General features: G+C 60.6%; 52 protein-coding genes and 1 pseudogene. 20 read left to right on the top strand and 33 right to left on the bottom strand.

The features are described 5' to 3' along the window. Nucleotides 1-255 precede the first annotated feature (255 nt). Nucleotides 256-1,122: an alpha/beta fold hydrolase gene (locus tag JGZ97_RS16970; RefSeq protein WP_207063892.1), complete on the bottom strand. Its 867-nt coding sequence runs from the start codon at nt 1,120-1,122 to the stop codon at nt 256-258. Between the two features lie 102 nt (nt 1,123-1,224). Between JGZ97_RS16970 and pabB the strand changes: the two genes are divergently transcribed. Continuing rightward, nucleotides 1,225-2,625, top strand: a complete 1,401-nt coding sequence (gene pabB, locus JGZ97_RS16975) for an aminodeoxychorismate synthase component I (RefSeq protein WP_242521860.1) — start codon at nt 1,225-1,227, stop codon at nt 2,623-2,625. A 110-nt stretch (nt 2,626-2,735) separates the two neighbouring features. On the opposite strand, the gene can is transcribed toward pabB, so the two are convergent. The 3 genes from can to JGZ97_RS16990 are packed head-to-tail and all read right to left on the bottom strand — an operon-like array spanning nt 2,736 to nt 4,512. Further along, a complete protein-coding gene (gene can, locus JGZ97_RS16980; protein ID WP_207063893.1) occupies nt 2,736-3,365 on the bottom strand; it encodes a carbonate dehydratase in 630 nt (209 codons plus the stop codon). A 58-nt stretch (nt 3,366-3,423) separates the two neighbouring features. Continuing rightward, the gene (locus tag JGZ97_RS16985; protein ID WP_207063894.1) at nt 3,424-3,921 is read right to left on the bottom strand and encodes a nucleoside 2-deoxyribosyltransferase; all 498 of its coding nucleotides are present in this window, start codon (nt 3,919-3,921) and stop codon (nt 3,424-3,426) included. Between the two features lie 30 nt (nt 3,922-3,951). Continuing rightward, entirely contained in the window at nt 3,952-4,512 is a 561-nt protein-coding gene (locus JGZ97_RS16990; RefSeq protein ID WP_207063895.1) for an NnrU family protein, read from the bottom strand. A 375-nt stretch (nt 4,513-4,887) separates the two neighbouring features. Here JGZ97_RS16990 and JGZ97_RS16995 point away from each other — a divergent pair, with 375 nt between their 5' ends. From JGZ97_RS16995 to JGZ97_RS17010, 4 genes are all read left to right on the top strand, one after another. Continuing rightward, nucleotides 4,888-5,664 carry a carboxylesterase gene (locus tag JGZ97_RS16995; RefSeq protein WP_207063896.1) on the top strand — a complete coding sequence of 259 codons (777 nt, stop codon included), beginning with the start codon at nt 4,888-4,890 and terminating at the stop codon, nt 5,662-5,664. Next, nucleotides 5,651-6,424, top strand: coding sequence for an ATP-binding protein (locus JGZ97_RS17000; RefSeq protein ID WP_207063897.1), 774 nt, complete (start codon nt 5,651-5,653; stop codon nt 6,422-6,424). The genes JGZ97_RS16995 and JGZ97_RS17000 overlap by 14 nt, the downstream gene beginning before the upstream one ends. Before the next feature lie 24 nt (nt 6,425-6,448). Next, nucleotides 6,449-7,522 carry a DUF3080 family protein gene (locus JGZ97_RS17005; protein ID WP_207063898.1) on the top strand — a complete coding sequence of 358 codons (1,074 nt, stop codon included), beginning with the start codon at nt 6,449-6,451 and terminating at the stop codon, nt 7,520-7,522. An 85-nt stretch (nt 7,523-7,607) separates the two neighbouring features. Continuing rightward, on the top strand, nt 7,608-8,603 hold the full coding sequence (locus JGZ97_RS17010; RefSeq protein ID WP_207063899.1) for a glutathione S-transferase family protein: 996 nt from the start codon (nt 7,608-7,610) through the stop codon (nt 8,601-8,603). 81 nt (nt 8,604-8,684) lie between these two features. On the opposite strand, the gene JGZ97_RS17015 is transcribed toward JGZ97_RS17010, so the two are convergent. From JGZ97_RS17015 to tusA, 3 genes are all read right to left on the bottom strand, one after another. Beyond that, nucleotides 8,685-9,266 carry a TIGR00730 family Rossman fold protein gene (locus tag JGZ97_RS17015; RefSeq protein WP_207063900.1) on the bottom strand — a complete coding sequence of 194 codons (582 nt, stop codon included), beginning with the start codon at nt 9,264-9,266 and terminating at the stop codon, nt 8,685-8,687. Between the two features lie 6 nt (nt 9,267-9,272). Continuing rightward, complete coding sequence (locus JGZ97_RS17020; RefSeq protein ID WP_207063901.1) at nt 9,273-9,716, bottom strand: ProQ/FINO family protein; 444 nt, start codon at nt 9,714-9,716, stop codon at nt 9,273-9,275. 61 nt (nt 9,717-9,777) lie between these two features. After that, nucleotides 9,778-10,020 (bottom strand): sulfurtransferase TusA, encoded by a 243-nt coding sequence (tusA, locus tag JGZ97_RS17025; protein ID WP_207063902.1) that lies wholly within the window; start codon nt 10,018-10,020, stop codon nt 9,778-9,780. 153 nt (nt 10,021-10,173) lie between these two features. On the opposite strand from tusA, the gene JGZ97_RS17030 reads away from it, so the two are divergent. After that, nucleotides 10,174-10,458: an antibiotic biosynthesis monooxygenase gene (locus tag JGZ97_RS17030; protein WP_207063903.1), complete on the top strand. Its 285-nt coding sequence runs from the start codon at nt 10,174-10,176 to the stop codon at nt 10,456-10,458. A 7-nt stretch (nt 10,459-10,465) separates the two neighbouring features. Here JGZ97_RS17030 and rlmM read toward each other — a convergent pair whose 3' ends face one another. Next, nucleotides 10,466-11,527, bottom strand: a complete 1,062-nt coding sequence (rlmM, locus tag JGZ97_RS17035; RefSeq protein ID WP_207063904.1) for a 23S rRNA (cytidine(2498)-2'-O)-methyltransferase RlmM — start codon at nt 11,525-11,527, stop codon at nt 10,466-10,468. Between the two features lie 262 nt (nt 11,528-11,789). Between rlmM and JGZ97_RS17040 the strand changes: the two genes are divergently transcribed. Together JGZ97_RS17040 and JGZ97_RS17045 are read left to right on the top strand one after the other, a co-directional pair. After that, nucleotides 11,790-12,551 (top strand): helix-turn-helix domain-containing protein, encoded by a 762-nt coding sequence (locus JGZ97_RS17040; protein ID WP_207063905.1) that lies wholly within the window; start codon nt 11,790-11,792, stop codon nt 12,549-12,551. A gap of 55 nt (nt 12,552-12,606) precedes the next feature. After that, nucleotides 12,607-13,290: a sulfite exporter TauE/SafE family protein gene (locus tag JGZ97_RS17045; protein WP_207063906.1), complete on the top strand. Its 684-nt coding sequence runs from the start codon at nt 12,607-12,609 to the stop codon at nt 13,288-13,290. Here the strand turns inward: JGZ97_RS17045 and JGZ97_RS17050 are convergent. Further along, nucleotides 13,246-13,815, bottom strand: a complete 570-nt coding sequence (locus tag JGZ97_RS17050) for a hypothetical protein (protein WP_207063907.1) — start codon at nt 13,813-13,815, stop codon at nt 13,246-13,248. The genes JGZ97_RS17045 and JGZ97_RS17050 overlap by 45 nt on opposite strands. A gap of 155 nt (nt 13,816-13,970) precedes the next feature. Between JGZ97_RS17050 and JGZ97_RS17055 the strand changes: the two genes are divergently transcribed. Continuing rightward, entirely contained in the window at nt 13,971-14,645 is a 675-nt protein-coding gene (locus JGZ97_RS17055) for a hypothetical protein (protein ID WP_207063908.1), read from the top strand. Here JGZ97_RS17055 and ccoS read toward each other — a convergent pair. The 8 genes from ccoS to ccoN all read right to left on the bottom strand — a co-directional run bounded on the left by ccoS (nt 14,642) and on the right by ccoN (nt 22,903). Further along, nucleotides 14,642-14,869 carry a cbb3-type cytochrome oxidase assembly protein CcoS gene (gene ccoS, locus JGZ97_RS17060; protein ID WP_207063909.1) on the bottom strand — a complete coding sequence of 76 codons (228 nt, stop codon included), beginning with the start codon at nt 14,867-14,869 and terminating at the stop codon, nt 14,642-14,644. The genes JGZ97_RS17055 and ccoS overlap by 4 nt on opposite strands. Before the next feature lie 10 nt (nt 14,870-14,879). Further along, a complete protein-coding gene (locus JGZ97_RS17065) occupies nt 14,880-17,441 on the bottom strand; it encodes a heavy metal translocating P-type ATPase (protein WP_207063910.1) in 2,562 nt (853 codons plus the stop codon). Nucleotides 17,442-17,444: 3 nt separating this feature from the next. Continuing rightward, entirely contained in the window at nt 17,445-17,939 is a 495-nt protein-coding gene (locus JGZ97_RS17070; protein ID WP_207063911.1) for a FixH family protein, read from the bottom strand. 11 nt (nt 17,940-17,950) lie between these two features. Then, a complete protein-coding gene (gene ccoG, locus JGZ97_RS17075) occupies nt 17,951-19,393 on the bottom strand; it encodes a cytochrome c oxidase accessory protein CcoG (protein WP_207063912.1) in 1,443 nt (480 codons plus the stop codon). Nucleotides 19,394-19,692: 299 nt separating this feature from the next. After that, a complete protein-coding gene (gene ccoP / locus JGZ97_RS17080) occupies nt 19,693-20,544 on the bottom strand; it encodes a cytochrome-c oxidase, cbb3-type subunit III (RefSeq protein ID WP_207063913.1) in 852 nt (283 codons plus the stop codon). Continuing rightward, nucleotides 20,534-20,746: a cbb3-type cytochrome c oxidase subunit 3 gene (locus JGZ97_RS17085; protein ID WP_207063914.1), complete on the bottom strand. Its 213-nt coding sequence runs from the start codon at nt 20,744-20,746 to the stop codon at nt 20,534-20,536. Before JGZ97_RS17085 ends, ccoP begins: the two co-directional genes overlap by 11 nt. Then, complete coding sequence (gene ccoO / locus JGZ97_RS17090) at nt 20,739-21,455, bottom strand: cytochrome-c oxidase, cbb3-type subunit II (protein ID WP_207063915.1); 717 nt, start codon at nt 21,453-21,455, stop codon at nt 20,739-20,741. Before ccoO ends, JGZ97_RS17085 begins: the two co-directional genes overlap by 8 nt. Nucleotides 21,456-21,469: 14 nt before the next feature. Then, nucleotides 21,470-22,903 carry a cytochrome-c oxidase, cbb3-type subunit I gene (ccoN, locus tag JGZ97_RS17095; RefSeq protein ID WP_207063916.1) on the bottom strand — a complete coding sequence of 478 codons (1,434 nt, stop codon included), beginning with the start codon at nt 22,901-22,903 and terminating at the stop codon, nt 21,470-21,472. Nucleotides 22,904-23,367: 464 nt separating this feature from the next. Here ccoN and hemN point away from each other — a divergent pair, with 464 nt between their 5' ends. From hemN to JGZ97_RS17110, 3 genes are all read left to right on the top strand, one after another. After that, entirely contained in the window at nt 23,368-24,759 is a 1,392-nt protein-coding gene (gene hemN, locus JGZ97_RS17100; protein ID WP_370584093.1) for an oxygen-independent coproporphyrinogen III oxidase, read from the top strand. 125 nt (nt 24,760-24,884) lie between these two features. Next, complete coding sequence (gene fnr, locus JGZ97_RS17105) at nt 24,885-25,661, top strand: fumarate/nitrate reduction transcriptional regulator Fnr (protein ID WP_207063918.1); 777 nt, start codon at nt 24,885-24,887, stop codon at nt 25,659-25,661. Between the two features lie 54 nt (nt 25,662-25,715). After that, nucleotides 25,716-26,249: an adenine phosphoribosyltransferase gene (locus tag JGZ97_RS17110; RefSeq protein ID WP_207063919.1), complete on the top strand. Its 534-nt coding sequence runs from the start codon at nt 25,716-25,718 to the stop codon at nt 26,247-26,249. Here the strand turns inward: JGZ97_RS17110 and JGZ97_RS17115 are convergent. Next, nucleotides 26,246-26,668: a bacteriohemerythrin gene (locus tag JGZ97_RS17115; protein WP_207063920.1), complete on the bottom strand. Its 423-nt coding sequence runs from the start codon at nt 26,666-26,668 to the stop codon at nt 26,246-26,248. The two genes, JGZ97_RS17110 and JGZ97_RS17115, sit on opposite strands and share 4 nt — an antisense overlap. A 143-nt stretch (nt 26,669-26,811) precedes the next feature. Between JGZ97_RS17115 and JGZ97_RS17120 the strand changes: the two genes are divergently transcribed. The 4 genes from JGZ97_RS17120 to JGZ97_RS17135 all read left to right on the top strand — a co-directional run bounded on the left by JGZ97_RS17120 (nt 26,812) and on the right by JGZ97_RS17135 (nt 29,895). Continuing rightward, the gene (locus JGZ97_RS17120; protein ID WP_207063921.1) at nt 26,812-27,534 is read left to right on the top strand and encodes a metallophosphoesterase; all 723 of its coding nucleotides are present in this window, start codon (nt 26,812-26,814) and stop codon (nt 27,532-27,534) included. 51 nt (nt 27,535-27,585) lie between these two features. Then, on the top strand, nt 27,586-28,521 hold the full coding sequence (gene rdgC, locus JGZ97_RS17125) for a recombination-associated protein RdgC (protein WP_207063922.1): 936 nt from the start codon (nt 27,586-27,588) through the stop codon (nt 28,519-28,521). Nucleotides 28,522-28,548: 27 nt separating this feature from the next. Further along, entirely contained in the window at nt 28,549-29,172 is a 624-nt protein-coding gene (queE, locus tag JGZ97_RS17130) for a 7-carboxy-7-deazaguanine synthase (RefSeq protein ID WP_207063923.1), read from the top strand. Nucleotides 29,173-29,274: 102 nt separating this feature from the next. After that, a complete protein-coding gene (locus tag JGZ97_RS17135; protein WP_207063924.1) occupies nt 29,275-29,895 on the top strand; it encodes a PA14 domain-containing protein in 621 nt (206 codons plus the stop codon). 98 nt (nt 29,896-29,993) lie between these two features. Here JGZ97_RS17135 and JGZ97_RS17140 read toward each other — a convergent pair whose 3' ends face one another. Further along, nucleotides 29,994-30,215: a hypothetical protein gene (locus tag JGZ97_RS17140; protein WP_207063925.1), complete on the bottom strand. Its 222-nt coding sequence runs from the start codon at nt 30,213-30,215 to the stop codon at nt 29,994-29,996. Nucleotides 30,216-30,911: 696 nt separating this feature from the next. Between JGZ97_RS17140 and aroQ the strand changes: the two genes are divergently transcribed. Then, a complete protein-coding gene (gene aroQ, locus JGZ97_RS17145; RefSeq protein WP_207063926.1) occupies nt 30,912-31,358 on the top strand; it encodes a type II 3-dehydroquinate dehydratase in 447 nt (148 codons plus the stop codon). 45 nt (nt 31,359-31,403) lie between these two features. Here the strand turns inward: aroQ and JGZ97_RS18565 are convergent, their stop codons facing one another. Next, nucleotides 31,404-35,186, bottom strand: coding sequence for a translocation/assembly module TamB domain-containing protein (locus JGZ97_RS18565; RefSeq protein WP_207063927.1), 3,783 nt, complete (start codon nt 35,184-35,186; stop codon nt 31,404-31,406). Then, entirely contained in the window at nt 35,183-36,922 is a 1,740-nt protein-coding gene (locus JGZ97_RS17155) for an autotransporter assembly complex family protein (RefSeq protein WP_207063928.1), read from the bottom strand. The genes JGZ97_RS18565 and JGZ97_RS17155 overlap by 4 nt, the downstream gene beginning before the upstream one ends. 270 nt (nt 36,923-37,192) lie before the next feature. Between JGZ97_RS17155 and JGZ97_RS17160 the strand changes: the two genes are divergently transcribed. After that, nucleotides 37,193-37,474, top strand: coding sequence for a hypothetical protein (locus JGZ97_RS17160; protein WP_207063929.1), 282 nt, complete (start codon nt 37,193-37,195; stop codon nt 37,472-37,474). Between the two features lie 338 nt (nt 37,475-37,812). Here the strand turns inward: JGZ97_RS17160 and JGZ97_RS17165 are convergent, their stop codons facing one another. The 7 genes and pseudogenes from JGZ97_RS17165 to JGZ97_RS17200 all read right to left on the bottom strand — a co-directional run bounded on the left by JGZ97_RS17165 (nt 37,813) and on the right by JGZ97_RS17200 (nt 42,631). Beyond that, a complete protein-coding gene (locus JGZ97_RS17165) occupies nt 37,813-38,412 on the bottom strand; it encodes an NAD(P)H-dependent oxidoreductase (RefSeq protein WP_207063930.1) in 600 nt (199 codons plus the stop codon). Nucleotides 38,413-38,537: 125 nt separating this feature from the next. Next, on the bottom strand, nt 38,538-39,584 hold the full coding sequence (locus tag JGZ97_RS17170; RefSeq protein ID WP_207063931.1) for an NAD(P)-dependent alcohol dehydrogenase: 1,047 nt from the start codon (nt 39,582-39,584) through the stop codon (nt 38,538-38,540). 185 nt (nt 39,585-39,769) lie between these two features. After that, nucleotides 39,770-40,312, bottom strand: coding sequence for a cyclophilin-like fold protein (locus JGZ97_RS17175; protein WP_207063932.1), 543 nt, complete (start codon nt 40,310-40,312; stop codon nt 39,770-39,772). Nucleotides 40,313-40,323: 11 nt separating this feature from the next. Continuing rightward, nucleotides 40,324-40,937: pseudogene (locus tag JGZ97_RS17180) on the bottom strand (MBL fold metallo-hydrolase). Beyond that, a complete protein-coding gene (locus tag JGZ97_RS17190) occupies nt 40,934-41,482 on the bottom strand; it encodes an MBL fold metallo-hydrolase (protein WP_207063935.1) in 549 nt (182 codons plus the stop codon). The pseudogene JGZ97_RS17180 and the gene JGZ97_RS17190 overlap by 4 nt, the downstream one beginning before the upstream one ends. A gap of 68 nt (nt 41,483-41,550) precedes the next feature. After that, nucleotides 41,551-42,369 carry a carboxymuconolactone decarboxylase family protein gene (locus JGZ97_RS18570; protein ID WP_207063936.1) on the bottom strand — a complete coding sequence of 273 codons (819 nt, stop codon included), beginning with the start codon at nt 42,367-42,369 and terminating at the stop codon, nt 41,551-41,553. Next, complete coding sequence (locus JGZ97_RS17200; RefSeq protein WP_207063937.1) at nt 42,347-42,631, bottom strand: hypothetical protein; 285 nt, start codon at nt 42,629-42,631, stop codon at nt 42,347-42,349. The genes JGZ97_RS18570 and JGZ97_RS17200 overlap by 23 nt, the downstream gene beginning before the upstream one ends. A 389-nt stretch (nt 42,632-43,020) precedes the next feature. Here JGZ97_RS17200 and JGZ97_RS17205 point away from each other — a divergent pair, with 389 nt between their 5' ends. Both JGZ97_RS17205 and JGZ97_RS17210 read left to right on the top strand, forming a co-directional pair. After that, nucleotides 43,021-43,938 (top strand): AraC family transcriptional regulator, encoded by a 918-nt coding sequence (locus tag JGZ97_RS17205; protein WP_207063938.1) that lies wholly within the window; start codon nt 43,021-43,023, stop codon nt 43,936-43,938. A 13-nt stretch (nt 43,939-43,951) separates the two neighbouring features. Beyond that, nucleotides 43,952-45,250: an adenylate/guanylate cyclase domain-containing protein gene (locus tag JGZ97_RS17210; RefSeq protein ID WP_207063939.1), complete on the top strand. Its 1,299-nt coding sequence runs from the start codon at nt 43,952-43,954 to the stop codon at nt 45,248-45,250. A gap of 1,598 nt (nt 45,251-46,848) precedes the next feature. Here the strand turns inward: JGZ97_RS17210 and nhaA are convergent. The 5 genes from nhaA to hflK form a co-directional block, all read right to left on the bottom strand. Continuing rightward, nucleotides 46,849-48,183 carry a Na+/H+ antiporter NhaA gene (nhaA, locus tag JGZ97_RS17215; protein ID WP_242521861.1) on the bottom strand — a complete coding sequence of 445 codons (1,335 nt, stop codon included), beginning with the start codon at nt 48,181-48,183 and terminating at the stop codon, nt 46,849-46,851. A 146-nt stretch (nt 48,184-48,329) separates the two neighbouring features. Beyond that, entirely contained in the window at nt 48,330-49,979 is a 1,650-nt protein-coding gene (ptsP, locus tag JGZ97_RS17220) for a phosphoenolpyruvate--protein phosphotransferase (protein ID WP_207063940.1), read from the bottom strand. Between the two features lie 68 nt (nt 49,980-50,047). Beyond that, the gene (acnA, locus tag JGZ97_RS17225; protein ID WP_207063941.1) at nt 50,048-52,804 is read right to left on the bottom strand and encodes an aconitate hydratase AcnA; all 2,757 of its coding nucleotides are present in this window, start codon (nt 52,802-52,804) and stop codon (nt 50,048-50,050) included. Between the two features lie 95 nt (nt 52,805-52,899). Further along, nucleotides 52,900-53,880 carry a protease modulator HflC gene (gene hflC / locus JGZ97_RS17230; RefSeq protein ID WP_207063942.1) on the bottom strand — a complete coding sequence of 327 codons (981 nt, stop codon included), beginning with the start codon at nt 53,878-53,880 and terminating at the stop codon, nt 52,900-52,902. Then, complete coding sequence (gene hflK, locus JGZ97_RS17235; RefSeq protein ID WP_207063943.1) at nt 53,877-54,758, bottom strand: FtsH protease activity modulator HflK; 882 nt, start codon at nt 54,756-54,758, stop codon at nt 53,877-53,879. Before hflK ends, hflC begins: the two co-directional genes overlap by 4 nt. Nucleotides 54,759-56,295: the final 1,537 nt, after the last annotated feature.

The following is a 56,295-nucleotide window of genomic DNA, read 5'->3' on the forward strand; positions in this document are numbered from 1 at the left end:
CGCAACACCCGGCGCATCCGCTTCCTCCTCAACGAGCATTGTCCCGATCAGCAGGAATTTATCCGCCTGACCCAAACCCTTTCGCCGGGGTAGTGGTGGCGAGCGCCCCCGGCTTGCACGAATGGGGAGAAAGGGGGCGCTATGTCTGCAGGGCTGAAAATGGGCCAATCTTGGCCCAGAAAGCCGCCAAATAGGGCCATCAAGCCCGAATCACCAAAATCCGACGCCCAGCCGAAGGTTCATGAAAAATGCGGGCTAGCGCGCCAAATAGTCCGCCATGTCCGCGTTCATCTGCCGGGCAACCTGGCGGGGCTTTTGGAACGGCAGGCTGTGATCACATCCCCGAATACAGTGGTAACGCCAATCGGGGCGACTGGCGGCGAGCGCCGCCTGGTAGCGGTGGAGCTCCTCGACGCTGCGGCCGCCCACAAAACTGCTGACATCCTTTTGTACCGCAAGCAGCTGAGCCCGATCGAGTCGCCGACAGGCCTCGGATACTGCGTCTAACGCGTAGGAAAACCCCAGGGAACGGCGCGCCAACCGGTCGATGGTGGTGGCCTCGGCCCGTGGGGAGAGGATCCGGTTGGGCGAGATGGTATCGAGGAAAAACTGAACCCCGTCGCGAGCGCCACCGGGTTCGCGCATGCGCTGGGCGGCCTCGCTGTAACGATCCCGCAAAGCGATGACCGCCGCCATATCGGCCCGGTCCAGCAACGCCGATTCCACTAGAAACTGCTTGTGCACCCGGTGGGGGTACCGGGCCTTCAGCAGCAGCGCCAACAGCCCGCCAAGGGAGTAGCCGGCCAGGTCGAATGCCCACCAGCCGTGATGATCCAGCAGCGCGACCAGGTCGTCCACATACTCCTCCACCCGGCAGGGACGCTCGACGCCGTCGGGGTAGCAGGTCTCCCCCATCCCCCGCAGATCCGGCACCAACACTTCGCTCCAGTGCGAAAGGTAAGGCACCAGGTGGCCCCAGGTGTCATCGCCGGCGACCCCGGCGCCATGAACCAGCAGCAACCGCCGGGGGGCCGGGTGATAAGGGTTGCAATAACGGCGATAGCGGATCCGCTGCCAGTCCGTTTCCAACCAGAGAACGTCGTCTTGCCAGTGGGTTTTCATCTCGGATCCGATGCCAAAAGCGGCATTTTAGGCTGTGCCAGCGAACAGGCCAAGCCGGCCTAGCTACTGGTCCTCCTTATGCCATCCGAGTAGAATGCGTCTTTGCCCGTCAACCGCCGTAACCTTCCCGCCGTGCCAAGCCTGCCCCTTCCGTACCGTTCCGACAGCTGCACCTGGTTTCAAGCCTTGCGTGCCCTGCCCTGCCCCGTTTTTCTGGACAGCGGCCCCGCGGGCCCCAACCGCGGACGTTTCGACATCCTCTGCGCCGCTCCCCGCTGCCGGGTGCTGAGTATCAACGGAAACACCTGGCGCCAGAACCCGGATGGCAGCCGAGAGCTGCTGCAAGGCACACCCTTCCAAGCGCTTCAAGGCGTGCTGGAGGCCGAGGGGTTCACGCCCCCGCTAGCGGAAGATAACGCCAGCACGGTTCCCTTCAATGGCGGGGCACTGGGCTATTTCGGCTACGATCTGGGGCGGCGCCCGATGGCACTGCCGGCAACGGCCAAGGCCGACATCGGACTGCCCGATATGAACCTGGGCATCTACCCCTGGGCGGTGGTCGTCGACCACCACCGGCGACACTGCGAGCTGGTGGGACAGGTTGACGAAAAGGCGCTCGAGGCTGTTGCCGAACAGCTGCTGGCAGCCTCGTCACTCCCCGGTGCAGGGTTTCGATTGTCGACAAAGTTTACCTCCAACCTGGACCGGGAGGCGTACCAGGAGCGGTTCCAGCGGGTAAAGGACTACATCCTGGCCGGCGACTGCTACCAGGTAAACCTGGCCCAGCGTTTCTCCGCCACCTATGAGGGCGACACCTGGACGGCCTATCAACGCCTGCGGACCGCCGCACCCACCCCCTTTTCCGCCTATCTTGAACTGCCCGAGGGGGCCGTGCTCAGCCTGTCTCCGGAACGGTTTCTTCAAAGTGACGGACAGCGGGTCGAATCCAAACCGATCAAGGGCACCCGTCCCCGGGGAGCCAGTCCCCATGACGATGCCCGGCTGCGGGATGCGCTGCTTAGCAGCGTCAAGGATCGGGCTGAAAACCTGATGATCGTCGATCTCCTGCGCAACGACCTGGGCAAAACCTGCCGCACCGGGTCGGTTCGCGTGCCAAGCCTGTTTGCGGTGGAGAGCTACGCCAACGTGCACCACCTGGTGTCTACCGTTGAAGGCCAGCTCCAACGCGCGCGGGACGCGCTCCCCCTGCTGGAGGGCGCCTTTCCCGGCGGTTCCATTACCGGCGCTCCGAAACGCCGCGCCATGGAGATCATCGAGGAACTGGAGCCTCACCGGCGCAACGTCTACTGCGGATCGATCGGATACCTGGGATTCAGCGGCCGCATGGATACCAGCATCTGCATCCGCACCCTGGTGGCCGAGGGCAACCGCCTCCACTGCTGGGCCGGGGGCGGTCTGGTGGCGGATTCCGACTGCGAGACGGAATACCAGGAAACCCTCACCAAGGTGGGCAACCTGTTGCACTGCCTGGAACAGGCCTGAACCACGTTTGGTGAGGGTCGTGACGACAGACCACCCGGCTCAGGCCTGCTTGGCGCAGCAGGAAGGGGCGCCCGGCACCGCTCCGCTCAAGACGCCGCCTAGAATTCCGCTCAGACCACGCGGTGAATGTCGGGGAGATCCTCGGGGCCGCTGACGCCCACAGCCAGATCCTTCAGAATGCCGTCCTCGATGCTGTAAACCCAGCCATGCACCGACAGCGGTTGCCCCGCCTTCCAGGCATTCTGCACGATGGTGGTGTGACAAACATTCGCCACCTGCTCCACCACGTTCAGCTCGCACATCCGGTCCACTTTCGCATCGTGATCCGGGCAACTGGCCAGGGTTTCCTGATGGAATCGGTAGACATCTTTGATATGGCGCAGCCAGTTGTCGATCAGGCCGTGCTCGCTGGGCTCCAACGCTGCACGCACACCGCCGCAGCCGTAATGCCCGCAGACGATAATGTGCTTCACCTTGAGCACCTCCACCGCGTACTGAATCACCGAGAGGCAGTTAAGGTCGGTATGCACCACCACGTTGGCGATATTGCGGTGTACGAACACCTCGCCGGGGGCGAGTTCGAGCAACTGGTTGGCGGGCACCCGGCTGTCGGAGCAGCCGATCCAGAGAATTTCCGGGCTCTGCTGGGCCGACAGACGCCGGAAAAAATCCGGGTCTTCCTGTTTTATTTTCTCCGCCCACTGGCGGTTGTTTTCAAAGAGATTTTCGCTGAGACTCATATCCGTGCGACCAAAGTAGCATCAAAAACTGCATTTATACGGAATTAATCCGAGCGTTTCAATCGGCTTTTGAATCCACCGGCCAGCTGCTGTCGAGCGCTGCCAGCAACGCCTCCAGCGAGTCCACCAGAACACCGCCGCTGGCTTCGATGAAATACTCCACCTGCAGATTCACCCGACTCCCCAGGTTGTCGCAGGCGTAACGGAAGTCCCCCCGGTAACCGAGGACCGGCTTTTCCCGGGCATAGGCAAACCCGATCTCCGCCGCCGTCCCCGAATCCACGTCCGTACCGTCAAGGACCGCCAGCACCAGGTCGGCAGCCAGGATCGCCTCGGCATTGCCACGACCGATCTCCCGGTTGATTTCCCGCAACCGGCTACGCTGCTGGTTTAAATCGGTGAGGGCGAGGGCTTCCTGCAGCGCCGGGGAGTCGCCCAGCACCCAAGGATCCAGTAACCGATAGCCCCGGCCCTCGAGCCGTGGGACCAACTCGTTACGGTGAAAGTGGCGCCCTGCTTCGGAAAAGCCCAATGGGCCGGCTAGGTAAATTTTCATCGTCGCCTCATAACAGTTACCGCGGTGGGCTCAGCCTGCCAGGATCGCCACGCCGAATAAAGCGCCGTGCGCGTGCAACACGCCGGCAAAGGCGAACAGCCCCATCAGCACCGCGGCCCCGTCAAAGCTCCAGCGGGGCTTCCCGCGGGGAGTCTGCGTGGGGCGAGAGCGGCTCAGCGCAATATCCAGGATGGCGTAGAGCGCAAAGGCGCCAAATAACAGGGAGGTCTTGAGATCGCCGTTGGCCAGCAGGTGCGCCACCGCCCACAGGAGCACCCCGATCAACATGGGGTGGCGCAACCAGCCTCGCAGGTGTCCGGGCAGGTATGCGCTGATCAGCAGGACGAATGCGGCGGGCATCAGCATCAGGGCCACCACGCGGGCACCGGGCATTGGCGCCCATAGCTGGACGTCAGAGGGAGCAGACAGCCCAAACACCATCAGGGCGAGCCCGCCGAGGGAAAGCAGCGCAAACAACAGCAGATAAAGCCCGCGTCCTAGCCGCTCAACGAGGCGCCTTCGCAGGGGCACCACCAGGGGAACCAGGTGGACGCTGAAAAAGAGACCAAGCCCAAGAATCAAGTAGGTCATCGCAAAATCGCTCCCTGTGTATCAGATCGCCTCGATTCGCCCCAGACACCGAGGGCGGGCATCCGCTCCCTACCCCCGTCCCGTGAGGATGTGCCATTCTCCTTTGAATGGCGCAAAATCACCCGAATTTTCTCGTCAACCGAGCATGCGAACGGCATCCTTAAAAGATAGCCGACACCCCTTGCAGCGCGGCCTTAACCCGCTCCCGGCGGCCGCTACTCGCGTTGCGGCGAGCCCCGGGAGAGACCGCGCCTCTCCCTGCCAGCGCTTACTGCAACCATCAGCCGCCGGTTAATCGCCAAAGCCGCCGGGCTGGAAATTTAACCGGTGATGCCAGTACTCTAACCCGCAGTTATCTCGACTATGGATCCCCTCATGAGCGAACCCAACTACCTAGAGACAGCTGAGGGCGCCCGCCTCGCCTATCACCTCACCCCCGGCCGCCCCCCCGGCGTCATCTTCCTGACCGGCTTCATGTCCGACATGGAGGGCGCCAAAGCGCTGCACCTGCAAGATCACCTGGCCCGTCGCGGCAACCAGTTCTTGCGTTTCGACTACCGCGGTCACGGCGCATCCTCCGAGCGTTTTGCCGACGGCACCCTGGGGGACTGGGCGAACGACGCTCTGACGGTTCTTGACCAGCTCACGCAAGGCCCCCAGGTTTTGGTCGGCTCCTCGATGGGGGGCTGGATCATGCTCCTGACCGCCCGCGTCCGCCCCGAGCGGGTGGCAGGCCTGCTGGGCATCGCCACGGCGGCAGACTTCACCCGTGACCTGCCGCAGCGCTACTTCAACGCCGCGCAGCGCCAAGAGCTGGCGACCAGCGGCCAGGTTGACCTGGCCTCCTGCTATGACGCGCGCCCCTATACCATCACCCAGCGATTTCTCGACGAAGCCAGCCAGCACCAGCTCCTGGACGCCCCCATTCCCTTCCAGGGCCCCGTGCGCCTGATCCAGGGCATGTGCGACGAGGATGTGCCCTGGCAGACCGCGCTGAGTCTGTCTGACCGGCTGCAAAGCCAGGATGTGGAGGTGCAGCTGGTCAAGCAAGGGGATCACCGCCTCAGCGAGCCGGGTGACCTCAAACGCCTGTGCCGCACCCTGGACGCGCTCCTCGACGAGCTGGAGGAGTCAGCTGATGCAGACCAATAATCCGCCCGACTGGGAGCGTACCGAGGCCGCGATCTGGCGCGGTCGCCTCGCTTACCTTCGCCCGGTCCGGGAGCTCGATCCGATCCGCCTCGCACAACTGATCGGGATCGAACGGCAAAAGGCCGCCCTGTGCCGCAATACAGAGCGTTTCCTAGCCGGCCTGCCAGCCAACAATGCGTTGCTGTGGGGGGCAAGGGGAACCGGAAAATCCTCGCTGATCAAGGCGCTGCTCAACCATTACGCCCCCCGGGGGCTGCGCCTGATTCAGATCGACCGCCAGGATCTCGAGTGCCTGCTGGACATCGTCGACGAGGTCAGGGACCTGCCGCAGCGCTTTGTGATTTTCATCGACGACCTCTCCTTCGAAGGGGGCGAGAGCGGCTACAAAGCACTTAAGAGCGCCCTTGAAGGCTCCATTGAAGCTCCGCCGTGCAACGTGTTGTTTTACGCCACCTCTAACCGGCGTCACCTGCTGGCGGAGCGTGCCGAGGACAACGTGGGCACCCAGGTAGGGCGCGGGGAGCTGCACTACACCGACGCCGTTGAAGAGAAGATCTCCCTCTCGGACCGGTTTGGGCTCTGGCTCTCCTTTTACGCCATCGACCAACCCGGCTACCTGGAGATCGTCGACAGCTACTTCCCCGCCCACCCGAACCGGGACGAGCTGCACCGCGAGGCCCTGCGCTTTGCGATGACCAAGGGCTCCCGAAGCGGACGCACCGCCAAGCAGTTTTTCAACGCTCACACCGGGGCAGGATAAAACCGCGCCACCTATAATCAGCCCATGAGCAGATTGTTGGTGGCAGCGGCCCTGGTCTGGCTGGGCGGCTGCACCGCGGACTCCCCCGAGGCCGTGTTGGACGACTATCTGAGCCGGGTCGAAAACACCCTGGATGTGGAACTCCCCCGAGGGGATCGTCTGGAAAACGCCCTCCCCCTGCCCGGAAAGCGCCACCGTCGGCTGCCGATCACCGATTTGCGCACCGGCGTCTTGGAAACCCTCGACTTCAGGCTCTGCCACCTTTTACCCCTCATCGCTGAACGCAACAGCTCTCTGGGCCGGGTCATGAAGCCCTCCACCCGGCTACGCTACGAACTGCGCTTTTTTGACGGGCTCTCTGGCTGCTACCTGCAGGACCAGGCCCACCCCCTGAAAGACGAAGCGTTCAGCGCCCTCCTGGCACGCATCTACCAGACCAAGGCAGACAACCTGGCCCACGAGGTCTGGAACGGCATTTTTACGAGTGAATCCCTGGAAAAAAACCTCTCCCTTTCCTCCCCCCCGCTACCGCTGGAGGGCGACACAGGCCACGGCGACAGCGTGCGCGCCCTCCAGGCCCTCGGGGCGATACAGACCCAGGTGCGCGCTTTTGAGCCCGGCCAACCGTTTTTCCTGCCCCCGGGCCTGGACACCCTCGAGACCCGCTACGAAACCCTCTATCACAGCGAATACGGCAGCAAACTGTTCAAGTCACTGGCCCTGCTCACCCATTACCTCGATCACACGGCGGCCACCATCGAGGCCGCCCTGGAACGCCGACCGATCTGCTTCGGCGGCCCCACCGAGCGGGGACGGATACTGAAAAATGTCTTTAGCCGCTATTACGCCGGGCGGGTTCAGACCTACCTGTCCCGGGTCCACCGCCAGGGTGGCCCCTGGATTGAACAGCTGCGCGCCATGACCCACGACACCGGACTAGTATTATCCGCCCCGCTGCAGCACTACCTGCGTCAAATGGTGGGTAAAAACAACGAAGAGGGGCTTTGGGGCGGCTTTCAGAAAGCGCTGCGGCACCATACGCAGGCGTGGCAGAGCGTGCTGAAACAGTGCAACCTGATGCCGCAGGCACCGACCTAGATCAGAAAAATATGAATTTACCCTCAAAAAGGGGGGGAGCCCATTGATACAATGGGAAGATCAACCTCAGTAAAAAGGCAGTACGATGGGATTACTGATCGACGGTCAATGGCATGACCAGTGGTACGACACCAAAAAATCCGGGGGAGACTTCAAACGCGAGCCGTCACGTTTCCACAACTGGGTGACGGCCGACGGCGCCCCCGGACCCAGCGGTGAAGGGGGATTTAAAGCCGAGCCCGGGCGCTACCGGCTCTACGTCTCCCTGGCCTGCCCCTGGGCGCACCGCACTCTGATCATGCGAGAGCTCAAGGGACTACAGAAGCTCATCCCGGTTTCCACGGTACACCCGTACATGATGGAAAACGGCTGGGAGTACCGCTCCGACCCGGAATACGACAACCCCCGCTTTCCCCCGCTCGAGCCGCTCTACGGCTGCCGCTACCATCACCAGCTCTACACCCGCGCCCAACCGGATTACAGCGGCCGCGTCACGGTTCCGGTACTCTGGGATACCCAACGCCAAACCATCGTCAGCAACGAGTCCGCCGAGCTGGTGCGCATGTTCAACAGCGCCTTCGACGCTCTGACCGGCAACCGGGATGACTACTATCCCCAACCGTTGCGGCCGCTGATCGACCGCATCAACCGTTTCGTCTATGAACATGTAAACAACGGCGTCTACCGGTGCGGTTTCGCCACCAGTCAACAGGCCTACCGCAAGGCCTACCGGCGCCTGTTTCGCGCCCTGGACTGGCTAGAAACCCACCTGAGCCGAAACCGCTACCTGGCCGGGCGGCAGATCACCGAAGCCGACTGGCGGCTGTTTACCACCCTGGTGCGTTTTGATCCGGTCTATGTCGGCCACTTCAAGGCCAACCGCTGCCGCATCGCCGATTACCCGGCCTTGTCGGGTTACCTGCGTGAGCTCTACCAGTATCCCGGTATCGCGGGCACGGTGGATATCAAGCAGATCAAGGCCCATTACTATTACAGTCACCGCACCATCAATCCGCCGGGCATTATTCCCTTGGGGCCTCAGCTTGACCTGGAGGCACCGCCCAAGCGCGATCACCTTTGAGCCGCAACAGCCGCAAGTTTGGTTCGGGAAAGAAAGGTACGAGAGCGCTCAACGTACGCCAGGGTGCTCCGCGTGGACAGGTCAGGTCTGGGCGGAGTCTATCCAACGGTGGGTGACCGGTGACCGGTACCTAGCCATCCGCGCCAGCAGCACTTCAGGGTCACTCTCGATCAGGATCATCTCCCGGGTCTGACGGCGCATGAGCCCCTGGGCGACGCTATGGTCGAGAAACTCGATGAGGGCGTCGTAATAGCCCCCTACGCTGATAAAGCCGCAGGGTTTAGCATGGACCCCGAGCTGGGCCCAGGAAATCATTTCAAAGATCTCTTCCAGGGTGCCAATGCCCCCAGGCAGGGCGATAAAGCCGTCTGCCCGCGCCATCATCCCCTGCTTGCGCGCATGCATGGTGTCGACCTGATGTAACTCGGTTAACCCCGGGTGCGCCTGCTCCCAGGCCACCAGCGCATGGGGAATCACGCCGATTACGTCCCCATTTTGCGCCAACACCCGGTCGGCGAGGCGTCCCATGAGGCCGTTACGGGCGCCACCGTAAACCAGCGTCAGTCCGGCGGCAACAAGCGCATCGCCAAGCCGCTCGGTGATCACTGCAAACGCCGGGTCCGCACCGTCACTGGAGCCACAATAGACACAGACCGCGTCCATAGCGGGTCAGCTGTTCTTGCTCAGAAGCTGGGAGAGTTTATCGTTGAAGCGCGCTTCCTTTGCCTTCTCCCGTTCCGCTTTGGCCTGCTCGCGGGCGGCCTGGGCGCGCGCCTTTTTCTCTTCGCGGATTTTCTCCAGCATGGCCCGGGCGTGCTCGGCCTGCTCTTCCGTCACCTCACCGGCAGCCTCGCCGTTCAGGTCGATACGCACCGCCCCTGCCTGCAGCGCCTTGTAATAAAGAGGCGAGCGCACGTAGGACGCCAGCGCCCGCTTGATTTTCCCCTGGGGCAATTTGCCGTCGGCAACCAAGTCATCCTGAATGCCGATTTTGAGCGGCTTGACGGCCTCACGATCGAACGTCCGAGGGTAAAGCTCGCTGATCTGTGAAATCGCCGCCTGATTAGCAGCCCGGTTTTTGTTGCGTTGAGAGGGTTTGTTGGCAGTGGTCATAGTTACGTCTTGTGGTTTTTAGAAGAACATCGCACCCCGGCGGGCGCGAGCGGCAAGGGGATCAACCCTCGCCTTTTCGAATCAGGTAACTGAAGATATCAGCGTCTTCCTCTTGCGCGATCAGCTCGTGCCCTAGAAAGGCGCAAAACTTGGGAATATCACGCTGAGTGGAGGGGTCGGTCGCCAACACCTGCAGCACTTCACCGGCACCCATTTCCCGCACCTTGTTGTGAAGCAGCATGACAGGCTCGGGGCAGTAGAGCCCCTTGGCATCCATCACGTGATCGGCTTTGGTCTCAGCCATAGCGGCTACCTCTGGAATCCAAGCCCCTATTCTCGCAGAAGATTTCCCCGGGAAAAAGCGATGCGGGCCACCGGCTTGCCCCGAGCCTGCGTTGAAGGCTCTGCAGAGTGACATATACTTTTGATTAGCAAGGCACTTTTTAAGGACGGTCCCATGATCAAGGTAATGATACAACGGCGTGTGCCGAAAGAACTGATCGACCCCTACCAGCAGGCGGCCAGCAAAATCATGCTCAAAGCCATGCAGAGCCCCGGCTTCATTTCCGGGGAGTCACTGCGCAACGCGGACGATGAAGAGGACCGGGTGGTGTTCGCCAACTACCGTTCCGAAGGCGACTGGAGCCGCTGGTACCACTCCGCCGAGCGGCGAGCCATGATCGAGGCGTTGCGTCCTATGCTCGAAGGCGACGAGAAAATCACCGTGCTCGAGCATATCTGAAGCTAAGCTACGGGCGCCGCAGGTAACCGGTGACCTCCTCCCGGTCGTGGTAAAGGTGCTTGAAATCCAGCTCAAAAGGCACCCCCGCCTCCCCGAGTCGGGCGTGGATCAGGTCCCGGCACTGAACGAGCGCCTGGTAGCGTTTTTTCATCGGCAGTTTCAGGTTGAAGACGCTACGCTCGCACCAGCCCTGAGCGAACCATAAGGCCACCCGATCGGCGACCCGGATCGGCTTGTCGGCAATATCGCAAACCATCCAGTGCACAGGCTTGGGGGGCTGGTAACGAAAGCCATCTTCGCGCACGTGTTCTACCAACCCCGACTCCATCAGTTCCGACGCCATAGGACCGTTGTCCACCGCGGTAACCCGCATATGCTGGCGCACCAGCTGCCAGGTCCAGCCCCCCGGCGCCGCCCCCAGGTCAACCGCCGTCAAACCCGGCACCAGGTGATGCTCCCGCTCCTTGGCAGACAACATTTCCAGCCAGGCCTCTTCAAGCTTCAATGTGGAGCGACTGGGGGCCTGGCCGGGAAACTTGAGGCGTCGAATGCCCATGGAATACGGCGAACTGTTGTCAACAGGACTGACGCCCATGTATACCCGGGTCGAGTCGAGGAAAAAAAGGTGCAGCCTGGGCAAGCGCCGATCGCGAGTGGCGCTGAGCAGTCCGGCCCGGCGAAACGCCTGCACGCACGGCGACGTGAACTTGCGACAGAACGTGGCCAGCTCTTTAGCGGCGTTGGTGTCGGCGGTTTCCAGCAACAGCTCACCACACTGGGGAAGCCCCTGGGCTGCCGCAAGCAAAGGCTCGATGCGGTCGCTGGTCGGCAGCCCTTCGATCAACGGCCCTGCTGCGATCCACTGGCGGGCAAACACCAGATCCCGAAACCGAATTTCCGCCTGCAGTCGGCGCGCTCCGTCCGGGGTTTGGGTGACGTAGCAGACATACCCGTCGCCGCCCGATGCCTTTACGTAGCCAAAGACCTGCCGAGTCTGGGCAAGGTCGACAATTTCCGCGGCGCATTCGGACTCAAATCCAGGCCGGCAGTACAAAATAAGGTGGTTCATACGCTCCTCGAATCTGCGCGCATTATCGCCGCTTGGGCATTCAGACACCAGCGACAAAGGCCACCCGGAGAAACCGCGATGACAAAACCCACACGAAGAGGATAACTTTGATATAAAGCAACTTGCCTTGCGCCATTGCGGTGTTACTATTTATCAATTAATGCGCAAGTCACCCGGATTTTTCGGGGGTCGCCGTCGCGGCCCCTTCACTGACAAGGTCGTCAATTCACCGCGCACTGACCCAACCAGAGTAGGACCTTGAATGCAAAACAACAACATACTTACCGACCGCCCCAAGAAGCGCCGCCAGCCCCATCACGTCGCCTGCGACGACTGCGGTCTTTTCCCCCTGTGCAGCCCCATCGAGCTCGGGGGCCGGGAATTCAGCATGGCTGAAGAGTTTGTCGAGCGGCGCCAGCCGTTGAAGGCGGGCCAGGCTCTGTTCTGCGAGGATGAGCCTTTCCGGGCGATTTATGCGGTCACCTCCGGCGCCATCAAACTGGTCAATCGCTGTGAAGGCGGCCAGGAGCTGGTGGTCGGTTTCGTTCTCGCGGGTGAGGCGCTCGGGCAAACCGGCATCTACCCCCAGCGTTACCCCTGCAGCGCGGTGGCACTGGAAGATTCCTACGTTTGCGAACTGCCCTTTGAAAACCTGGAAGAGACCGCCAACCAAGTGCCGTCCCTGCTGCAAAACTTCCAGGCCATGCTTAACAAGGAAAACTTTGACCTGCATCGCCAGTTCGCCATGCTGATGGCGCGCAAAAACGCCGAACAGCGTCTTTCCGCGTTTCTGCTCAACCTTTCTATGCGACTCAACGAGCGCGGTTTCTCCTCCGATGAGTTCCAGCTGCCCATGTCCCGGGATGATATCGCCAACTTCCTCGGCCTGCGCAAGGAGACCCTGAGCCGCCTGTTCACCAAGCTGCACCAGTCCGGCGCCATCGCGGTGCGCGGCAAGCACATTCGCACTCTGGATATCGATCGCCTGCGCAAGGCGTCCGGCCTGCCCGGCCAGATCCTCTAAACCGCCATCTTAGCCCTGCTTCGGCAGGGCTTACCCCTCCTGCCGCGGCCACCCCATGCCCGAAATCTGGATGCCCTACGTCAGCGCTTTTCTCGTCGGCCTGGTCGGCGGGGTTCATTGTCTCGGCATGTGCGGCGGCATCGTCAGCGCCCTGAGCTTCGGCATGCCGCGGGAAACGCAGGGCCAAACCTTCACTCTGCTGCTGTTCCACAGCGCTTATAACCTCGGACGCATTCTCAGCTATGTCGCCGCCGGCGCCCTCATGGGCGGGCTGGGCGTGCTGCTGGTGGAATCCCTGCCGATGCAAACAGCCCAGCAGTTGCTGCTGGCGATGGCCGGCCTGTTTATGATCCTTCTGGGGCTTTACATGGGTGGCTGGTGGATGGTGCTCAACCGTGTGGAATCGCTGGGGCGCCATCTATGGCGCCGGATCGAACCCCTCGGAAGACAGTTGATGCCGATCCGCTCGCCGGGGCGTGCCCTGGCAGTTGGGGCGCTCTGGGGATGGCTGCCCTGCGGTCTGGTCTACAGCATGCTGATTAACGCCGTGGCCAGCGGGGGCGCCGCCGAAGGGGCCCTGCTGATGCTGGCCTTTGCGCTCGGCACCTTACCCAACCTGCTTGTCATGGGTACGCTGGTGGGGGTCGCCTCACACCTGTTCCACAACCCGGGCGTTCGAAAAGGGGCGGCGCTGCTAGTGATCGGTTTCGGACTTTATACGCTGGGCCGGCTGCTCTGACACCGATTGCCGGTCGTCCTCAAGGATGACCGCCTCCGGGTTGGGATAGCGCTCAAAAACCCGGGGCGACAGTTTACCCTGCGACACCTGGTGAAGGGCATCCGACTCCATGACGATCAGCGCCAGTACCGACACCAGCACCGGCAGCAGCCCCATCCCCCCTACCATGGCCATCACGGCAACCTTTTCCATACCCAGGTAGAAGTGTCCCAGCAGGCCGAGACAGCTTACGGTGACCAGCACCCCGAGCATCAGAATGAAGCCCCGGCTGCGCCGGGCTGCGATCTGCCATTGGCACATCACGTACCAGCTCGACTCCTGGCGAGCTCGCCGCGCCCGCCACAGAATGTAGCCGAGGATAGCGACGGAAAAGACCGGCACCAGGGCCAGCGGCTGCCAGAACGAGCCGAACATTCCCAGGGCAGCCACGAACCAGAGAATGTGGTTGCCGATCATGTTGGTGAGGAAAAGCTCGTGGGGGTGTTTAGCCCGTCGAATCTCGTCGCCACTGAGTTCCAGCTTCATTGAATATGCCCTTGTTGCCCGAGCCAGAGGGCCTCGGGTTTTATCGTTAACGCCGGTTTGGGTAAACTAGCCGCCGCGCGCAACCCGCGCTGATCGTCGCAGCCCAGCTGCGAGCAACCCTTGCCGAACTTTGCTTTGCTAACCGGACCCGTTTTATGGACCGAAAAGTTGTTTCTGTCGTTGCCGGCATCAGCCTTGCCGCCGTCGCTCTCGCTGTCCTGCTTCCCGGCGGTCGGGCACCGGATTCCGACCCACTGCTGCCTTGGGAAGTCTCTCGTAACGCCGATGGCCAAACCCGGGTTTTTGGCATCACCCTCGGCGACAGTACGCTGCACGAAGCCGAACGCCTATTCGAAGCCCAGGCCAAGCTCAGCCTCTTCCGTTCGCCTGAAAACGATTACGCCATCGAAGCCTACTTCCAGCGACTCAACCTGAGCGGCCTACGCGGCGATTTCATTCTCAGCCTGGCCCTGCCCCGAGATCAGGCCGAGGCCGTATTTGAGCGCGGCCTTCGCATCAGCCGCCTTGGCAGCGGCACCCAGAAGGTAGAACTGTCACCGGAAGACGCCCAGGCACTCAAGCACACCACGGTCACTAATCTTACGTACATCCCCTCTGCAAACCTGGATGAAAGCCTGCTTCGCGCTCGCTTCGGCGAGCCCGAGAAACAGGCCGAAGAGCCCTCCGGGGTCGTGCACTGGCTTTACCCGCACAAGGGGCTGGACATCGCCGTCAACCCCGAGGGCAAGGAGGTGCTGCAGTACTTTAACGGCGAGGATCTGGAACGCATTGCCCGCCCGCTGAGCCCCCTGCCCGAAGGCGACCGCTAGCGCTCGCCATCGGGGTTGCTCGGATCCGTGGAAGAAGCCCCCTTCTCAGCCGCCGCTTCAGGCGCGGCGGGCTCCTCATCCACGAGGTCCTCATCCATCAATATGCGGTGGGCCTCGCCTTCCATGTCATCGAACTGGCCGCTCTTCGCCGCCCAGAAAAAGACGCCTACCGCCACCAGTCCCAACAGAATCATACCCGGGATCAACCCGTAAATTACGTCCATTACATCACTCCTAGAGCCAGCTCTTAGCCGCTTGACCCTGTACCTTTGGCGTGCGGCCACGATCGCGTTCCCGAAACAGGGTGCGTATCCGCGCGGCATTGCCGATCACCAGCAACGAACTGATGGGCATGGTGATCGCCGCCACCAGCGGCGTCACCATGGCCGCCATCGCCAGCGGAACCATGATCAGGTTATACAGGATGGAAATACCGATATTCTGGCGAATGGTACGCAGGGTGCGTTTTGACAACGCCGTCGCCAGAGCTACGTTATCCAAGTCGCTGCTGAGCAGAACGATATCCGCGCTGGCGATGGACACATCCGTGCCCGAACCGAGGGCGATGCCCACATCGGCGCGAACCAGGGCGGGTGCGTCGTTGACGCCGTCCCCCACCATGACCACCGGCCGCCCCGCAGCCTGCAGCTCAGCGATTACCCGGTCTTTATCCTCTGGCAACACCTCTGCAATCACTTGCATGCCACCCAACGCCGACGCCACCGCCTCAGCGGCCGGCTGCCGATCACCGCTCAACAGGGTCAAAGACGCCCCCTGGGCGCGCAGGGCCTTAACCAGCGCCGGCGCATCGTCACGCAACCGGTCCTCGACCCCGGCCACAGCCACTTCGCAGCCGTCCACGGCAATCCAGACCGCCCCGCGGCCTGCCTGCTCCAGCGCCCGGGCCGGCGCCGCCAACGCCGGCGCCGGACTAACACCAAGCGCCCGCATCCAAACCGCGGTGCCCACGGCTACCTGGTGGCCACCAACCCGGCCGACAACCCCCTGCCCCGGGCGGTTGCGAAAATCCTCACAGGCCAAGGCACTGCCGGGTGCGTTCAGCGATTCAGCCCCCTCAACCAGAGCCCGGGCCAGCGGGTGCTCCGAGCGGCGCTCCAGCGCGGCGGCAAGCCCCAGGCTTTGAGCCAGGCTACCGGCAAGCGCCTGGCCGCTGCGCCAGTCAACTTCGACGCCGTGCAAAGAGACCAGTTGAATCCGCCCCTCGGTCAAGGTCCCGGTTTTATCGAAAACAAAGTCCCGCACAGACGACAGGGTCTCCAACACCGCACCGTTCTTAACCAGGATGCCATTGCGGGCGCCCAGCCCCGAGGCCACCGCAATGGCCATGGGCGTTGCAAGCCCAAACGCGCAGGGACAGGTGATAATTAATACCGCCGTCGCCGCCATCAGCGCCTGCTCAAAGCCGGTCTGCAACCAGAAACCAAAGGTCACGGCCGCCAGGCTCAAGGTGATCAAAACAAACCAGGGCACGATGCGATCGGCGACCTGCTGGATGGGGGCCCGACTGGCCTGTGCCTCTTCCACCAGTTGAATAATCCGCCCCAGCGCCGTCTCTTGAAGCAACCCGGTCACCCGTATATCCAGACTGCCCTCGCCGTTGATCGTGCCGGCACAGACCTGGCTGCCCGGGGCTCGCAATACCGGTTCCGACTCCCCGGTCAACATGGCTTCGTCAACCCGGCTGCTGCCTGACGCCACCTCGCCGTCCACGGGAATGCGCTCGCCCGGGCGCACCCGCACATACTCACCCTCGGCCACCGAACGGATGGGCACCAACTGCTCCTCTCCATCACGCAACACCGTGGCCACCCGGGGCTGAAGGTCCAGCAGGCGCTGAGTGGAGGCGAGGGCCTGGCGCTTGGACATCGCTTCCAGGTAGCGTCCCACGAGAATCACGAAGAGGAAATTAACCACGGTGTCGAAGTAGACATCCCCCACCGAGGTCCCCGACAGCGTCACGTACACAGAATACAGGTAGGTAATCGAGGCACCGATGGCGATGGGCAGGTCCATGCCGAAGCGCCATTGCCTGAGCCCCTGCCACGCCCCCTTGTAGAAGGGGTAACCGGAATAAAGCAACGTGGGAGTGGCCAACAGCAGGCCGATCCAGTGAAACAGGCTACGGTACTCTCCCTGATCGGCCCCGCTGTACAGGGCGATCGAGATCCATAGCAGGTTCATCATGGTGAAACCGGCGAACCCCATCCGGTAAAGCAGGTGCCGGTTCTGCCGGCGCAGGCTGTCTTCCGCCGTCTGAGGGTCAAAGGGAACCGCGGCATAACCCAGGCTGCCCAGTCGCTGCAGCAGGGTAGACAGCTGCAGGCGACTATCGTCCCAACGCACCCGCAGCTTACGCCCGGTGAGGTTCACCCGGGCTTCTAGCACCCCCGGCACCCGACGCAGGCTGCTTTCGATCAACCAGACGCAGGCTGCGCAGTGAATACCTTCGACCAGCAGGTTGACCTCGCGGCTGTCCTCCCCTGCGCTGACAAACTCGTCCTGAACCTCGGGCAGGTCATACAAGGCCAGCTCGGCAGGGAGCTCCGGCGGGGGCGCCAACGCATCGCCAGTCTGGAGGCGCGCGTAGAACCCCTCCAGGCCGGCGGCGTAGATCGCTTCACAGACCGAGCGGCAACCGTGGCAACAAAAGCGCCGTGCTCGCCCCTGCACCGGCGCTTCAATGACCTGACCGGCGCTGAGCGACTGGTGACAGTGCTCGCACCGCGCATCATCCCGGACGCCCGATGGCGCATCCAGCACTGCTTCCCGGCTCATCGGTCAGCGACTGCCTACGTTGACCCGCAACGGGGCACTGTACTCTTCCCCGCCCTTGTCCACGGTCACCAACAGATCCCAGACGCCGGGCAACGGAAAGTTCACCTCGGCCTCGTAATACCCCGAGCGCAATCGAGCCATCGGGGCCTCGAAATCATCCGCAGCGTTAACCGGCCGGTACGCACGCAGGACCACCTCATCAGGGTTGACCACCTCACCCTCACGGCCTTTCAACTCAAACCCGAACACCGCCGGCTGTCCGGGTTCGAGCTGCTCCGGTTCCTGAATCTGCATGACCCAACCCGGATCCGCCGCTCGCCGCTTGAGCATGTTTTTCTCGTAGTCCTGGCCCCGCTCGTAGTAGTTCTCCACCACCAGACCGGGATTGTTGGTCTGGGCGAGGTAAATAAAAACGCCGTTGGCAATAAAGAAAACCACCAGCAACGCGGTCCACCCCAAGACCCAGGGGCTGCGCCAGGGGGACTGTGACTTCGCCATACTCATCTCTCTTAATTTCTCACTACAGACGGGGGCGCGATAAACACGCTGGTTCGCTCACCGCGATAGACCTGCCCCTGTGAATCCTGCCCGGTAACGACAAAGCTGATGGGCTGGGATTCGCGGTCCAGCTTCGCCTGGGGTACACGCACGAACACATCCCGCGCTACCAGCCCCCCGTGCTCGGTAACCAATACTTCATCCCCGACCAGCACCAAGCCCTCAGGGCCGCTGGCGGTGATGCGAACGGGCAGGTCCGCGGGCGTCTTGTTCAGCACTTTCAGGGTGTACTTATTCTGAATCGAGCCGTCACTTTGCAACACGAACAGCGGCTGCCGGGAGTGAATCACCTTCAGGTCAATCGAACCGAGGGTACTCAACCCCCAGACGATCCCGGACAAGGAAGCCAGCAGAATCAGGGTATAGACCCAGACACGCGGGCGCCTGGCCACAGGCACGCAGCTCCCGCTCTCAAGCCCCTCCAGCGACTCGTAGCGGATTAATCCCAGCGGACGCCCGACCTTCTCCATCACCGAGTCACAGGCATCGATACACAGGGCGCAGGTGATACACCCTTCCTGCTGCCCCTGGCGAATATCGACTCCGGTGGGACAGACTGCGACACACTGGTTACAGTCGATACAGTCTCCGGTGCTGCGCCGGTCCTCGGGCTCCCCTTTCTTGATGCGCCCGCGAGGCTCGCCCCGGTTCAAATCATAGGTTGGCACCACCGTGGTCTTGTCGATCATCACGCCCTGGATGCGCGCGTAAGGGCACAACCAGAGACAGACCTGCTCGCGCATGAAACCGGCCAAGAGATAGGTTCCGCCGGTAAACAGCGCGATAAAGACCAGCGCCACCATGCCCAGGTCAAAGGTCAGCAGCTCGCCCCAGAGCCGGTAGGCATCGTTGAACCAGGCAACAAAACTGATGCCGGTAAAGAGCGCAATCAACAGCCAGAGGCTGTGTTTGGCCAACTTGGTCCGCGCCTTGGCTGCATCCCAGGGAGCCTGCTCGAGCTTTCTTCGCTTGGGCGGAGGCCCCTCGAGCTTCTCTTCGATCAGGGTATAGACATCCGTCCATACAGTCTGAAAACAGAAGAACCCGCACCAGACACGCCCGGCAACGGCCGTCACCACCGCCAGGAGAATGGCGAAAAAGAGCAGCAGCAAGGAGAGCATCCAGAAATCCTGCGGCAGTATCGTCACGCCGAACAGGTGAAACTGCCGCTCGGGGATGTCGAACAGCACCGCCTGGCGTCCATCCCAGCGCAGGTAGGGTCCGAAGAAGAAGACCAACCAAACCAAACTTGCCCACCACTTGTAGCGGCGCCACTTTCCTGGCATCCGCTTGGCGTGGATGGTTTCCTCGCCCGTATTAACATGCCAGTGACCGCTCTCTGCGTAGAGATCGTCCACTGAGGCGGTGGGGATCTGGCTTTTCAAGTCGCTCAACGTTTCTCTCCTGGGGGCTGACTCACATCACCGGATAGAACTCAAACCGCACTCAGACGGTAACGGCCATCCTTTAGAAACACCTAACATACCACGCCCCACAGCGGACAACCGCTGTGACTGCGACAATGACAAAAGGTGCATTTTATCAACGCAGGCAGGCTGCGTTCTACCGGTGCAGGGCACAAAAAAGGGGGCCTCGCCCCCTTTCGACCGTTGGCCTTAGCCTGAACCCGATCACGGGCTAGACGTCGCCAAAAGCGCGCGAAACCACCCGGTTACGCGCGCCCCCGATCGACCTATTGGCCACCGCCCAGTTTGTAGACGTAAACGGCCAGCTTCTTGATTTCGTTCTCACTCAGGCGCTCGTTGAACGCAGGCATCACCGCCTCGCGGGTCTTCGGCTGGTTGGGGTCATTGACCCCGTGAGTGATGGTGTAGGTTGCACTGGCGACCGGATCAAGATCGCTGAAGCGCCAGACAGCGTCGGTCAGATTCGCCGAACCCAGTGCCTGGATACCCTTGCCATCGGCCCCGTGACAGCCAAAGCAGCCCTTGCTTTGGTAAAGCGTCCGCGCTTCCTCACTGGCACCATCCCAGTCAGCCACAAGCGAGGCCAGGGTTGCGATCTCCTGCTCGGACAACATGCTGCCATGACCGATCATCATGCCCCGTCGACCGTTGGTGATGGTCTGCTGAATGGTCGCCACGCTGCCACCGTAGAGCCAGTCGTCATCAGCGAGCACCGGGAAGATGTCGCCCCCCTGGCCTCCGGAGCCGTGGCATGCGGCGCAGTAATCCCCGAAAAGAACCCGCGAGGAGGCGACGGTATAGGCGGTCAACCCCTCGTCGGCCAGAATCTCCTCGGCGCTCAAGCCGGCGATCTGCTCCTCGTACTTAGCGCGGACCTTCTCAACCTGCTCGAGCCCCTCCTGGTACTCGCCGACCATGGACCAGCCCAACACCCCTTTGCTCCAGCTTTCCCCCATGGGGATCATGGGGTACAGGATGCCGTAGGCCACCCACCAGGCGAGCGATATCCAGAAGCCGATCATCCACCAGCGGGGGATGGGATTACGCAGCTCGCGTATATTGTCGTCCCAGACGTGGCCGGTATTGTTCTCGCCCGGGAATGGATTTTTATCCGCCATTTTTATCTCCGTTATCAGTGCGCTCATCGTCCAGGGGCATGTATTTCTTGGATTCCAGATGCTCCCGATTTTTTGGACGCAGCGCGTAGACGTACACGACAACCATCAGACAGAAGACCACCACGGTGAGCACGGTGCCCACCCAGTCGTTGGCGGTCATGGCTGTCCAGTCGGTGCTGAAATATTCAGCCAGTTTACTCACGGTACACCTTGTTATCGTCAAGCTTGGCCATGGTGCCCAGAACCTGCAGGTAGGCGACGATGGCGTCCTCCTCCGTCTTGCCCTGCACCTCGGCGGGGGCCGACTCGATATCTGCCTCGATATAGGGCACCCCGATGGTCATCATGCCGCGCATGCTCGCCTGCACCTTCTCAGGGTTGATTTCCGCGTGCTGCAGCCAGGGATAGTTAGGCATCACCGATTCGGGTACCACCGAGCGCGGTTCGCGCAGGTGCTTACGCTGCCAGATATCGGAGTACTTGCCGCCGACCCGGGCCAGGTCAGGACCGGTGCGCTTGGATCCCCACTGGAAGGGGTGGTCATACATGGACTCCGACGCCAGTGAATAGTGGCCATAACGTTCCTTCTCGTCGCGGAAGGGACGGATCATCTGCGAGTGACAAAGGTAGCAGCCTTCACGCAAGTAAACGTCGCGGCCGGCCAGCTCAAGCGGGGTGTACGGGCGAATGCCGTCCCCCGGCGCCCAGTCGCTCAGAGACTCGCCAGCTTCACGCTTCCAGACGATCTCCGGCGCCGTGCTCTTGTGCTCCATGGTTTTATCGATGGTGAACAGGGGCACGATCTCAACGATGCCGCCCACCGAAACCGCGATGGCGATCCCCACCACCAGGGCCCAGATATTGACCTCGAACCACTCTTGCAGGTTCTTGGGCTTAGTATTTTGTGCCATGTTTCAATCCTCCTTTAAGCGCCGGCGACAGCAGTTTGCGCCTGGGAGACTCGCCCCTCGGCAGTAGACTTGCGAACGGTCATCAGCACGTTGTAAAGCATGATGGCCGCACCGGTCAGGAAGATCGCGCCACCCACGGCACGCATTGCATAGTAGGGATGCATTGCGGCAACCGACTCGGCGAAGGTGTACACCAGAGTGCCGTAATCGTCATAGGCACGCCACATCAGGCCCTGCATGATGCCGGAGACCCACATGGCAACGATGTAGACCACAGTACCGATGGTGAAGCACCAGAAATGCACGTTAACCAGGCGCGTGGAGTACATTTCGGTGTGGAAACAGCGGGTAATCAGGTGGTACAGGGCACCGGCGCCGACCATGGCGACCCAGCCCAGCGCACCGGAGTGTACGTGCCCGATGGTCCAGTCGGTGTAATGAGAGAGCGCGTTGACGGTCTTGATCGACATCACCGGGCCTTCGAACGTGGACATGGCGTAGAACGCCAGGGACATGATCAAAAAGCGCAGGGTGTAATCGGTACGCAGCTTATCCCAGGCACCGGACAGGGTCATCATGCCGTTGATCGCGCCGCCCCAGGAGGGAATGATCATGGCCAGAGAAACTGCCGCCCCCAAGGAGCCGGTCCAGTCCGGCAGCGCGGTGTACTGCAAGTGATGCGCCCCCAGCCAAACGTACCCGAAGGTCAGGGCCCAGAAGTGAATGACCGACAGACGATAAGAGTAGACCGGGCGGTTCGCCTGCTTGGGCACGAAGTAGTACATGATCCCGAGGAAGCCCGCGGTCAAGTAAAACCCGACGGCGTTATGACCCCACCACCACTGGATCATGGCATCCTGAACACCGGAGAAAATGGAGTAGGATTTGAACAGGCCCACCGGAATGGCCAGGCTGTTTACCACGTGCAGGTAGGTAATCATGATCATCATTGACAGGAAGAACCAGTTCGACACATAGATGTGCGAGCTCTTGCGGTTGAAGATGGTCATGATGAAGTTGAAGGTGTAGGAGAGCCACACGACAGCGATGGCGATATCGATCGGCCACTCAAGCTCCGCATATTCCTTGCCCTGGGTCAGCCCCAGCGGCAGGGTGATGACCGCGCTGACGATAATCAGGTTCCACCCCCAGAAGGTGAACCAAGCCAGCTTGTCACTCCACAGACGCACGCCACAGGTGCGCTGGACTGAATAAAACGCGGTGGCCATCAGCGTACAGCCGCCAAAAGCGAAAATCACCGCGTTGGTGTGCAGCGGACGCAAGCGCCCAAAGGTGATTTCCGGAATATTAAAATTGAGTACCGGCCAGGCCAGCTCCGAGGCAATATACACCCCGACGGATGCGCCTACCACGAGGTAGACAACTGCCATGACGGCGAACCAGCGTACAACGCCAAGGTTGTACTTCTGTTCAGCTGTGGCGTCCATGAACCCCCCCTTTTGGGTCAGACAAACTTGAATAAAATTGATCAAACCCGACTAAAACCATCAAGTTAACCGGGTTTTCGAGCGGCGCCAATAAGACCCGTTTTTGTAGCAATTGTCAATTCCAGTGACATCCCAAAATCTGCTTCCTGACGCTAAGCCCAGCAGCAGGAACGGATTTCCATCAAGCCGGCGCCACCCTTCTCACTCTATCAAGTGAGGTTTCTCAGTTTTTTGACCCAAATCAAGGCGCACCAAAAATACCCATACTCTCTAAGTGGAAATGACAATCCCTATTTAGCTTAGTCGAACCCGGAAGGCATTTTTGCGAGCCGACCCGGATAGATTCTCCTCGTAACTGAAAGTGCAGCCGCAAGGCCAGTATGATTTAATGTGGGCAACTTTATTCCTCGGCCGCCTCGGTAACGCAAGAGAGCCGAAAACCTATTTTCACGGTGCAAACAACAGTGACCATAGAAAACCAGATCAAGTGGGACCTCGAACTGATCCGCCGTTATGACCTTTCAGGACCCCGTTACACCTCCTACCCCACCGCGATACAGTTCGACCCGGACCTCAGCGCCGAACAACTGGTGGGCAAGGGGCAAGAGACCGCTGATGCCAGCGCCCCCCTGTCCCTTTACCTGCACATCCCGTTCTGCACCCATGTCTGCTATTACTGCGCCTGCAACAAGGTCATTACCCGCAACAAGAAAAAAGCCCAGCCGTATCTGGAACAGCTTTATCGAGAGATGGAGACCCTGTCCGAATGGTACGCCGGCGATCGCGTGGTCAACCAGCTCCACTGGGGAGGCGGCACCCCCACCTTCATCAACGATGACCAGATGCGGGAGCTAACCGACCGTCTGCGCCGCCACTTCCGGCTTCGCGACGACGACCAGGGCGACTACTCCATTGAGATCGACCCTCGCGAAGCCGACGCTGAGCGGATGAAGGTGATACGCGAACTGGGCTTCAACCGGGTAAGCCTTGGGGTCCAGGATATCGACCCCAAGGTGCAGGAGGCGGTAAACCGGCTCCAACCCACCAGCCTCTCCGAAGAGATTATCGGGGCCGCCCGTGAAGAAGGGTTCCGCTCGGTCAACATCGATTTGATCTACGGCCTGCCCCACCAAAGCATCGACTCCTTCGGGCGCACCGTGGAGAAAATCATCGAGATGAGCCCCGACCGGCTCTCGGTGTTCAATTATGCCCACATGCCCGACCGCTTCCGGTCCCAGAAACACATCAATGAAGAAGACCTGCCGGTCCCCGCGGACAAGCTGATCATCCTCGAGAACACCATCAACCAGCTGCTCGCAGCCGGCTATGTCTACATCGGAATGGACCATTTCGCCAAACCCGAGGACGAGCTGGCCATTGCCCAGCGTAACGGCCAGCTGCATCGCAACTTCCAGGGTTACACGACCCACAGCGACTGCGACCTGGTGGCCATGGGCGTCTCGGCCATCAGCCAGATTGGCGATGTCTACTACCAGAACGAGCACGACCTGAAGCTGTACCAGGACCGCATTGATCAGGACGCCCAGGCCATCAAGCGAGGCGTGATTCTCAACGCCGATGACCGGATTCGGCGGCGGGTGATCACCCAGCTGATTTGCCACTTTGAGCTGGACCCGGCGCAGATTGAGCGAGAGTTCAACCTGGACTTCGACCGCTATTTCGCCAAAGAGCAGGAGCTGCTCCGCCAGTTCGCCGAAGACGGCCTGCTGGTCCGCGAGGGACGCCGGATCAAGGTCACACCGGCCGGGCGCCTTCTGATTCGCCGCATCTGCATGACATTCGATGCCTACATACCGCAGCATGAAGCCGGACGGACATTCTCGCGAATCATCTGATAACCGGTGCGCAATAACGGCTTCGCTTTCTTTAATGAAACCTTCAACCCTGCCGATAAATGGTACATAATGCTTCGGATTAGTGTCTGAAAGCAGTAACTTTTTAGCGGCAGGGATGAAGGTTTATGGCTGAAAAGCCACAACAGGTCGAGAAATTGCGATCGCTCGGAAGTAACCATTGCAACAACTGCGGTCTCGCCGCACTGTGCCTGCCCCTGTCGCTCAACGCGAGTGATATGGAGCGCCTCGACGGCATTATCGAGAAAAGCCCGCCACTGAAGAAAGGTAGCCACCTGTTTCACCAGGGCGACCCTTTCGTCTCCATCTACGCGGTCCGCGCCGGCACCATCAAGACCTACACGGTCACCAACCAAGGCGAGGAACAAATTACCGGCTTTTACTTCCCGGGCGAGCTGGTTGCGCTGAGCGCCATCGCCACCGAGAGCTACCCGGTGTCCGCCAAAATTCTGGAAACCACCACGGTGTGCGAAATCCCTTATGAGCGCCTGGACGAGCTCTCCGGCCAGATGCCGGAGCTGCGGCGCCAGCTCATCGGCACCATGGGCAAGGAGATTCGCGAAGAGCAGCAGATGATGCTGCTGCTCAGCAAGAAAACGGCCGAGGAGCGGGTAGCGACCTTCCTGATCAAGCTCTCCAACCGTTTCCGCAAGCGGGGCTACTCGGCCTCCATCTTCCGCCTCTCCATGTCACGCAATGAAATCGGCAACTACCTCGGCCTCGCCGTGGAAACGGTCAGCCGAATCTTCACCCGCTTTCAGAAGCAGCACCTGATTCGGGTGGAAGGCAAGGAAATTGAAGTACTCAACTTGGATGATCTGTACCAGGTCTCCGGCGAGCCGCGCCGCCGGACCGACGATGAAAACGCGCGCGTTTCCTCCTAACGCGCCCTTCCCCTTACCACCCCAGCACCAACGCTCAAACCACGAGGATTGTCCATGCATTTTGACGAGGTTTACCTGAAATCCGCCATCCGCGCCGTGCCCGACTGGCCTGAGGCGGGGGTGACCTTCCGCGATATCGCCCCGCTTTTTCGCGACCCCAAGGCCCTTCACATCGTAGTCGACGCCCTGTGCCAGCACTACATGCAGGCTGACAACACCCACATTGCCTCACTGGACGCCCGGGGTTTCCTTATCGGCTCCATCCTCTCCTACAAACTCAACCTGCCGCTGATCCTCGTGCGCAAAAAAGGCAAACTGCCCTGGAAGACGTTGCAAGAGGAATACCAGCTGGAGTACGGCAGCTCCACCGTTGAGGTACAGGAAGACGCCTGCAAGGAAGGTGATCGGGTATTGATCGTGGACGATCTGATCGCCACCGGCGGGAGCATTCTTGCCGCCAGCACGCTCTTGAGAAAACTGGGTGCAGAAGTCACCGGCGCCGCGGCCATTATCGACCTGCCGGACCTGCAGGGTTCGACCCGGCTGCAGGAGGCTGAAATCCCTGTCCATACTCTGATCGCGTATTAAGGCGTTCCCTCGCCCCCGTGGCCGTTTTCACGCAGAAAACGGCCCAGCTCGCGATCTCTGACCAGAATGTGGTTTACCAGCCAGTCGTTAAGAAACGTTAGAAGCTCGACCTCCATCCCCTCCTGGTCGTGACTGCAACGAATGTACATCGCCCAGACCTCATCAATGAGCTGGTCGTGGAGACGTTTGTGGGCGGCATAATCCGGATACGCCACTGCCCGCATCAGCGCCTCCTCGTCGTGAAAGTGCTCCTGCGTGTAGTTGAGTAACTGATTGATCGTTGCCTGTACAACCAGAGGGCCATCTTGACCGTGAATCGCGCGGTGCAGGTCCGCCAACAGGTTGAAAAGCTCCTTGTGCTGGCCGTCGACGCCATCATCGCCCACTCGAAAAGCTTCTCGCCACTGAAAAGGTCCCAAAAACATCTCCTCGCATTCAAAGCAAAAACCACAAAAATCGACCTGTCATATTGCCATAAGTCATCCCTTAGGGAAAACCGCCCATTGACACCTCGAGCCCAGTCTTTGAAGATCACTTTAAGGGCTTAGATTACGGGCAGAATATGATCCTTAGCTTTTCAGCAAACCGCCACGGCCGCGACTTCTTTTGCGGTGATCTGCACGGCATGTACGAGCCGCTTTTCACCGCCCTGCACAGCCAAGGTTTCGATTTCAAGCACGACCGGTTGTTTTGCACCGGGGATCTGATCGACCGCGGCCCCGATTCGCTCGCCTGCCTTAACTTATTGGAACAGCAGTGGTTTTTCGCTGTCCGGGGCAACCATGAGGCGCTACTGCTTGACGCCGTCCTTGACACCAACAAGCAGGCCAGGGAATTCTGGGCGGCCAACGGCGGAGACTGGGCTCAAGCTCTGGACGAAACTTCCCTCAGACAATGCGCCGAGCTGATCAAAGCACACATGCCCCTGATGCTTGAAGTGTGCAACCCCGGCTTTCATATCAGCCTCTGCCACGCCAGCTACCCGACGAATGACTGGAGCCAGCGCCAGCAGATTGCCCAGGACCCGAAGCAGGCGGCCCATATCATCTGGTCCCGGCGCCGCTTTCGTAACAATCGAACGCAGCTCATCCGACATACAGACTGCATGCTTCACGGGCACAACATCGTCGACCGCCCTAGGCGCTTGGGAAACCTGCTGTTTATCGACACGGGAGCGTTTCTAACCGGACGGGTCACCCTGCTGACCACCCAGTCTCTTAAGGATCGTATGCGTCCGAGCGCCAAAAAGCATACTGGCGTCCCGCCCCTTCACCCCGTAAAATAGCCGCCCCTGCATCACCTTCCCTACATCTTTCCAACGAGCGGAAAAGTTCCTATGTGGTTCAAAAACCTTGTTTTTTATCGCTTCACCCAGCCTTTTACCACCGACGCGGAAGCCCTTCACGAACAGCTTTTCGGCAGCCGATTCACCCCCTGCAGCAGCCAGGAACAGACCCGCTACGGCTGGGTTCCTCCCATGGGCAAGCTTGGAGACCAGCTGGTTCACGCCAGCAACGGCCACTTGCTGCTCTGCGCCAAGAAAGAAGAGAAAATTTTACCCGGCTCCGTCATCAAGGAGATGCTGGCCGAGCGCGTAGAGGCAATCGAAACAGAGCAATCACGTAAAGTCCGAAAAAAGGAACGGGATGAGCTCAAAGACACTCTGATGATGGAGCTGCTCCCCAAAGCCTTCAGCCGCCACCAGCTGACCTTTGCCTATATTGCGCCCGAGGCGGGGCTGCTGGTCGTAGACGCCAGCAGCGCCAAGCGCGCCGACGAACTGACCGCCTTCTTGCGCAAAACCCTCGGCAGCCTGCCCATTACCCTGCCGGCGCTCAAACAGGCCCCGGCCGCGACCATGACCCATTGGGTCAGCGAACAGTCGCCACTGCCAGGGGGGTTTGAGCTGGGCGAAGAGGCCGAACTCAAGGATCCCGGTGAAAACGGCGGCGTTATCCGGTGCAAACAGCAGCACCTCCTGTGCGACGAAATCAGCACCCACCTGGCGGCAGGCAAACAGGTGGTCAAGGTAGCCCTGGACTGGAAGGAGACCCTCAGCTTTGTACTGGGCGAGGACCTTATCGTACGCCGGGTGAAATTCTCGGACGTAGTCCAGGAGAAGGCTGCGGAGATGGGCGAAGCGGACGCCGCGGCGGCGTTTGATGCCGATTTCACCCTGATGACCCTGGAACTTGGCCGTTTCCTGCCCGAGCTACTGGAGGCTCTGGGGGGCGAAGATGACGGTGCCTATGCGCCGGCCATCGCGGTCTAATTCACGACCGATACCGGAGAGGGTTGCATGTACTCGGTAAAGGAGATTTTCTACAGCCTGCAGGGGGAAGGCGCCATGGCCGGCCGCCCCGGCGTTTTCTGCCGCTTTACCGGCTGCAATCTCTGGTCCGGCCGTGAGCAGGACCGTAGCAGCGCCGCCTGTAACTTTTGCGACACCGATTTCATCGGCGTGGACGGACCGGGTGGCGGTAAGTTCGCCACCCCTGCGGCGCTTGCCCAGGCAGTAAAAAGCCACTGGCCCGCGGGGCATGGCAAGCCCTTTGTAATCTGTACCGGCGGAGAGCCGCTGCTCCAGCTGGATTCCCCCCTGGTCGAGGCCTTCAAGGCCGAGGGGTTTGAGGTGGCGATCGAAACCAACGGGACCCTGGCTCCACCCCCGGGCATCGATTGGGTTTGTGTCAGCCCTAAAGGCAGCGCTCCCCTGCAACTTACCCGGGGTGACGAACTCAAGCTGGTCTACCCCCAGGCCGATGCCCGCCCCGAACAGTTCGCCGGGCTCGCATTTGAGCACTTTTTCCTCCAACCCGAGGCCGGGCAAGCCGGCGCTCAAGATGCCTGCATTCAATACTGCCTTGAACACCCCCAGTGGCGGCTGAGTCTGCAGACCCACAAGCTGATCGGCATTCCCTAAAGACCGCCCCGGCCCCGGGAATGGGTTCCCTGCTATGGTTAGGGAACAGCGGGGCCGCTTTTCCGGCCCCTGGGTATTTTCGAGTCACAGGAGCCCTTTTCGATGAACCCGTTCAATCAGCTACCCAAAGCCGCTGCTAGCAAATCATTGCGCACCGGGGTCGCAACCCTGATGTTGGTCTGCTGGGTTCTACCCTCCTCCACCCTCGCCGCATCGCCCATTACCGGAGCCAAACCCCTAGCCCCACAGCCGTCGGCTAGCGCGATCAAGCCCGGGCTGGCGGTAACCTATTACTACGCCATGTTCGAACACGTCCGTGATATTCCCCATCTGGTCAGCGGTACGCCCGGGGAACCGATCCCTGTTCTCGATCACGACACCGATACCGGACGGGTGCTGACTGGCAAACGGGCCATGGGCGTGGGCGCTGAAATTCGCGGCCTGATCCGCTTCCCGGAGCCGGGCACCTATGTGTTTCGGGTCAACTCCAACGACGGGGTAAAGGTGCAAATTGCTGGCCTGCTGGTCCACGAAGACCCCTGGATCCACCCCGACACCCTCTCAGACCCCATCCCCTTCACGATCGACACGGCCGGCTGGTACCCGTTGAGCATCGATTACTACCAGAAAAAGGGTACATCGGCTCTGGGCTTATACTGGACCCCGCCCGGCGAGGATAAGGAGGTTGCAGTGCCGGCGGAGTTCTACGGCCACCTGGAGTAAATGAGGCCTGGAACTGCAAGCCTGCTCGGCACACGGGGTACGGAAAAATGAACGATGGCAGGGCTGCTCCTTAAGCGCCTGACGCGGCCTCCGCCCTATCAGGCCACGCTCACCCGAGTACCGGCCTCGTGCCAGACAATAGTAAGCCCCGTGATGTTGGCGCAACACTCACAGCGCTTGCGGGTGCATATCAGGTATTCGTTCTGGTTAAGCTGGTCCGGGGAGTGGTGACGGGCGTTGACAAATCCGTGTCGATGGAGCTGATTGAGCCGTTCGCTAAAGGCTTCCAGCGTGTCACAGTTGCTTTTGTGAATCGCCACAGCTCAGCTCCTCTTCCGTTGAATTCGCTATTCCAAGGCCCTTCTTTGGCGGCGATTCCGAGCTAGCTCTTTGAATCGCATGAAACTTAAGTATAACCCTGCCCGCTGGCCTCTCCAGTGAATGATATTCATACCGCTAGCGCAAAAAACGCTACAAAGTCGACAGGGTTTAACAATTACGCCCGTAAATTTTTTTTTCTGCTGCAAGGCAGCAGCCAGGACTTAAGTAGCAACAGAAGGGCAACGAGAGAGGAGAGACTGGATTGGGGCGCCAGAGCACCGGGGAGAAAACGGGCTAAAAATGTAAAAAGCCGACCATCCGTGGGATGGTCGGCTTAGCTCCAATTTTTTATTTTTATTGCCGGAGCGCTTGAGGGGGTCGGCGGCTTATTTTTATTTTTACCAACCCACAGAGACGTTGTTTTTTTTCTTTTTGTTTTTGTTGTTCTTACCCTTAAAGTTTGCACAGGCTGTGCCACAAATCGCAAGTCATTGTTTAAATTGACAATGTTATCATGGTTTGCGATATATCAGCTCGACTACTGACGACATCTGTTACGTATTTACCCGGCAGCGTAACGCACCAGGGGTAACCCCGTAACACTGCGCTTTACCGCCTCCCGGATACCCCTCCGGGCTATCGTTAGCCGCGCAACACCCTTTATACTACCGAAAAATTTTCGAGGCCCCGTCATCATGTCCAAGCCGCTCATTGCTGTTCTGAACGGTCCTAATCTGAACCTTCTGGGTACCCGCGAACCAGAGATTTACGGGCATCAAACCCTGCAGGATGTTGAATCCGAACTGCGCGCCCGTGCGGTTCACCACGGGTTTGAACTCGATTTCCAGCAGTCAAACCACGAAGGGCGGCTGGTTGACCTGATCCAGGAGGCCCGAGGTCAGGCCGCCGGGCTTATCATTAACCCGGCAGCCTACACACACACCTCGGTGGCAATCCTCGATGCCTTGAGCGCCTACGAAGGTAAGGTTGTCGAAGTTCACCTCTCAAACATCCACAAGCGTGAACCTTTTCGTCATCACTCCTATGTCTCTCGACGCGCAGACGGTGTTGTCGCGGGGCTCGGCACCTTTGGCTACCTAGCGGCGCTGGACTACCTCGCGGGCCTGCTAAAGCGCCCGTAGCGACACAGCCACCAACGCAGGACGCCGTCCCACAAGAAACCGCTTTCAGCGCTCGAAGATGTAGATCAAATCACCGCCACTGCTGTAGGTACCGGTCTGGGATTCCAGACTCCAGCCCCTGCCCAGGCGGTAGCGCATGAAAAAGGTGTTGGTGGGCTCCAGCAGCCCCACCCCGTACTTAACGTAAAGGCGCGGCGAGAGGTACTTGCCGATATAGAGGGCGGTTTGATCGATCCCCTCGCCGCTCTCCAGCCCCAGCTCATCCACTTTAAGCTGGTCCTGCACGTTCTCGGCCAGCGAATTGCCCCCAAAGACCGCCAGCGCCATCGCCGCCTTCTGCAACATTTCCTGTTCCGAGGTTGTCGCCTGAGCCCCCGGCGCCCGCCCCAGAAGCAGGTAAGAAAGCAGGTGCTGCTCCGGCATCGAGGGTGTGGAAAAGAGGTCCAGCCGGGGGTCGCGCAAGGTACCGCTGACCCGGGCCCCCACGGTGACCTCCTCCACCTCCCGACTGATCCGAAGGTCAAGCCCCGGGTTGTCCAGCGGCCCGCCGCTAAACACCAGACTGCCCCGTTCGATCGTCAGATCCTGGCCGTAGAGTCGGTACTCGCCTGCGGCCACCCGCAGGGTGCCGGTGGCCCGGGTCGCCCGTCGCTGGTCATCCTCGATCAGCACACTGCCTTCCAGGCGGCCGTTGAAACCCAACGCATCCAACTGCACCTCATCCCCCAGAGTCAACCGAAGTCGCGCATCCAGCGCCCGCGCCTGTCCGTCCTCCCGCTGATCGGCTGCGGCCGCTTCCCGCACGACCACATCGGAGGAAGGGGCGGTGGCCGACTCGATCTTGGGCGGCTTGATTTCAGCTTCCGGTACACGCACCTCGCCACGCAGCTTCATCACTTCCGGGGTCATGCTGAATTCGATCTCAGGGGAGATCCAGGCCTTCACCTCCTCCGTTCCCACCGCCTGAAAGCGATCGCCGTCAAGGCTGACCCGAGCCGTACCCTGAAGCGGATCGAATTCCCCCTCGATATGCACTTCACCTTCCCCGGAGCGCAACCCGCCGCGCAACTGCAACCCGGATCCCGCCGGGCTGCTCTCGATATTCAGCCCCACCGCAGCGAGTGCAATTCCCAGTGCCGGCACCTCAGCACCACCTTGCTCCAAGCTAAACGCCCCCTGCCAGCGAGGATTATCCAGGGTTCCCCCTGCCACCAAGGTGGATTTGAGGACGCCCTTAACCGACTGCACCGCCGGGACCAACAGGGCGAGAAAACGAAGGTCGCTGATTTCCGCACCAAGCCCGCCTTGCAGACGCGCCTCGCCGTATGGGTCCTCCAGTTTGAAATCCCCCTCGATCCGCCCCCGGGGATAAGAGAGCGGCCAGCGCAAAGTCCCTTGCAGGGCGTCGCCGTCTCCCTGCACCTCCAACCGGGCCGTATCACCGGTAAAGCGAAGGTCTGAATCCGGCAGCCACAACCGGGCCCCCACCAGCTCCGTAACCAGCTCCACCGCAGGCGCGGCCGCGCCGGTTCTTCTCAGCGCCGCCCGCCCTTGCACCCCCCCGTCGACCTCGGTACCCGGGGGCAGCCAGGGGCCCGCCAGACTCAGGGGCAGCTGGCTGAAATTCAACCCCAGCTCGATATCCGTTGGCGTCCGGGAGCCAGAGGCGCAAAGCTGCGCGCCTCTCGGCCCCTGCAGACAGAGCGAATCAAGCTCAACCCCGGCGGCAGCGGCACGCAGCGCCACCGGCGCCTGCTGTTGCCAGCGATCCAGCCAAGGGTTCTCAATCCGCAAGCCACTCAACGCACCTTGCCAGACTGCATTTTCCCAACTGCCGGCAAGCGTCGCGATCAGGCTCACCGGACCGCCCGCTGCATTGAGCGAAACACGGTGTTGCAAAGGCGTCCCCTCTCCGCTCAGGGTGAGCCCGCCCCAAGATTGCCCCTGGGCCTCAAGCCCGCTGGCCTCCACCTTCACCCATGAGGGCTCCTCGCCGCTCGGGTCAAGGCGAACGTCCGCATTCAGCGCATCCAGGCGCGACTGTTGCCAGGCCAGCTCACGCGCGCTGATGTCCGCCAACACCCGCGGTGCCTCCAAAGGCCCGCTCAGCCGGCCCTGGGCTTCGATCCGGCCCCGGGCATCGAGCAGTCGCTGAAGATTCGGAATGGCGGCAGACCAGTTGACATCCAGCGTTTCATCCACACGCCCATCCAAGGTTATTCGTGCGCCGCCCAGCTGCAGGGCGGCATCATCGACCTGCAGCGAGCGCCCATCGAGGGCGCCATTCCCTCTCCCGGCCAGGGTTTCACCCCGCAAAGTGCCGCTCAGGCTGTCCAGATGCCAGTCCAGCTTCACCCCGCGGGCAGGATCCAGCTCCCCGCGAGACCGGAGGCGGAGTGAAACTTCACCCGGCCACTCGGGCCAGTTAAGCCCCGGGTTGATCGCCTCGGCATCCGCTTTCATGTCCCAGGTTACCCGGGGCGCCCAGGTTACCGCCCCTTCTGCCTGTAAAGTCCCCTCCAGGGTTGCCCCCGCCACGCCAAGCCGACGAAACCCCTCACCGCTGCCTTGGGCATCGAGCCGCCACTGCCCCCGGGGCACGGACTCCCCTTCCACTTCGGCGGTCACCACCAACCGGTAATCGTCCAGCGGCCCTTCAAGTTCAAACGCCCCCGTCCCGCTTCGCACCTGGGGCGCGCCCCTGAGGGGGTATCCGAGCCTCCCCCAGCCACCGCGCAGCGAAAGTCGCGGTGTCTCAAGCCACTGCTCAACCCGCCCTCTCACCTCAACTCGGGCGTCGCCTTCCACTTGCTGCAGGCGGGCGTTGGAAACCTCCAGTAACTCCGGCGACACGCTCAGCTCCAGCTCAAGATCCCCGTCCCCCCACTCCGGCAACGGCGCTTGTAGCCGGGCCTGTGCATTCAGGCGCTGCCCCACCCCTTCCAAACCCAGTGTCCCCTGCAAATTACCGCCGGCAAGCGCTGGCGCCAGCTGGCCCAGGTCCAGGGTGAGATCACGGATGCGGGCACTGTAGACTGGCTCCTGCTGCATCAGGGCCAACTCAGCGGCCAGCTCCGCCCCCGCCAGCCCGGAAAGGCGCTGGTGCAGCTGGAGGCGCTCCAGGTCACCGCCGATCTCCCCCATCCCCTCCAACACGGGTCTCTCCGGCAGCTGCAGGCGCCAGCGGGTGTCCAGCTGCAGCGGCCAATTCTGGTTCAGTCCGAGGCGGCCGGAGAGTTCCAAGGCGCCCTGGGGGGCCTCCACTCCGACACGATCGATCACCAGCGCCTCACCCTCGGTGCGAACCGCCAAGGCGACCTGGTTAATTTCAGCTATCGGTGCGGGTTCGCCGGTCTCACTCAGGCGTTGAATAGTGACACCTTCAACGCGGAAATCGTTCAGCTCAACCTGCAGGGGCAGCGCAAGCTCCGGCAGTTGAAGGGAAGGCGCGGGCTCCTCAGCGGCCGGGGGCTCCTGGGCAGGGAGCGTCAAAGCCAGCCCCTTTAGCCTGAGCGCCTCCACCCTGAGCGTCTTCGAAAAAAGCGCCTGGGGCGTCCAACTCAGGCTGGCTGCATCGAGCGCCAGGCGCAGGTCCCCAGCACGGTATTCCACCCCCTTCACCGACAGACGGCTCCAGAGGGATCCCTCCAGCGCCTGCACTTGAAGGGCTTCGGGTGGAAGCCACCGTTGCCCCAGGGCCAGCAAGCGCTCAAGTCCCGCCGTGGTGGCAGTCAGGTAGTAGCCGAGTGCGGCCAGGGCGAGCACCAGCCCCAGCAGCGCCGCACCCAACCAGCGGAGCCCGGTCAGGAGCCTACGCGCCGAGATCACAAGTCAGGCCCCAGGCTGAAGTGAATCCGCATGCCGCTGGCTTCGGAATCCAGGGGCCAGGCCAGGTCCAGTCGCACCGGCCCCACGGGCGAGAACCAGCGCAGGCCAACCCCGGCCCCCGTGTTAAGCTCAATTTCGGTTCCGGTAAACGCATCACCCTGATCGACAAAGGCAGCCAGCGCCCAGCTTTCACGGAATTGGTAGTCAAGCTCGGCGCTGTAAACCAACTGGTGAGGGGCACCAATCCGCTCACCGTCGCTGTCCCGGGGGGACAGGCTTTGATAGTCATACCCCCGCACGCTGTTGTCTCCGCCTGCGAAGAAACGCAGCGTTGCCGGCAACCGGTCAAAATTCGCCGAGGCCGTCGCCGCGAAATCGACGCGGCCCAGAAAGCGGAGGCGCGGGAGCAGAGTGTTGACGGTTTTGGCGCCGACCCGCACCTGGGTGAAATCGGTATCCGAGAGCACCAGGTCACTGCCCCCCAACGCCTCAACGGAGAGCCGGTAACCATCTTCAATCTGCAAACGGTTGAGGACAGAAACATAACTGAACTCCACCCGGGGAATCAGAAACTCCGAAACCTGCTCGTCATCCCCAAAGACGAATCGCTCCCGCTGCCACTCCAAGCTGTAGATGCGATGCCAGCGTGCCTTGTTCATCCATGAAAGGCCCAGCAGCTGGCGCTGGGCGTCAATGCTGTCGGAGAATTCGTCCTCCAGATCTGCCCGCACCACCCAGCGATCCCGCTGTGGCCGCTCCCCCGGTATGCTGTATTCTGCCCCCAGGCTGCGGCGAATTTCGGACAGCAGCAGCTGAGTCTCCAGCTGATGGCCGCGATCGTTTACCCAGCGCCGCGTCATTCCGGCCTTTCCCCGGGCGCCGGTATCGGTGCCGTATCCCAGCCCCAGGCGGTACTGGGTGCGTTTATTGGGTTCCAGATACACCTGCACGGGTACATCCTGCCCCTCCGCCTCGCCCCACAGGGGGCTGACTTCGACCCGCTGAAAATAGCCGGTATCGACCAACGCACTCTGCAAGTTAATCAGGGCACGGCTGCGCACCGGCTGCCCGGGTTTAAAAGTCACGTAACGGTCGATAAAGTCGGCGTCCAGCGGCGTCTCGGAGAAACGCACCTCGCCGATACGAAACTGGGGACCGCTCTCCAGTTGCAGTTCAATCCGAGCCCGGTAGGCCGCCAGATCCACCTCGACACGATGGCGCACCAGCTCGGCGCGGTAATACCCCCGCTCTGCGGCCAGCGACTGCAGCCGGCGTTTGAACCCCTCATAGACCTTGTGCTCCAGGGGAGCCCCCTCCACCAGGGGCGACTCCTCAAGTAACGCCCTGAACGCAGGGTCAGTCCGGGCCTCCCCGGTGACCTCGAGGATCACCTCCCCGAGTGGGATCTGCTCTTCGGGATCGATGCTGTAGCGGGCCAGCCATTGATCATCCTGGTGTTCGAGTTCGGTCGAGATTTGCGGGCGATAGTAGCCATAGGGTTGCAGCGCGCGACGAATCTCCTGATCGGCCTTCGCGTGCAGGTAGCGGAGCCGGGAGGGGCTGGTCACCGCTTTCCCTGCCAGGGGCGAAACGCTGAGGAAGGCTCGAACGTTTTCCCGGATCTCGCGGTTAACGCCCAGTATTTCCACTTTGAGCTCCCCGCTTTGCTGTGCAAAGCCGGCCACCGGCCACAGGCCTAGCAGCATCAAGAGGACAAAAACCCGTGGCTTTCCCATCCATTCCTCATCTTAGAAGCCGGCACCGAATTCCGGCTCATCCCTAACCATAGCGGTGGTCGCGAGTTCCCTCCATCGGCCCGCAGGAACCCCTGCCATAGGCCTTGGCGGCGGTACAGGGCGTAAACAGCGACAGCATTTATTGGCCCGGATCAAGAAAACGCACAAAAGGCGCCCGAAAGTCCTGTGGGCGCGCTGCTAGAAGCTGCTTAGGGCCGCCCTTTTAGGTATTCTAAATTTACGCGAAAACAAAGAAATAGGAGAAGGACAATGGTCGGTGCAGTGATGAACGAAGGCGTTCGTGGCATGCAAGTCGCCCAGCGCGGGCTCGACCAGGCAGCGCAGGATATCGCCCGGGCGCCCGCCGAAAGCGCCCGCCAGGCCCAGTCCCTGGAAGCGCCGGCAAAGGCCGAGATCGCACCCGAACGCCGCCAGGACCTAGTGCAGCCCCTCGTGGAGCTGGAGCGCCAAGAACAGATTTTTACCGCCTCGGCGAAAGTGGTTTCCACCGCCAACCAGACCTTGGGAACCGTACTCGACATTCTGGCCTGAAGGTATCAGCGCCCACTTCGAGCCTAGAGGACAAAAAAGCCCCACGCGCAAGCGTGGGGCTTTTTTCGTTGGCTTACCCGCCGACATCGACCAAGATCCCGCAAATAAATCGTAACGGTCGGCAGTTCTCACCGCCGCGTCCTGGATTTAAACAAGAACGCCCCGCACTGCTGCCGGTGAGCGTGCGTTTGGCTTTGTAGCGGCAGATGGATCGTAACGGCCCGCAGGCCGTTACGCCCCTTACGGGCTTCGGCGCTATGCGCCTCGTCTCAAAGGGCTGACGCCCTTCGTCGAACTGCTTCAAATCCCCGCGCTTTGGGCGCCGGCGCTGAGCGAACTCATCTTTTCAGACGCTCTATCAACTGCGCCTGATATTTGGGCAGTTCCGAGGATGAAATGGCTTGAAATGCCAGCGGGGTTAGATAGGTCATGCCGGCATGTAAGGCACTGGCCTTCATGGGAGCAAACACTTCTGCGAGCTCAAATCCTATTCTGCCTGAATTCCCGTAGGTAGAACGCCCACCTGCAGCCGTTGTTACCAACAGCATCTCTTTTCCCTGCCACAACCCGGGTCCGACATTACCCCATACATCATTGAGATAGGCTTTCATCATCGGCGTAATGTTGAACCAATGCGTCGGGAACATAAAGACGATACGGTGGTGTTGGCGGGTCAGCTCGCGCTCTATGGACGCATCGATGGCACGCGTATCAAACCCGTAAAGCGTCTCCAGATTTCTGACGGTAACCCCATCAACGCTCTCCGCCGCCTGCTGCAACCCTTTGGTCATGACTGAGCGCTCAGGGTAAGGGTGCGACACGATGGCCAACGTCTTGATATCGGTTTTGTAGGGTTTCTCTGCCGCCTGTGTGGCGTTTGCTGTGAAAAAAGCAAGCGGAAGCATCAGACTCACTTTTAGAAGATGGCGTCGATTCATCATCCGAACCCTGTAGATGCAAATGGAAATATTTCAGACATTTTTATCAGCTGATTTTTAATGCGAGGTGACCAGATCTGGCCCGTCCACAGTTTGGGGGACGGGCCAGCGCAGGGAGATGGGAATCAGAGCTCCAGTGCGGACATGTCCATCACGTAACGATGGGAGATATCGCCTTTTTTCAACACGGCGTAGGCCTCGTTGATCTGATCCGGGCGGATCATTTCACACTCGGGATGAATGTTGTGCTCGGCGCAGAAGTCCAGGACTTCCTGAGTCTCCCGAATGCCACCGATCAGCGAGCCGGCGACGCGACGACGCCCCATGACCAGCGGTACGGTGAGCGGCTCGTTCAGCGGACCGATCTGACCGACGATAACCAGCGAGCCATCAATGTCGAGGAGCGGCGTGTAGATATTCAGGTCGTGCTTGACCGGTACGGTGTCGATGATCAGATCCATCGATGCCCCCGCGGCTGCCATAGCCTCGGCATCGGAGGACACCAGAATGCCCTTGGCACCGATGCTTTTGGCCTCCGCTTCCTTGCTATTGGAGCGGCTGAGTACCGTCACTTCCGCCCCCATGGCGACCGCCAGCTTGACGGCCATGTGGCCCAGACCACCCAGGCCAATGACGCCCACCCGGCTGCCCGCTTTTACGCCCCAGTTGCGCAGCGGCGAATAGGTGGTAATCCCCGCACACAGGATGGGGGCCGCGCGAGCCAGGTCGAGGGCGGCCGGAATGCTCAGCACAAACTCTTCGCGCACCACGATATGTTTGGAATAGCCGCCCTGGGTGATCTCGCCCGAGATACGATCCGGGAAGCCGTAGGTCGGGGTCATGCCGTTGCGGCAGAACTGCTCTTCACCGTGATCACACTGATCACAGGCCTGACAGCTATCCACCATGCAACCGACGCCGACTCTATCGCCAACTTTGTAGTTCGTCACCGCGGGACCGACGTCGATCACCTGGCCGACGATTTCGTGGCCGGGCACCAGCGGATAGGGTTGCGGCCCCCAGTCACCGTTAACAGTGTGCAGGTCCGAATGGCAAACGCCGCTGTAGAGAATTTCGATGGCGACATCGTTTGGACGCAGCGCACGACGCTCGAAGTGGTAAGGGGTCATATGCGCATCATTGGAATGGGCCGCATAACCGACGGTTTTCATAGGAGCTCCTCGATGAGTTGCGTTAATACCGAAAAGCGCGGGATCGGCCCCCACGCTTTCAAAAAAAGTGTACCCCCCGCCACCGGTTCCCCCCCTGCCCGATCCTGTGTACTGCTTGCCTGATTCTCCGCAATATTGATGCTTTAGGCAGAGGGTGTACGGGGCTGTTTAGGCGGGACACGGATCTAAGGCCTGCCACCCTCGTCCTGGGCGCGGATAATCTCAACCTGCAGCGGTCCTGATGCCTTCAGCGGCGCAATATCACCCTCGATACGTCCCAGCGGGACCAGCCCGGTCGAGTACCTGAAGGGTCGATAGAAAATGGCCAGATTGCCCCAGGGGGTGTAGAACGTAATATCGCCGATATCGGGCTTGAATCCCGCGGGCGCCCCCTCGGTTGAGAGCTTGCGAGGCAGGTCCGCGACTTTCTCGGTGGCGGCGTAATCCTTAAGGGTCAAGGTGAGCGGAAGCAGGTCTATAAAATCCTTTGCGGCCGGGGTGTCCAACAGCGTCGCCGTGAGCGTGGCGCCATCGAGCCGAAGATGAATTTTCATGGTGCTCTCCTCGTGAATGGAAACGGGTGTGGCGGCGGACGATGCCTGCTGAGGGCCCGGTGATACGGACGCTGCATGGGCATCCAGCGGCCAGAGCCCGCCGGCCAGCGCGAGTAGCAGCATGGCGCCCGACCCGGTCTGCGAGGAGCGGCGCTTCAGCGACGCTTTCCTCATTGCCCCTTTCCTCATTGGCCCTTGCCTCCCTGCCCTTGCCCCAGCCCGGCGCTGAGGGGACGGGGTATGGCGGACTCCCACCAGGCGGTGGACAGCGGCCACTGGTCATCCAGGGACAAAGGCTGCCCTATTTTTGGCGTCAACAGCTGATAGGTTGCGCCTTGGCTGGCGGCATGAATGCGCGCAAAGGGCTCGTTCCAAGCGTGCCGGGCGATGGAAAAGCGACCGACATGGGCCGGCAGCAAGGCCCTTGCCTGTAAAATGCCAGCGGCTTGCGCCGCCTGCTCCGGCGTCATATGAATAGCGGGCCAGCGGGGATCGTACTGCCCCATATCGAGCGCCACCAAGTCGAAGGGGGCAAAGCGCTGGGAAATTTCGGCGAAATGGGGCCCGAAGCCGGTATCGCCGCTGATCATGATGCGGCGCCGGTCAGACTCCAGCACAAAGCCCCCCAGAGCGTCTTGTTACGGGTCAATCCGCGCCCGGAGTAGTGCCGTGCAGGCACTAGGTGGACCCGTGATTCAGAGTTGATCCGCTGCTGCTCGAACCAATCCAGCTCGTGGATTTTTTCGGGCGCATAGCCCCAGTGCTGTAAATGCGCACCAACGCCCAGGGGCACGATCACTCGTCCACTTTCGGCATCAGCGTGCTGAGGGTAGCGTGATCCAGGTGATCCCAGTGATCGTGGGTAATCAGCAGTAGATCGACTTCGGGCATCTCCTCTGCGGTAAAGAGGCTCGTGCCCGGGAATGCCCGGGTCGAAAAGGAAACCGGTGCGGCATAATCGCTGAGCACCGGGTCGATAAGTATCCGTTTGCCGGCGAAGCGAAGAAAGTACGAAGAGTGGCCGAGCCAGATGATCCTGTCGCCGTCGCCGTTCAGCGCGCTCAGATCGCTGTCGACACGGGGCAACGGTTGCGCCGGCCGCCGGTTTTCGCCGGGATCCAGCAGGTTGCCTACCACGACGGACAATGTGCTGACGCCTTCCACAAGAACCGGCGTATCCACCGTGTTATGAAAGACACCATCGGCATAGTGCGGTGAGCGCACGATCCGTTCCAGGCGTTCCCCTTTGGGATGAGCGCCGAACTTCGGGTGTTGTATATAAGCACACGCCCCCAGCAACAACAGTGCAAGCCCGCCCAAAGACACCGAAACCGCTTTAACCATCAACGTCGTCTTCCCCCTTGATCAAGGGTGGGTGCCACCCCACCCCCGTTTCAGTGATGCGTGTTTATTCAAAACGCCGCATCAAAGGCCTGTTCGGCGCGCTGTCCCTCTTGGGTGCCGACCACCGCGCTCAGCACGTTCGCCACATCCTGAAGCTGCGCCTGGGTGAGTCCAACGTTGGCGGCGATGGTCATGTGCGCCTTGAGCTGCGGTGCCACCCCTTCCACACTCGACAGAGCCCCGAGGGTGGCGAGCTCGCGGCTCTCGTGATCCAGGATGTCGCGCCCGAAGAGATCACCGAACAGGTGACGCTGGAGAGAGGTATTCACCCCCGGTGCGAAGTCGGACAACGGACCGGTGACCGGACGCCCCACGATCTTGGTCTGGGCTGCCTTGCCGGCTTCGACACTGGTCGGCGCGACCTCCAGGGGCGCCGCCGGGCCCATTTCGTCTTCGATGCCGGCGGCCTTACGCGCCTCCATCAACGTCATAAAGGTGGCCAGGCCATTCAGGGCACGGGGAAATCCAACATACGCATAGAGATGAATCTGGATCTCCTTGATTTCGTTGACGGTCAACCCAGCCTCCAGCCCTTGCTCGATTGCACGCTCAAGACGCCTCAGGTCACCGCTGGCCGTAAAGGCCGCGATGGGGATGATCCACTGCTTCTCGGCGGCCAGCACATCGGATTCCGGCATGGTTTTTTCAACCTTGGAAGCGGCGGCTTGATACTGCGTATCGGTGACCTTCTCCTTCCAGATGACGTTCTTGCCGTCACGACTGCCGGTGATGACCAAGTGCGTCATGGCAGCATCGGGGGTGGCGCCGTGCCAGTGATCGATATCGGGCGGACACCAGACCGCATCACCCTCGTGCGCGGCAATCACCTTGCCGTCCCGGGTGCCGGTCAGCGCGGTGCCCGTCGGTCACCACGATGTGCTGCCCCGCCGGGTGCAGGTGCCAGGCCGAACGGGCGCCAGCCTGAAAGGTCACATACGCGCCGGAGAAGTCGGCGGTCGCATTGGTGGGAAACAGCATGCGGACGTCGACCTTCCCGGTAAAGTAATCCTCGGGCCCCTCAAAGGTCTTTTGGGACGCATAAGGATAGTGGGCCTGCGCCACATGGGAGTCGGCTTGGGCCGGGCCCATAACCGCCCCCCCCCACTCAGCGTCATCAAGAGCCGGCTAAAAAACGTTCGGTTTTTGTTCATCACGGTTGCTTCTCCATCGTTGCCCTGCAGCCCTATAAGGGGTACGCCTACCGGCCGCCAAATGTTTTACGACCGTTACTCTAGCCCCCCGGCGAAAAGCTGGCGTAGAACGATACTTCGCCATTCTTGCCTAATCGTTCAGCTGCCGGCGATCAGCCCTAGCGCGATCCCCGCGAGCAAACGGACTTAGCACGAAAATACGCATTGTTTGCCTATTTCTATCCGGTCAAGGAGTGGTCGATTGTAGAGATGAGCAGAGAGGTGCTAACGTCAAACCGATCGCTTAAATCTCGATGCAGCGGCCCTGCGGGCCGGAGGATGCCCACCATGCGCGCGCAAAGCCCGACGGACAATGCTCTTCACGCTGACAAGCTGGCAGACCAAATTGCCCAATGGACCCAGAACAGAAATCGATTCGACACCCCCATTCAAGGGCTTTCACTGCATCGCTGGAATCACCCCACCGAGCCGGAAAGCTACATGCTGGCCCCCAGTATTTGCCTGATTGGTCAGGGTAAGAAACGACTATTTCTCGGCGAGCAGGCGTACGTCTACGATTCGCAGAAGTTCCTGATCACCTCGGTGGACCTTCCGGTGGTGGCGCAGATTATCGAAGCCTCACCGGACAGCCCCTATCTCGGCCTGACCATGGCGCTGGACTTTCGCGTCATCACACAACTGATGGTCGATCAGGAGATTGCCCCTTCCCATCAAAACGCGAATAAGCCCGGCGTGGCGGTGAGCCAGTTACAGCCCTCTTTGTCCGATGCCTTTTACCGTCTGCTTGACCTGCTGAACCACCCCGAAGATACGGCGGCACTGGCCCCGTTGATCCAACAAGAGATCTTCTACCGACTGCTGGTCGGCGAACAGGGGCCTCGTTTGCGACAAATCGTATCGGCAGGCAACCAGGGGTACCGGATCGCCCGGGCGATCGATTGGCTGAAAACGAATTTCAACAAGCCGGTCAAGGTGGAGGAACTGGCCGACCGCGAGGGCTTGAGCCTATCGGCCTTTCACAACCACTTTCGCTCAACCACAGCCATGAGTCCGCTGCAATTTCAGAAGCGAATGCGTTTGAACGAAGCTCGACGCTTGATGCTCACTGAGCATATCGACGCCTCCAAAGCGGCCTTCGAGGTGGGCTACGAGAGCCCCTCCCAGTTCAGCCGGGAGTACAGCCGCCTCTTCGGCGCACCACCGAAACGGGACATCAGCAAGCTGAGCCAACTGAGTTCCGCCTAACATGGCCACTCCCATGGATAGGAAAACTTCAGATAGCCAAGCGACCTTTCTCGAAGCAGAGCGTAGCGGCATCAAGCTCGCGATCAAGGGGCGGTTGATTGCAATTGCGGCGCTGGGTACCTGGTATCTCTTCACCCGAAGCGATCGCGTGGCGGAGGTGGCGTTTGCGGCTGGCCTCCTGGCCCTCCTTGGGGGACTACACTACGCTCTGGTGCAATCCCGCCACGACCGACCCTGGATTAAGTATGCCTTTGTCACGGTCGACATCCTTTTACTGACCGCCGCCATTCTTTTAACGCCCGAGGCAGCCGCTCTGGGGCTGCCCAAGATCATCGTCTTTCACTACGACGTTTTCCCCCTGTACTTCGTGATTCTGGCTGTGGCCGCCTTCAGCTTCTCGCCCGGACTGGTGGTGTGGGCAGGGATAGGAGGCGCGCTCGCCTGGTTGGCTGCGTTTGGCTGGGTAGCGAATAACATGGATGTGCGCCTGGAGTGGACCGATGTGCCGCGAACCGAGTCGGCACAGGCCTACCTAGAGGTGATGCTCAGCCCCCATTTTGCCGGTACCGGAAGCCGGCTGCAGGAGAGTCTGATCCTGGTCACTGTGGCAGTGCTGCTGGCCATTGTGATGCAGCGGGCGAGGCGCACGGTCCATCGTCACCTCGAGGCGGATGCGAGGAACCGGCTGATCACCGATGTTTTCGGACGCTACGTGCCCTCGGCGGTAGCGGACTTGGTGATTTCCGATCATGGCTCGCTCGCGCCTACCGAGCGCGTCGCGACCGTCTTGTTCATTGATATTGCAGGCTTTACCCGACTAACCGAACGCCTGGGGCCGGCGCGGGTAGTCGAAGTCTTGAATGCCTACTTCGATGCCGTAGCGCGAATTATTGCCGCCCACCACGGCGTGGTAACCCAGTTTCAAGGTGATGCGGTATTGGCTACCTTTAATGTCCCCCTCACAGATGATCAACATGCCCACAAGGCTGTCTCCTGCGCGCAGGCGATAATCAGTGCCGTGCATAACCAGCGCTTTGGTGGCGAGTCACTGAGCGTCCGTATCGGGGTCACGACGGGGCCACTGATCGCCGGCAATGTGGGAGGCGGCGGGCGCCAAAGCTATACCGTCCACGGTAATACCGTGAACATGGCTGCGCGCCTTGAAGCAATGAACAAGGAGCTTGGTACATCCCTTCTGGTGTCCGAAAGTACCGCCAAGGCGATCGGTACGGAGCGCCTTAAAATGATCGCGACAGCGGAAATTCGAGGCCTTAAGGGGCGGCGCCCTGTGTATACGTTACTTCCCAATTAGCGACTTCCGGCTGGCGAGAGCAGCGCAATGACGGGCGACATCGACCTTTTTTTGGAATAGCTAGCCATGACCGCTACGTGCCCTGAAGCGACGAAACCACATCGAAGATTTATGTCTGCTCTATGGAATGGAACTGGATTCGTGAGAAGCACAGTCGGCCCTAACTCGATTTCAGTGAAGGGCGCATAAGCGGAAACCACAGCGCCCATCAGATCTTGATCGCCATGACTGGGATAGGACCATCCCCAGTTTTTACCCGTTCAAAAAAATTCCCCAAAATTTTTGGAAAACGTTTTGGCGGCATGGAAAAGCGGGCCTTTCGATGACGGTGGTTACCAATACTCTCGGTCTAGCCCCCAACGTTATGGCGGCGCCCAGGGTGTCTAGCGGATCGATGAGAAACCGGTTGGTTTTGGAAAAGGGAACCTATTTCGACGGGGGGGCAGCCAAGCGACAGGCCCGACCCGACCGCTAAATTTAGATCCAAAAATCGGGGCTACAAAGACAAAAGCGGGATGCCTTCTTGGTGACATATCGCTGACACGCCCAAAAACAAAAAGCCCCAAGCTTTCGCAAGGGGCTTCAAGTCGCTGAATTAACAGCTAAATTTGGTAGGACTAGGCAGATTCGAACTGCCGACCTCTACCATGTCAAGATTCCATTTCTAAGTTACAGTAACTTACTTAACCAACCCGAAAGTGGCTGTACTATACAAATCAAACAGTTAACTTGTGATCCCAATGCGTATATTATTGCATCTACATGATTTTATGGGCATTTTGGTCTCAGCGAAAGAGACCTTTACACAGCTAATCAGCACCCAAACCGTGGACATCTACAACTGCAAAAATTTTCAGATCTCATAGAAAAATTTTCAACCGCCGTAGTAAAAATTTCAAACTCAAATCCATATGAGTATCACTGCACTGAATAAAAAGCAGCACACTCATTCATGTGCAAAATGTAACCTTATGGATAATCCCACGCCACAGCCACTCACTGCTACGGAATTATGATCGAATTCGCTCCCAACATCGCCAAAGTAGCCAGCTCGAAAAAGCCGCATTTAATCCGACCAGAATGGGCAAGCAATCTACTAAACCTCTTGATTTATCACCGAATACACTGGTAATCGATAGAGTAATTCCCCGATTACCGCCAGTAAATTTTCGTCAAGGCTTAATTTAATCGCTGTTTTCTTCTTGCTAAGAAGCGGTAATCCCTGCCATAAAACTGTCATTAAAGCCGGAAAATCATTAGCACCAGGCCAACCTAACCTAGCGTTACTTGTGGTAGTAGATCTAAAGACTGCGTGGGTAAACCGCACAAACCCTCTACCATTACTTGGTCGATGCGCCTATTCAGCCATTCACTCACCTTGAGACGGTCACCCCTATCAGGGAAGAGTCGGATTCAGAAAGCAGTCATGCAGTTCAACCCAGCCTACGACTGGAACTGCGACAAAGCGGCCCTTAGGAAGCGACAAAGCTAGACATACCTTATGGATGCCATCCTTCACTGTGAAGACTCTGATAAAACCAACTATGGCCGTAGTCACCGCATACTGTAGGTATGACCAGCAGTCACATGCTACGCCGTCACGAAGTTTTCCCGCGCCCTGGCAACCACACCAGCAGAGAGAGACCCACCACTGCGGAAACAACAGAGGCGAGGAAAATCCCCAGCTTAGCGCCGTCAATCAAGCTTTCGCTGAAAGCGATATTCGCAATAAACAACGCCATGGTGAAGCCGATTCCGGCTAGAAAGCTGCCGCCGGTTAGAAGCCGCCAATTGAGTTCCGGGGGGAATATGGCGATGTGTAGGCGCACGGCCAGCCAGGTGAAAAACAGAATACCCAAGGGCTTTCCCAGCACGAAGCCCATGAATATTGCTAGGGTAATCGAGCTATCGATACCACCGAACGTGAGTGGCAAGCCTGCGTTAGCAAATGCGAACAGCGGCATGATGACAAAGGCCACCCAAGGGTGCAGCATGATCTCCAGACGCTCCACAGGGGACAGAACTTCCCGCGCTGCCACTTCGGCCATCTGCAATGTGTGCCGATCCTTGGTATCTCGACTGCTTTCGTCACTGGCCGGATGCGCAATGACCTGACCCAATATGGAATACAGTCGCTCATCACTTACCCAGCGGCGCGCGGGCGTCATCAAACCGAGAATGACGCCGGTGATGGTGGAGTGGACACCGGAAGCATCCACGGCCAGCCAGATGAATACACCAACCATCAGGTAAAGCGGAAAGCTGCGAAAGCCTAGCGCGGAAATGGCACGCGTAATCACCAGCCCCAGCGCCGCCAACACCAGCGGCCACCAGGCGAGATGGCTGCTGTAGCCAATCGCGACGACCAGTATGGCGCCGATATCGTCAACAATCGCCAATGACAGCATAAACACCCGCAGACTTTGGGGCATGCGTGGCCCAAGCAGTGCCAGGCAACCGATAACAAACGCCGTATCAGTGGCCATGACGGTGCCCCACCCCGGCTGACCGGCCTGCCCTGCTTGCAGGGTCAGGTAGATGGCGGCGGGAACGATCATACCGCCAAGGGCGGCGGCTATGGATAATGCGGCCTTGCGTGGCTCGTTTAACTCGCCGAGAACCAGCTCGCGCTTGAGCTCCAACGCGACAAGAAAGAAAAACAGCGTCATCAGGCCATCGTTAAGCCACTCACGCAGCGATCGGCCAAATTCAAACGCCCCGATCTGAAGTCCCACCCACGTCTCCCAGACATGTTCGAACGCATCAGCCCACGGCGAGTTCGATAAAACGAGTGCAGCAACTGTAAACAATAATAGGATCGCCCCACTGGCGGACTCGATGTGTAAAAAGCGCACAAATAGACTCGCCAGCCGGTCAACAATCTCCTTTGGCAACCCGATGGGTTTTAGCGTTTTTTGCTGATCTGGCATCATAAAAATCATCCTGACAGTCGAACGCTATAAGCGATCAACTCTACCGGATCCTGTTACAGGCCCTGAGGAAGCATGGCGGGAGGCCCCTCAACAACCTTGTGAGGCTTAACGTTCTGGCCTTCCGCCGGCAGCGAATCCCGAGCGTCTCACAGCGCTCGATCGGGGCAACACGAACACTGGCGGATGGCCGCTTTGACGATCGGAACCAGGGGGGCCGCAACGCTGAAGGTGCGTATCCCGCACGCGAGCAGCTTGGCCACGTGTTCAGGTCTTCCCGCCAGCTCACCGCACACGGACAGCGGCATCTGGGGTACATCATCGTGAACCAGACGCAGCAAGCGGAAGATCACGGCCGCACTATCGTTGAAATAGCGTTCCACCGCCGCATTATCACGATCGGCAGCAAAGGTGTACTGGGTCAGGTCGTTGGTGCCGAAACTCAGAAAATCTGCGTGCTCGGCGATCGCCCGCGCCGACAGCGCGGCTGCGGGGGTTTCGATCATGGCGCCGATCTTGGGAACGGCCGTCTGCGGCTCCGGCCAGAGCTGCCGCAGCACCTCTGTTACCGCGGCCATATCCTCGGGCAGTGCTACCATCGGCACCAAGATCCGCACATCGAAATCGCGGGACAGCGCCATCACCGCTCGCAGCTGAGTTCTGAGCAGCTCCGGGTACTCGCGCAGCAAGCGAATGCCCCTGCGCCCCAGGGCGGGATTGGATTCGGCAAAGAACGCCAGAAACGGCAAGGGTTTGTCGGCCCCTACATCCAACAGCCGCACACACACCGGGAGGCCCTTGGCTGCCGCCAACACCTGGGTCATCTCATCGACCAGCTCGGTGGTAGTGGGCGGAGTCATGCGGCCCAGGTAAGCCTGTTCCATACGGTATAGGCCCACGCCTTCCGCACCGTTAACGATCGCCAGTTGGGTATCACTGCTACTCCCCACATTAGCGACCACCGAGACGGTTACGCCATCTCGGGTGACGGCCGGTCGGCGGGCATTTTCTCGCGCTACGCGATAGGCCCGCGCTTTTTCTTCGGTGAGGCGATGGAAAGCGATCTGCTGCGTGCGCTTTGGCCGAACCGTAACAGTCCCCGCATCCGCATCCAACAGCGCCAGAGTAGCATCGGGTACGCGGCCCATCAGATCGGGGATGCCTGATATGCAGGGCAGGCCAAGCTGGCGAACAAACAGGGCCGCGTGGGAACCGCTGCTGCCGTGTTCGAGCAGTACGCCGGCAATGGCACAATGGGCGAGAAAAACGCTATCCGTGGGTAGCAGTCTCGATGCGACCAGGACGCAACCTGGGGGAATCTGATCGAGTGGGTGAACGGTAACCCCGGCGAGGGCATTGTGCAGGCGTATCGAGATATCGCGCATATCTTCGCCTTTTTCCCGGGCGATCTGCGACTCCAGCGCCAGAAATCGTCTTTCCCAGCGCAGAAAAACCGCCTTCACCGCGCTGCCGGCGCTGACCAGATTGTCGGCGACCTCTCTCCTCAGTTCCTGCTGCAGCGAGGGGTCATTGAGCATCAGTCGGTGCGACCCGAACACCTCGGAGAGGCGCGAATCGATCTCTTTTTTCACCCGTGTCGCCAGCACCACTAGATCATCCGATATGCTGGCGGTGGCGCAATCAAGACGGACCAGTTCCTGCTCGACCTGACTGTGCTCAATGTCCACGGGCGTATCGATCGGCCCCAGCAGATCCCGAAGGACGTGGGTAAGCCCCTGCGCCAAGCCCGGCGAGATCGGGGTGCCCCGGAGGATCAACGATGGGTCATGATGTTGCATAAGCTACCTACTGTACGAAATCGGGGGGATGAGGTTACGTTAGGGCCCCAGGTCGCAGCCTTAAACCCTCAGCCATTGGTCACCGCCTTGGCGATGGAGGGTGTGATCAGTTCCCGTAACCGGCAGTGCAGAATGCCACCGTGGTGGAAGAAACGCAGTTCATCCTGGGTATCGATCCGGCAGCAGGTGTTGAGCATCCAGGGATCACCGCGCTCGGGCTGAACCTGCACGCTGACCCCGCTACCTGGGGCCAGTTCCGCCAGGCCGGCGATGCTGATGCACTCGTCACCGGTCAGTTTCAGCGCGTCGGGAGCGCTCCCCGGTTCCAGCTGCAGGGGCAGAATCCCCATGCCGATCAGATTGGAGCGGTGGATCCGCTCAAAGCTCTCGGCTATCACGGCACGCACACCGAGCAGACTTGGCCCCTTGGCGGCCCAGTCACGGGAGGAGCCGGTGCCGTATTCCGCCCCGGCGAATACCACCAGCGGGATGCCCAGCTGCTGAAAATGCCGGGCGGCGGCGAAGATGCTGACCACCTCCTGCGAGGGCACCAGCCGCGTTACCCCGCCGCGGTGCTGCGGCGTCATCCGGTTCTGCAGCCTCGGATTGGCGAAAGTACCGCGCATCATTACTTCGTGATTTCCTCGGCGACTGCCGTAGGAGTTGAATGCCGCCGGTTCGATCCCGCGACTTTGCAGGTAAGCGCCGGCTGGGCTGTCCTCGGCGATACTGCCGGCCGGGGAGATATGGTCGGTGGTGACGCTGTCACCGAGCAGTGCCAGGATCCGCGCCTCGACGACATCCTCGACGGCGGACGGCGTCGGTTGCAGGCCGTCAAAATAGCTGGGATGGCGCACGTAGGTACTGGTGCTGTCCCAGGGATAGCGCTGGCTGTCGCTGACCGTCAGTTGCTGCCAGTGGCGGGTGCCGGTGAAGACATCGGCGTAGCGCTGCTGAAACTGCGCCTGGTGGACATGGGCGGCGACGGTGGCGGTGATCTCCTCGACGTCCGGCCACAGCTCGCGCAGGTACACCGGCTGTCCGTTGGAATCCTGGCCTAGTGGATCGGTGGAAAGGTCCAGATCGACCCGTCCGGCCAGCGCATAAGCTACCACCAGCGGGGGGGAGCAGAGAAAACTGGCGGTTACCTGGGGATGGATCCGCCCTTCGAAGTTGCGGTTGCCCGACAGCACCGCACACACGCTGAGCCGTTGCTGGCTAATGGTGCCGGCGATGGCGGGGTCGAGGGGGCCTGAGTTGCCGATACAGGTGGTACAGCCGTAGCCCACCAGGTTGAAGCCGAGCTGGTCCAGCTCCGTCTGCAGGCCGGCCGCCTGCAGGTAGTCAGTCACCACCTTGGACCCTGGGGCGAGGGAGGTCTTGACCCAAGGCGCGACCTGCAGGCCGCGCCGGCGGGCGTTGCGCGCTAGCAACCCGGCGGCCACCATCACCGAGGGGTTGGAGGTGTTGGTGCAGCTGGTGATCGCGGCAATGACCACCGCCCCCTCCTGCAGGGTAAAGGGCTTACCGAGGACGGCATGGGTGCGCGGTGGATCGTCAGCCGCGAGCCCCAGCGCCTGACCCTGTGCTTTTCCTTGAGACTGGACAAACTGCCGGAAGGCGGCGGCGACATCGGGCAGCGCGACCCGATCCTGAGGGCGGCGCGGTCCGGCGACGCAGGGGGTGATAGCGGCGAGATCCAGCGGCAGCGTCACGCTGTAGGTCGCGGGCGGCAACGTATCATCGTGCCAAAGCCCCTGGGCGCGGGCGTAGGCTTCCACCAGGGCGACCTGCTGCGAGTCACGCCCGGTCAGAGTCAGGTAGCGCAGGGTTTCGGCGTCGATGGGGAAGAGACCGCAGGTGGCACCATATTCCGGCGCCATGTTGGCGATGGTGGCGCGATCGGGCAGGCTCAGAGCGCCCAGTCCGCTGCCGAAAAATTCGACGAAGCAGCCGACCACGCCCTGCTGCCGCAGCAGCTCGGTGACCCGCAGCACCAGGTCGGTGGCGGTGCTGCCCGGCGGCAGCCGACCACTCAGTTCGACCCCGACCACCCGCGGCAGTTGCAGGCTGAGCGGTTGGCCGAGCATGGCCGCCTCGGCCTCGATGCCGCCCACGCCCCAGCCGAGGATGCCGAGCCCGTTGATCATGGTGGTATGGCTGTCCATCCCCACTAAAGTGTCGGGGTAGGCCAGCTGCGTTCCATTCTCCAGCGCCTGCGTCCACACCACCCGCCCGAGGTACTCCAGGTTGACCTGGTGGCAGATGCCGGTGCCGGGAGGCACCACACGGACGTTATCGAATGCCGCCTGCCCCCAGCGCAGAAAGGTATAGCGCTCGCGGTTGCGTTGCATCTCCTGATGAACGTTCACTTCAAAGGCGTCCTCGTCGCCAGCACGATCCACGGTGACCGAGTGGTCGATCACCAGGTCCACCGGAATCTGCGGGCTGATTCGCCCAAGATCGCCGCCGGCCTCGGCCATGGCGTCGCGCATCGCCGCCAGGTCCACCAGCGCCGGCACCCCGGTAAAATCCTGCATCAAGATGCGCGCCGGCATAAAGCCGATCTCCTGGGTCGACTCGCCCTGTCTCAGCCAGTCGGCCAGCGCCTCGATCGGAGCCCGGGTTGTCTGCCCTGACTCACCATAGCGCAACAGGTTTTCTAGCACGATCTTCAAGGCAAAGGGCAGCCGTGATAGGTCGCCGCATTCGGCATAGGCGGCGTAGGCGGCGTAGGCGGCGGGCAACGCATAGTAGTGGTAGGTCTCGTTCCCAACCTGCAGGGTGCGTTGAAACGGGCTGATTGGATGTGGTGTTGCGCTCATGGTAACCCCCGCGGAGTGATCCAGATGCTGGCGTGAAGGTTCGGTTGCCGGCTAGACTGCGGCGGCCCTGTCGGCGCCTGTGCGTTTAGGGTAGTTCATGGATGGCCGCTCTCCGCCGGCGCGATGCCCTTGAGGTACTTGAACAGCTCGCTGTCAGTGGAAAGCACCAGAGTGGTATTTTGTCCGATCACCGCCTGGTAGGCCTGCAGGCTGCGGGTGAACTCGTAGAAGGCCACGGATTCGGGGCTCTGGTTGTAGGCGCGGGCGTAGATTTCGGAGGCCTTGGCGTCAGCCAGGCCGCGGATCTCCTCCACCTGGCGGTAGGCTTCGGACTGGATCTTGTTCAGATCCCGAACCCGGTCACCGCGGATGCGCGCCGCCTCGCCGTTGCCCTCAGAGAGAAAACGCTCGGCGATCTGGCGCCGCTCGCTGATCATCCGGTCGTAAATCTTGGGGCGCACACTTTCGTTGTAATTGATCCGCTTGAAGCGAATATCAAGCAGCTCGATACCGAACACCCGCACCTTGTCGGCAGCTGCCATGAATATTTCACTTTCCACCTGTTTACGGCCCTTCTGTATCGAGACCCAGGCACCGGTATCCTGCGCGCGCTCCCCTGCGCTTAGCAACGCATCGCGCAGTGGCACCCGATCCTTGGTGGTGCGGATGATCTCGATCAGCTCGTGTTTAGCCACCGCGTTGCGGGTCTCGCTGCCGAGGATGTCATCCAGTCGAGACTGGGCGCTGCGTTCGTCGCGCAGGCGCAGGAAGTACTGCAGCGGATCGGTGATGCGCCAACGGGCAAAGAGATCCACGGAGATATACAACTTGTCTTTGGTGGGCATGTCCGAGGGATTGCCGTCCCATTCCAGCACCCGCTTGTCGATGGCGTTGACCTCCTGAATAAACGGTAGCTTTAGCTTCAGACCGGCCTCGGTGACGGGCTCCCCCACCGGCTTGCCGAACTGGGTAATGATCACCTGCTCGACTTCGCTGACGGTATAGACGGAGCTGTACAGCAGGTATCCGGCCAGAGCCGTCAGCAGCAGGATCGTGGTTGATGTTATCCGCTTCATGGCCGACCTCCCCCGATTGCTCCCGGCTGAGTAGTTCCCAGATTGAGCAGCGGCAAAATACTGCCTGCCTGCTGGTCGACAATGACCTTAGCCTGAATGTCGGGCAGCACCGCCTGCAAGGTCTCGATATAGATCCGTCTGCGGGTCACTTCCGGCGCCTTACGGTATTCGGCCAGCAGCGCGCTGAAGCGCGCCGCATCGCCTTCAGCCTCGTTGATCCGCTTGAGACGGTAGCCGTCGGCCTCGCGGATTCGTTGATCCTTCTCGCCTTGGGCCAGGGGAATCACCTTGTTGTAGTCACGCCGCGCCTCGTTGATCAGTTTCTCCTTCTCCTGCTGCGCCTGATTGACCTCGTTAAATGAATCCTGCACCGGCTGCGGCGGGTTGATGTTTTTCAGTTGCACCTGGTCGATGCTGATCCCCATCACATATTTTCTTGAGAGCCGCTGCATCTTGTCCAGGGCTTCGATCTCGATCTCCTGGCGCCCTACGGTGATCACCTCGTCGACGGTTCGATCGCCCACCACTTCACGCATCACTGATTCGGCCACGTAGCGCAGGGTTTCGGCGGGCTCGCGCACCTCGAACAGAAACCTAACCGGATCGGCGATGCGGTACTGCACCACCCACTCCACCAGCGCGGCGTTGAGGTCGCCGGTAACCATCTGGGTTTCACGTTTTTGATCGCGTACTCGGGGAGTCTGGTAGGGATCGGTGGCGCCGGGCGTGGCAAAGCCAAACTCCTGCTTCAACTGCCGTTTGACCGGGACGATGGTGGCGACATCCATTCCCAGCGGCAGTTTGAAATGCAGCCCCGGCGGCACCTCGTAGAGATATTTGCCGAAGCGCTGCACCACCGCCACTGAGTCGCTCGGCACCGTATAGTAGGCGGTCCATAGACCCAGGCCGGCACCCGCCAACACTGCAAATAAAACGATGCCCGTTCGACTACTTCCTGGGCGGACACATTGGCAGCGAACCAACCAATCACCGAGCAGGCGATCCAAGTCAAACGCGGAGCGCTTGCCCCCGTTCCAAGGATCTTGCTGATCGCTATTGTTGTTTTGAGCTGACATCCTGGATCCCTCGCCCTACCCCCGCATGGCCCGCGTTGCGACCGCCTCGCCATGGAACGGCGCTGCGTCATAACCTAAAGGGGTTTACGTCGTGATAGAACGATGATACTCAGCTTCCAGAGGCGGGTCGGTGCGTTAGCAAACAAACGGTGAAGGTGCGACGTCCGGTATTGGAGCGTCATCGGCGAAGCGACGGCGTCTCGTCCACACGCTGCTTCGGCTGACATTCGGCGCCCGTTGCGCATACCGCTAGCAACAAGCCGTCATGTCACATTCTGGCCGGCCGTCGATAGTTCCTAGCGGCAGCCGGCAGTCCAATCGCTTACTGTGCGAGGCCGACCCAAACAGGGCTAATGATGCGACTTATCTTTGGGCGCCTCTTTTTTGCTCAGCGGCCGCGGGGTTTGCTCCTGGTGGGCGGCCTCCTGCTCGGGGCTCAGGTTGCCTTTTCTGGTCCGTCGGCCTTTGTGAGAGAAAACCGGAGCGTGTTCGGTTGCTCTGGAAACGGGTTGCGGTTCGCGTGGTTTGTTCATAAAAACCTCTGAGAAAACCTGCCATGCGCCGAATTGCTCACCGCAGGAGTAATCACCATGGCAGTAATCCACGACGGTATCGGTACGCTACCGCACCCTTATTTTTATTAACCATCAAATCAATGCGTTTTTTTTCGAGCGACGCAGCGATGCTCGGTGGGAATAAGCCCATCAACCGCTGGCGTACCGGCAAACGCAGCGCTATGACTCGTCAGTGGGTCGGGATAAATCGTGGTGCGTATCCAATCGACTAGTCGATTGGAACAACGGAATGCGGCGTCAGGTCCACCAGAGCGAATAATTTCATGCGTCCCTCACGGTCGACGGCGGGTAGATCACGGATCTCGACCAGAACCTCCCGCGACAAGCCGTCACCACCGGCCAGCGTTCACGGATCACGATGCTGGATGCTGACGGTCAGCAGCGCACCGAACCCCATCACCGCCAACACGGCGCCCACCAGGTGACTGATGCTGTTGAATTTCTCTCCATGGTACATGGTACAGATGACCTGCCAATGGCGCCGTAACCTCATCGGTCCAGTAATATTAACCCGGCGGATTAATAGATTGACTCAGGGATGAGTCAACATTGGCCGCAAGGCCAATGCGAGCCTCTGAAAAGCCAGCAACTTCGCGCAGTTGCGCCAGCTTTGAGGGGGCGACGGACAAATAGGCAAGGAGGCTATTTGTCCGCCAGATTAATCATAGAACGCGACGGGTGGCTCCCGATTAGCGCGGTTCACGTTCCCGCTTTGCGGACTACCCCAGCAGACGCCCCTTCCGTGGACTGCTCGTTCAACCTCA

Source organism: Motiliproteus sp. SC1-56 (genome assembly GCF_017309075.1).
GTDB lineage: Bacteria > Pseudomonadota > Gammaproteobacteria > Pseudomonadales > Balneatricaceae > Motiliproteus.

What these genes read in the sequence shown, in the direction of transcription:
- JGZ97_RS16970 (WP_207063892.1), bottom strand. Translation starts at nt 1,122, where the DNA reads ATGAAAACCCACTGGCAAGACGACGTTCTCTGGTTGGAAACGGACTGG.
- can (WP_207063893.1), bottom strand. Translation starts at nt 3,365, where the DNA reads ATGAGTCTCAGCGAAAATCTCTTTGAAAACAACCGCCAGTGGGCGGAG.
- JGZ97_RS16985 (WP_207063894.1), bottom strand. Translation starts at nt 3,921, where the DNA reads ATGAAAATTTACCTAGCCGGCCCATTGGGCTTTTCCGAAGCAGGGCGC.
- JGZ97_RS16990 (WP_207063895.1), bottom strand. Translation starts at nt 4,512, where the DNA reads ATGACCTACTTGATTCTTGGGCTTGGTCTCTTTTTCAGCGTCCACCTG.
- JGZ97_RS16995 (WP_207063896.1), top strand. Translation starts at nt 4,888, where the DNA reads ATGAGCGAACCCAACTACCTAGAGACAGCTGAGGGCGCCCGCCTCGCC.
- JGZ97_RS17000 (WP_207063897.1), top strand. Translation starts at nt 5,651, where the DNA reads ATGCAGACCAATAATCCGCCCGACTGGGAGCGTACCGAGGCCGCGATC.
- JGZ97_RS17005 (WP_207063898.1), top strand. Translation starts at nt 6,449, where the DNA reads ATGAGCAGATTGTTGGTGGCAGCGGCCCTGGTCTGGCTGGGCGGCTGC.
- JGZ97_RS17010 (WP_207063899.1), top strand. Translation starts at nt 7,608, where the DNA reads ATGGGATTACTGATCGACGGTCAATGGCATGACCAGTGGTACGACACC.
- JGZ97_RS17015 (WP_207063900.1), bottom strand. Translation starts at nt 9,266, where the DNA reads ATGGACGCGGTCTGTGTCTATTGTGGCTCCAGTGACGGTGCGGACCCG.
- JGZ97_RS17020 (WP_207063901.1), bottom strand. Translation starts at nt 9,716, where the DNA reads ATGACCACTGCCAACAAACCCTCTCAACGCAACAAAAACCGGGCTGCT.
- tusA (WP_207063902.1), bottom strand. Translation starts at nt 10,020, where the DNA reads ATGGCTGAGACCAAAGCCGATCACGTGATGGATGCCAAGGGGCTCTAC.
- JGZ97_RS17030 (WP_207063903.1), top strand. Translation starts at nt 10,174, where the DNA reads ATGATCAAGGTAATGATACAACGGCGTGTGCCGAAAGAACTGATCGAC.
- rlmM (WP_207063904.1), bottom strand. Translation starts at nt 11,527, where the DNA reads ATGAACCACCTTATTTTGTACTGCCGGCCTGGATTTGAGTCCGAATGC.
- JGZ97_RS17040 (WP_207063905.1), top strand. Translation starts at nt 11,790, where the DNA reads ATGCAAAACAACAACATACTTACCGACCGCCCCAAGAAGCGCCGCCAG.
- JGZ97_RS17045 (WP_207063906.1), top strand. Translation starts at nt 12,607, where the DNA reads ATGCCCGAAATCTGGATGCCCTACGTCAGCGCTTTTCTCGTCGGCCTG.
- JGZ97_RS17050 (WP_207063907.1), bottom strand. Translation starts at nt 13,815, where the DNA reads ATGAAGCTGGAACTCAGTGGCGACGAGATTCGACGGGCTAAACACCCC.
- JGZ97_RS17055 (WP_207063908.1), top strand. Translation starts at nt 13,971, where the DNA reads ATGGACCGAAAAGTTGTTTCTGTCGTTGCCGGCATCAGCCTTGCCGCC.
- ccoS (WP_207063909.1), bottom strand. Translation starts at nt 14,869, where the DNA reads ATGGACGTAATTTACGGGTTGATCCCGGGTATGATTCTGTTGGGACTG.
- JGZ97_RS17065 (WP_207063910.1), bottom strand. Translation starts at nt 17,441, where the DNA reads ATGAGCCGGGAAGCAGTGCTGGATGCGCCATCGGGCGTCCGGGATGAT.
- JGZ97_RS17070 (WP_207063911.1), bottom strand. Translation starts at nt 17,939, where the DNA reads ATGGCGAAGTCACAGTCCCCCTGGCGCAGCCCCTGGGTCTTGGGGTGG.
- ccoP (WP_207063913.1), bottom strand. Translation starts at nt 20,544, where the DNA reads ATGGCGGATAAAAATCCATTCCCGGGCGAGAACAATACCGGCCACGTC.
- ccoO (WP_207063915.1), bottom strand. Translation starts at nt 21,455, where the DNA reads ATGGCACAAAATACTAAGCCCAAGAACCTGCAAGAGTGGTTCGAGGTC.
- ccoN (WP_207063916.1), bottom strand. Translation starts at nt 22,903, where the DNA reads ATGGACGCCACAGCTGAACAGAAGTACAACCTTGGCGTTGTACGCTGG.
- fnr (WP_207063918.1), top strand. Translation starts at nt 24,885, where the DNA reads ATGGCTGAAAAGCCACAACAGGTCGAGAAATTGCGATCGCTCGGAAGT.
- JGZ97_RS17110 (WP_207063919.1), top strand. Translation starts at nt 25,716, where the DNA reads ATGCATTTTGACGAGGTTTACCTGAAATCCGCCATCCGCGCCGTGCCC.
- JGZ97_RS17120 (WP_207063921.1), top strand. Translation starts at nt 26,812, where the DNA reads ATGATCCTTAGCTTTTCAGCAAACCGCCACGGCCGCGACTTCTTTTGC.
- rdgC (WP_207063922.1), top strand. Translation starts at nt 27,586, where the DNA reads ATGTGGTTCAAAAACCTTGTTTTTTATCGCTTCACCCAGCCTTTTACC.
- queE (WP_207063923.1), top strand. Translation starts at nt 28,549, where the DNA reads ATGTACTCGGTAAAGGAGATTTTCTACAGCCTGCAGGGGGAAGGCGCC.
- JGZ97_RS17135 (WP_207063924.1), top strand. Translation starts at nt 29,275, where the DNA reads ATGAACCCGTTCAATCAGCTACCCAAAGCCGCTGCTAGCAAATCATTG.
- aroQ (WP_207063926.1), top strand. Translation starts at nt 30,912, where the DNA reads ATGTCCAAGCCGCTCATTGCTGTTCTGAACGGTCCTAATCTGAACCTT.
- JGZ97_RS17155 (WP_207063928.1), bottom strand. Translation starts at nt 36,922, where the DNA reads ATGGGAAAGCCACGGGTTTTTGTCCTCTTGATGCTGCTAGGCCTGTGG.
- JGZ97_RS17160 (WP_207063929.1), top strand. Translation starts at nt 37,193, where the DNA reads ATGGTCGGTGCAGTGATGAACGAAGGCGTTCGTGGCATGCAAGTCGCC.
- JGZ97_RS17165 (WP_207063930.1), bottom strand. Translation starts at nt 38,412, where the DNA reads ATGAATCGACGCCATCTTCTAAAAGTGAGTCTGATGCTTCCGCTTGCT.
- JGZ97_RS17170 (WP_207063931.1), bottom strand. Translation starts at nt 39,584, where the DNA reads ATGAAAACCGTCGGTTATGCGGCCCATTCCAATGATGCGCATATGACC.
- JGZ97_RS17175 (WP_207063932.1), bottom strand. Translation starts at nt 40,312, where the DNA reads ATGAGGAAAGCGTCGCTGAAGCGCCGCTCCTCGCAGACCGGGTCGGGC.
- JGZ97_RS17190 (WP_207063935.1), bottom strand. Translation starts at nt 41,482, where the DNA reads ATGGTTAAAGCGGTTTCGGTGTCTTTGGGCGGGCTTGCACTGTTGTTG.
- JGZ97_RS17200 (WP_207063937.1), bottom strand. Translation starts at nt 42,631, where the DNA reads ATGGGCCCGGCCCAAGCCGACTCCCATGTGGCGCAGGCCCACTATCCT.
- JGZ97_RS17205 (WP_207063938.1), top strand. Translation starts at nt 43,021, where the DNA reads ATGCGCGCGCAAAGCCCGACGGACAATGCTCTTCACGCTGACAAGCTG.
- JGZ97_RS17210 (WP_207063939.1), top strand. Translation starts at nt 43,952, where the DNA reads ATGGATAGGAAAACTTCAGATAGCCAAGCGACCTTTCTCGAAGCAGAG.
- nhaA (WP_242521861.1), bottom strand. Translation starts at nt 48,183, where the DNA reads ATGATGCCAGATCAGCAAAAAACGCTAAAACCCATCGGGTTGCCAAAG.
- ptsP (WP_207063940.1), bottom strand. Translation starts at nt 49,979, where the DNA reads ATGCAACATCATGACCCATCGTTGATCCTCCGGGGCACCCCGATCTCG.
- acnA (WP_207063941.1), bottom strand. Translation starts at nt 52,804, where the DNA reads ATGAGCGCAACACCACATCCAATCAGCCCGTTTCAACGCACCCTGCAG.
- hflC (WP_207063942.1), bottom strand. Translation starts at nt 53,880, where the DNA reads ATGAAGCGGATAACATCAACCACGATCCTGCTGCTGACGGCTCTGGCC.